51 protein-coding genes, 1 tRNA gene and 1 pseudogene (2 of these 53 only partly in view) are annotated in these 57,206 nt (G+C 60.9%); 26 read left to right on the top strand and 27 right to left on the bottom strand.

Annotated features, from left to right (window positions below; all coding sequences use genetic code 11):
- The 3 genes from ngg to mnmC form a co-directional block, all read right to left on the bottom strand.
- On the bottom strand, positions 1–1,686 hold the 5' portion of the coding sequence (ngg, locus tag QU606_RS25945; RefSeq protein ID WP_024076615.1) for an N-acetylglutaminylglutamine synthetase. The gene continues 63 nt to the left of window position 1, outside the view; only the first 1,686 of its 1,749 coding nucleotides appear in the window; its start codon is at positions 1,684–1,686; the stop codon falls past the left edge of the window.
- 3 nt (positions 1,687–1,689) lie between these two features.
- Positions 1,690–3,462: an N-acetylglutaminylglutamine amidotransferase gene (locus QU606_RS25940; protein WP_150296163.1), complete on the bottom strand. Its 1,773-nt coding sequence runs from the start codon at positions 3,460–3,462 to the stop codon at positions 1,690–1,692.
- 165 nt (positions 3,463–3,627) lie between these two features.
- Positions 3,628–5,622 (bottom strand): bifunctional tRNA (5-methylaminomethyl-2-thiouridine)(34)-methyltransferase MnmD/FAD-dependent 5-carboxymethylaminomethyl-2-thiouridine(34) oxidoreductase MnmC, encoded by a 1,995-nt coding sequence (gene mnmC, locus QU606_RS25935; RefSeq protein ID WP_102623601.1) that lies wholly within the window; start codon positions 5,620–5,622, stop codon positions 3,628–3,630.
- 141 nt (positions 5,623–5,763) lie between these two features.
- Between mnmC and pap the strand changes: the two genes are divergently transcribed.
- From pap to QU606_RS25920, 3 genes are all read left to right on the top strand, one after another.
- Positions 5,764–7,278 (top strand): polyphosphate:AMP phosphotransferase, encoded by a 1,515-nt coding sequence (gene pap, locus QU606_RS25930; RefSeq protein WP_024076612.1) that lies wholly within the window; start codon positions 5,764–5,766, stop codon positions 7,276–7,278.
- A gap of 332 nt (positions 7,279–7,610) precedes the next feature.
- Positions 7,611–8,795: a thiolase family protein gene (locus QU606_RS25925; RefSeq protein WP_304997789.1), complete on the top strand. Its 1,185-nt coding sequence runs from the start codon at positions 7,611–7,613 to the stop codon at positions 8,793–8,795.
- Between the two features lie 129 nt (positions 8,796–8,924).
- Positions 8,925–9,881 (top strand): DMT family transporter, encoded by a 957-nt coding sequence (locus QU606_RS25920; RefSeq protein ID WP_024076610.1) that lies wholly within the window; start codon positions 8,925–8,927, stop codon positions 9,879–9,881.
- Here the strand turns inward: QU606_RS25920 and QU606_RS25915 are convergent.
- Entirely contained in the window at positions 9,878–11,260 is a 1,383-nt protein-coding gene (locus QU606_RS25915; protein ID WP_041160987.1) for a class II fumarate hydratase, read from the bottom strand. The two genes, QU606_RS25920 and QU606_RS25915, sit on opposite strands and share 4 nt — an antisense overlap.
- Positions 11,261–11,452: 192 nt before the next feature.
- Here QU606_RS25915 and QU606_RS25910 point away from each other — a divergent pair, with 192 nt between their 5' ends.
- The 7 genes from QU606_RS25910 to QU606_RS25880 all read left to right on the top strand — a co-directional run bounded on the left by QU606_RS25910 (position 11,453) and on the right by QU606_RS25880 (position 19,166).
- Positions 11,453–11,971 (top strand): DUF2059 domain-containing protein, encoded by a 519-nt coding sequence (locus QU606_RS25910; protein ID WP_010567461.1) that lies wholly within the window; start codon positions 11,453–11,455, stop codon positions 11,969–11,971.
- Between the two features lie 6 nt (positions 11,972–11,977).
- The gene (locus QU606_RS25905; RefSeq protein ID WP_024076608.1) at positions 11,978–12,274 is read left to right on the top strand and encodes a BolA family transcriptional regulator; all 297 of its coding nucleotides are present in this window, start codon (positions 11,978–11,980) and stop codon (positions 12,272–12,274) included.
- 118 nt (positions 12,275–12,392) lie between these two features.
- Positions 12,393–13,334 carry a rhodanese-related sulfurtransferase gene (locus QU606_RS25900; protein ID WP_024076607.1) on the top strand — a complete coding sequence of 314 codons (942 nt, stop codon included), beginning with the start codon at positions 12,393–12,395 and terminating at the stop codon, positions 13,332–13,334.
- 3 nt (positions 13,335–13,337) lie between these two features.
- A complete protein-coding gene (locus QU606_RS25895; protein ID WP_024076606.1) occupies positions 13,338–13,973 on the top strand; it encodes a DsbA family protein in 636 nt (211 codons plus the stop codon).
- The gene (locus tag QU606_RS25890; protein WP_069076148.1) at positions 13,966–15,783 is read left to right on the top strand and encodes an ABC transporter ATP-binding protein; all 1,818 of its coding nucleotides are present in this window, start codon (positions 13,966–13,968) and stop codon (positions 15,781–15,783) included. Before QU606_RS25895 ends, QU606_RS25890 begins: the two co-directional genes overlap by 8 nt.
- Before the next feature lie 71 nt (positions 15,784–15,854).
- Complete coding sequence (locus QU606_RS25885) at positions 15,855–18,317, top strand: EAL domain-containing protein (RefSeq protein WP_150095469.1); 2,463 nt, start codon at positions 15,855–15,857, stop codon at positions 18,315–18,317.
- A gap of 78 nt (positions 18,318–18,395) precedes the next feature.
- Positions 18,396–19,166, top strand: a complete 771-nt coding sequence (locus QU606_RS25880) for a TenA family transcriptional regulator (RefSeq protein ID WP_205896045.1) — start codon at positions 18,396–18,398, stop codon at positions 19,164–19,166.
- 22 nt (positions 19,167–19,188) lie between these two features.
- On the opposite strand, the gene QU606_RS25875 is transcribed toward QU606_RS25880, so the two are convergent.
- Together QU606_RS25875 and lldD are read right to left on the bottom strand one after the other, a co-directional pair.
- Positions 19,189–20,115: a GGDEF domain-containing protein gene (locus QU606_RS25875; RefSeq protein ID WP_304997787.1), complete on the bottom strand. Its 927-nt coding sequence runs from the start codon at positions 20,113–20,115 to the stop codon at positions 19,189–19,191.
- A gap of 281 nt (positions 20,116–20,396) precedes the next feature.
- Positions 20,397–21,539 carry an FMN-dependent L-lactate dehydrogenase LldD gene (gene lldD, locus QU606_RS25870; protein ID WP_069076150.1) on the bottom strand — a complete coding sequence of 381 codons (1,143 nt, stop codon included), beginning with the start codon at positions 21,537–21,539 and terminating at the stop codon, positions 20,397–20,399.
- A 100-nt stretch (positions 21,540–21,639) separates the two neighbouring features.
- Between lldD and QU606_RS25865 the strand changes: the two genes are divergently transcribed.
- The 6 genes from QU606_RS25865 (at position 21,640) to QU606_RS25840 (ending at position 26,337) form a co-directional block, all read left to right on the top strand.
- Positions 21,640–22,527: a LysR family transcriptional regulator gene (locus QU606_RS25865; RefSeq protein WP_024076600.1), complete on the top strand. Its 888-nt coding sequence runs from the start codon at positions 21,640–21,642 to the stop codon at positions 22,525–22,527.
- A gap of 84 nt (positions 22,528–22,611) precedes the next feature.
- A tRNA-Asn gene (locus QU606_RS25860) sits at positions 22,612–22,687 on the top strand.
- A gap of 162 nt (positions 22,688–22,849) precedes the next feature.
- Positions 22,850–24,172, top strand: coding sequence for an integrase arm-type DNA-binding domain-containing protein (locus QU606_RS25855; protein WP_304997786.1), 1,323 nt, complete (start codon positions 22,850–22,852; stop codon positions 24,170–24,172).
- Between the two features lie 346 nt (positions 24,173–24,518).
- Positions 24,519–24,794: a hypothetical protein gene (locus QU606_RS25850; protein WP_169878021.1), complete on the top strand. Its 276-nt coding sequence runs from the start codon at positions 24,519–24,521 to the stop codon at positions 24,792–24,794.
- A 290-nt stretch (positions 24,795–25,084) separates the two neighbouring features.
- Positions 25,085–26,065, top strand: coding sequence for an integrase domain-containing protein (locus QU606_RS25845; RefSeq protein ID WP_304997785.1), 981 nt, complete (start codon positions 25,085–25,087; stop codon positions 26,063–26,065).
- Positions 26,062–26,337: a hypothetical protein gene (locus QU606_RS25840; protein WP_236380697.1), complete on the top strand. Its 276-nt coding sequence runs from the start codon at positions 26,062–26,064 to the stop codon at positions 26,335–26,337. The genes QU606_RS25845 and QU606_RS25840 overlap by 4 nt, the downstream gene beginning before the upstream one ends.
- 68 nt (positions 26,338–26,405) lie before the next feature.
- On the opposite strand, the gene QU606_RS25835 is transcribed toward QU606_RS25840, so the two are convergent.
- From QU606_RS25835 to QU606_RS25800, 8 genes are all read right to left on the bottom strand, one after another.
- A complete protein-coding gene (locus QU606_RS25835; RefSeq protein ID WP_169878018.1) occupies positions 26,406–27,299 on the bottom strand; it encodes a LysR family transcriptional regulator in 894 nt (297 codons plus the stop codon).
- A gap of 97 nt (positions 27,300–27,396) precedes the next feature.
- Entirely contained in the window at positions 27,397–28,458 is a 1,062-nt protein-coding gene (locus QU606_RS25830) for an alpha/beta hydrolase (RefSeq protein ID WP_169878017.1), read from the bottom strand.
- 70 nt (positions 28,459–28,528) lie between these two features.
- The gene (locus QU606_RS25825) at positions 28,529–29,611 is read right to left on the bottom strand and encodes an alpha/beta fold hydrolase (protein ID WP_304997784.1); all 1,083 of its coding nucleotides are present in this window, start codon (positions 29,609–29,611) and stop codon (positions 28,529–28,531) included.
- A gap of 2 nt (positions 29,612–29,613) precedes the next feature.
- On the bottom strand, positions 29,614–30,405 hold the full coding sequence (locus QU606_RS25820; protein WP_236383515.1) for a carboxymuconolactone decarboxylase family protein: 792 nt from the start codon (positions 30,403–30,405) through the stop codon (positions 29,614–29,616).
- Positions 30,402–30,881, bottom strand: a complete 480-nt coding sequence (locus QU606_RS25815; RefSeq protein ID WP_304997783.1) for a cupin domain-containing protein — start codon at positions 30,879–30,881, stop codon at positions 30,402–30,404. The genes QU606_RS25820 and QU606_RS25815 overlap by 4 nt, the downstream gene beginning before the upstream one ends.
- A 26-nt stretch (positions 30,882–30,907) precedes the next feature.
- Positions 30,908–31,900 carry an aldo/keto reductase gene (locus tag QU606_RS25810; RefSeq protein WP_169878013.1) on the bottom strand — a complete coding sequence of 331 codons (993 nt, stop codon included), beginning with the start codon at positions 31,898–31,900 and terminating at the stop codon, positions 30,908–30,910.
- 58 nt (positions 31,901–31,958) lie between these two features.
- The gene (locus QU606_RS25805) at positions 31,959–32,549 is read right to left on the bottom strand and encodes a flavodoxin (RefSeq protein WP_236309684.1); all 591 of its coding nucleotides are present in this window, start codon (positions 32,547–32,549) and stop codon (positions 31,959–31,961) included.
- 10 nt (positions 32,550–32,559) lie between these two features.
- Complete coding sequence (locus QU606_RS25800) at positions 32,560–33,549, bottom strand: aldo/keto reductase (RefSeq protein WP_304997782.1); 990 nt, start codon at positions 33,547–33,549, stop codon at positions 32,560–32,562.
- 302 nt (positions 33,550–33,851) lie between these two features.
- Between QU606_RS25800 and QU606_RS25795 the strand changes: the two genes are divergently transcribed.
- Together QU606_RS25795 and QU606_RS25790 are read left to right on the top strand one after the other, a co-directional pair.
- Positions 33,852–35,099 carry a Bcr/CflA family multidrug efflux MFS transporter gene (locus QU606_RS25795; protein ID WP_304997781.1) on the top strand — a complete coding sequence of 416 codons (1,248 nt, stop codon included), beginning with the start codon at positions 33,852–33,854 and terminating at the stop codon, positions 35,097–35,099.
- A 469-nt stretch (positions 35,100–35,568) separates the two neighbouring features.
- Complete coding sequence (locus QU606_RS25790; protein ID WP_024076590.1) at positions 35,569–36,027, top strand: Hsp20 family protein; 459 nt, start codon at positions 35,569–35,571, stop codon at positions 36,025–36,027.
- 290 nt (positions 36,028–36,317) lie between these two features.
- Here QU606_RS25790 and QU606_RS25785 read toward each other — a convergent pair whose 3' ends face one another.
- The 3 genes from QU606_RS25785 to QU606_RS25775 all read right to left on the bottom strand — a co-directional run bounded on the left by QU606_RS25785 (position 36,318) and on the right by QU606_RS25775 (position 39,573).
- Positions 36,318–37,595 (bottom strand): cation:dicarboxylate symporter family transporter, encoded by a 1,278-nt coding sequence (locus tag QU606_RS25785; protein WP_024076589.1) that lies wholly within the window; start codon positions 37,593–37,595, stop codon positions 36,318–36,320.
- 95 nt (positions 37,596–37,690) lie between these two features.
- Positions 37,691–38,899: a pyridoxal phosphate-dependent aminotransferase gene (locus QU606_RS25780; protein WP_150054504.1), complete on the bottom strand. Its 1,209-nt coding sequence runs from the start codon at positions 38,897–38,899 to the stop codon at positions 37,691–37,693.
- 11 nt (positions 38,900–38,910) lie between these two features.
- Positions 38,911–39,573 (bottom strand): RraA family protein, encoded by a 663-nt coding sequence (locus QU606_RS25775; protein ID WP_024076587.1) that lies wholly within the window; start codon positions 39,571–39,573, stop codon positions 38,911–38,913.
- A 122-nt stretch (positions 39,574–39,695) separates the two neighbouring features.
- Between QU606_RS25775 and QU606_RS25770 the strand changes: the two genes are divergently transcribed.
- Entirely contained in the window at positions 39,696–40,592 is an 897-nt protein-coding gene (locus tag QU606_RS25770; RefSeq protein WP_024076586.1) for a LysR family transcriptional regulator, read from the top strand.
- A 149-nt stretch (positions 40,593–40,741) separates the two neighbouring features.
- Complete coding sequence (locus tag QU606_RS25765) at positions 40,742–41,797, top strand: D-isomer specific 2-hydroxyacid dehydrogenase family protein (protein ID WP_304997780.1); 1,056 nt, start codon at positions 40,742–40,744, stop codon at positions 41,795–41,797.
- A gap of 70 nt (positions 41,798–41,867) precedes the next feature.
- Here QU606_RS25765 and QU606_RS25760 read toward each other — a convergent pair whose 3' ends face one another.
- Positions 41,868–42,518, bottom strand: a complete 651-nt coding sequence (locus tag QU606_RS25760; protein WP_304997779.1) for a TetR/AcrR family transcriptional regulator — start codon at positions 42,516–42,518, stop codon at positions 41,868–41,870.
- A gap of 122 nt (positions 42,519–42,640) precedes the next feature.
- On the opposite strand from QU606_RS25760, the gene QU606_RS25755 reads away from it, so the two are divergent.
- On the top strand, positions 42,641–43,852 hold the full coding sequence (locus QU606_RS25755) for an MFS transporter (RefSeq protein ID WP_069076155.1): 1,212 nt from the start codon (positions 42,641–42,643) through the stop codon (positions 43,850–43,852).
- A 138-nt stretch (positions 43,853–43,990) separates the two neighbouring features.
- On the top strand, positions 43,991–44,788 hold the full coding sequence (locus QU606_RS25750) for a DNA/RNA non-specific endonuclease (protein WP_069076156.1): 798 nt from the start codon (positions 43,991–43,993) through the stop codon (positions 44,786–44,788).
- 26 nt (positions 44,789–44,814) lie between these two features.
- Here QU606_RS25750 and QU606_RS25745 read toward each other — a convergent pair whose 3' ends face one another.
- The 4 genes and pseudogenes from QU606_RS25745 to QU606_RS25730 form a co-directional block, all read right to left on the bottom strand.
- Positions 44,815–44,994, bottom strand: coding sequence for a DUF1289 domain-containing protein (locus tag QU606_RS25745; RefSeq protein ID WP_024076581.1), 180 nt, complete (start codon positions 44,992–44,994; stop codon positions 44,815–44,817).
- A gap of 33 nt (positions 44,995–45,027) precedes the next feature.
- Positions 45,028–45,945 carry a CDF family Co(II)/Ni(II) efflux transporter DmeF gene (dmeF, locus tag QU606_RS25740; protein WP_304997778.1) on the bottom strand — a complete coding sequence of 306 codons (918 nt, stop codon included), beginning with the start codon at positions 45,943–45,945 and terminating at the stop codon, positions 45,028–45,030.
- Positions 45,942–46,217: a metal/formaldehyde-sensitive transcriptional repressor gene (locus QU606_RS25735; RefSeq protein ID WP_024076579.1), complete on the bottom strand. Its 276-nt coding sequence runs from the start codon at positions 46,215–46,217 to the stop codon at positions 45,942–45,944. Before QU606_RS25735 ends, dmeF begins: the two co-directional genes overlap by 4 nt.
- A gap of 75 nt (positions 46,218–46,292) precedes the next feature.
- A pseudogene (locus QU606_RS25730) lies at positions 46,293–47,500 on the bottom strand (MFS transporter).
- 80 nt (positions 47,501–47,580) lie between these two features.
- Here QU606_RS25730 and QU606_RS25725 point away from each other — a divergent pair.
- Complete coding sequence (locus tag QU606_RS25725; protein ID WP_024076577.1) at positions 47,581–48,792, top strand: YeeE/YedE family protein; 1,212 nt, start codon at positions 47,581–47,583, stop codon at positions 48,790–48,792.
- 1 nt (position 48,793) lies between these two features.
- Here the strand turns inward: QU606_RS25725 and QU606_RS25720 are convergent, their stop codons facing one another.
- On the bottom strand, positions 48,794–48,955 hold the full coding sequence (locus QU606_RS25720; RefSeq protein ID WP_024076576.1) for a DUF2986 domain-containing protein: 162 nt from the start codon (positions 48,953–48,955) through the stop codon (positions 48,794–48,796).
- 165 nt (positions 48,956–49,120) lie between these two features.
- On the opposite strand from QU606_RS25720, the gene panB reads away from it, so the two are divergent.
- Positions 49,121–49,936, top strand: a complete 816-nt coding sequence (gene panB, locus QU606_RS25715; protein ID WP_304997777.1) for a 3-methyl-2-oxobutanoate hydroxymethyltransferase — start codon at positions 49,121–49,123, stop codon at positions 49,934–49,936.
- On the opposite strand, the gene QU606_RS25710 is transcribed toward panB, so the two are convergent.
- From QU606_RS25710 to QU606_RS25700, 3 genes are all read right to left on the bottom strand, one after another.
- Positions 49,924–51,312, bottom strand: coding sequence for a PLP-dependent aminotransferase family protein (locus QU606_RS25710; protein ID WP_304997776.1), 1,389 nt, complete (start codon positions 51,310–51,312; stop codon positions 49,924–49,926). The genes panB and QU606_RS25710 overlap by 13 nt on opposite strands.
- Before the next feature lie 315 nt (positions 51,313–51,627).
- The gene (locus QU606_RS25705) at positions 51,628–52,854 is read right to left on the bottom strand and encodes an MFS transporter (protein ID WP_150054517.1); all 1,227 of its coding nucleotides are present in this window, start codon (positions 52,852–52,854) and stop codon (positions 51,628–51,630) included.
- A gap of 212 nt (positions 52,855–53,066) precedes the next feature.
- Positions 53,067–54,107, bottom strand: coding sequence for a serine aminopeptidase domain-containing protein (locus tag QU606_RS25700; RefSeq protein WP_304997774.1), 1,041 nt, complete (start codon positions 54,105–54,107; stop codon positions 53,067–53,069).
- A gap of 245 nt (positions 54,108–54,352) precedes the next feature.
- Between QU606_RS25700 and QU606_RS25695 the strand changes: the two genes are divergently transcribed.
- Entirely contained in the window at positions 54,353–54,859 is a 507-nt protein-coding gene (locus tag QU606_RS25695; RefSeq protein ID WP_304997773.1) for a hypothetical protein, read from the top strand.
- A 103-nt stretch (positions 54,860–54,962) separates the two neighbouring features.
- A complete protein-coding gene (locus QU606_RS25690; protein WP_304997772.1) occupies positions 54,963–56,303 on the top strand; it encodes a hypothetical protein in 1,341 nt (446 codons plus the stop codon).
- A gap of 23 nt (positions 56,304–56,326) precedes the next feature.
- Here QU606_RS25690 and QU606_RS25685 read toward each other — a convergent pair whose 3' ends face one another.
- Positions 56,327–57,206: the 3' end of a methyl-accepting chemotaxis protein gene (locus QU606_RS25685; protein WP_304997771.1), read on the bottom strand. 1,142 nt of this gene lie beyond the right edge of the window; only the last 880 of its 2,022 coding nucleotides appear in the window; the start codon falls outside the window, past its right edge; its stop codon occupies positions 56,327–56,329.

The raw sequence follows: 57,206 nt of genomic DNA, 5'->3' as shown, positions 1-57,206 counted from the left end.
CGGTTCATGGTTGGCCAGCCCGGCCCGTTCGTTGGCTTCGATAAACACGTACTCCGGTTGATCGGCCGCGGGCACCAGCAGGTCCAGGCCCACCACGGGGATATCCAGCGCGCGGGCGGCGCGTACGGCGGCGTCGACCAGGGTGGGATGCAGGATGCCCGTCACATCTTCCAGGCACCCACCCGTGTGCAGGTTGGCAGTACGGCGCACAGCCAATTGCACACCACGGGGCAGGATGCTGTTGTAGTCGTAGCCAGCGGCTTTCAAGGTGCGTTCGGTTTCGGCATCCAGGGGGATTTTGCTTTCGCCATCGGTGGCGGCCTGGCGGCGCCGGCTTTGCGCCTCGATCAGCGCGCGGATGGAGTGCTGGCCGTCGCCGATTACTTCGGCCGGGCGGCGAATCGCGGCGGCCACGACTTCGAAGCCGATCACCAGGATGCGCAGGTCGAGACCCTCGTGGAAGCTCTCGAGCAATACGCGGCTGTCGAACTGCCGCGCCGCTTCGATGGCCTGTTGCACCTCGTCAATCTCTTGCAGGTCCACCGCTACACCCTGGCCTTGCTCGCCGTCCAACGGCTTGACCACGATGCGCTGGTGTTCGTCGAGGAACTCCAGGTTGTCATCGGCGCTGCCCGCCAGTTGCTGGGAAGGCAGTTTCAAACCGGCGGCCTTCAATACCTTGTGCGTAAGGCTCTTGTCCTGGCACAGGGTCATGCTGATGGCGCTGGTCAGGTCGCTCAATGACTCCCGGCAACGCACGCGACGCCCGCCATGGCTGAGGGTGAACAGCCCCGCATCGGCGTCGTCCACCTGCACGTCGATGCCGCGCCGATGGGCTTCTTCGACGATGATCCGCGCATAGGGGTTGAACCCCGCCTGCGGGCCGGGGCCGAGGAACAGCGGCTGGTTGATACCGTTCTTGCGCTTGATCGCAAAGGTGGTCAGCGCGCGGAAGCCCAGCTTGGCGTACAGGCTCTTGGCTTGGCGGTTGTCGTGCAGCACCGACAGGTCGAGGTAGCTCAGGCCACGGCTCATAAAGTGTTCCACCAGGTGGCGCACCAGCACTTCGCCCACGCCGGGGCGCGTGCATTGCGGGTCGACGGCCAGGCACCACAGGCTGCATCCGTTTTCCGGGTCGTGGAAGGCTTTTGGGTGATTCAGGCCCATGACGCTGCCGATCACTGCGCCGCTGTCCTCATCCTCGGCCAACCAGTACACCGGGCCTCCTTCATGACGCGGCGTGAGGCGCTCGGCGTCGACGGGCAACATGCCGCGGCCCTGATAGAGCTGGTTGACCGCGAGCCAATCGGCCTCGGTCTGGACCCGGCGAATCCGGAAGCCGCGAAACACCCGGGTGGCAGGGCGATAGTCGCTGAACCACAGGCGCAGGGTATCGGACGGATCCAGGAACAACTGCTGCGGATCGATCCCGAGGATCTGTTGGGGCGCAGCCACGTACAGCGCGATGTCGCGCTCGCCGGGCTGCTCGTTGAGCAGTTCCTGGGCCAGGCTGGCCGGGTCGGGAAAGGTGTGGCCGATCAACAGCCGGCCCCAGCCGCAATGCACCGCAATCGGCTCGGCGGCCAGTGGGCTGCCATCTTCGGCGAGGCGCGCCTGCAGGCGTTCATAGGTCGGCGCCTGGCCCTTGAGCAAGCGTTGGCTGTAAGCCGCGGCATTCGGTTTCATGGATCAGATTCCTTGTTCGCTGAGCCACAGGTTCAGCGCTGCCAGTTGCCACAGCTTGGAGCCGCGCAACGGCGTCAGTTGGCCCTGCGGGTCAGTCAGCAGGCGATCGAGCATGGCCGGGTTGAACAGGCCGCGATCCTGGCTGGGGTCGAGCAGCAGTTCACGCACCCAGTTCAAGGTGTCGCCCTGCAAATGCTTGAGTCCTGGCACCGGGAAGTAGCCTTTCTTGCGGTCGATGACTTCGCTCGGGATCACCCGGCGCGCCGCTTCCTTGAGTACCTGCTTGCCGCCGTCGGGCAACTTGAATTGACCGGGGACGCGTGCCGACAGCTCCACCAGGCGGTAGTCGAGGAACGGCGTGCGTGCCTCCAGGCCCCAGGCCATGGTCATGTTGTCGACGCGTTTGACCGGGTCGTCCACCAGCATCACCGTGCTGTCCAGGCGCAGGGCCTTGTCCACGGCGGCATCGGCGCCGGGCATCGCGAAATGCTCACGCACGAAATCGCCAGCGGCATCGTTGGCGGTCAGCCATTTTGGAGCGACGGTGGCGGCGTAGTCGTCGTAGCTGCGGTCGAAAAACGCCTCGCGGTACGCGGCATACGGATCGCTGGCACCGTCCACCTGCGGGTACCAGTGGTAACCGGCAAACAGTTCGTCTGCGCCCTGGCCGCTTTGCACCACCTTGCAATGCTTGGCCACTTCCCGGGACAAGAGGTAGAAGGCAATGCAGTCATGACTGACCATCGGCTCGCTCATGGCGCGGAACGCGGCCGGCAGTTGCTCGATGATCTCGCTTTCGGCGATGCGCAATTGATGGTGGCGGGTGCCGTAGTGCTTGGCGATCAGGTCTGAATACTGGAATTCATCGCCGCGCTCGCCGCCAGCGTCTTCAAAACCGATGGAGAAGGTCGACAGGTCCTGCACGCCGACTTCCCGCAACAGGCCGACAAGCAGGCTCGAATCGACGCCACCGGAGAGCAGCACGCCGACATCCACGGCGGCGCGTTGGCGAATCGCCACGGCCTCGCGGGTGCTGTCGAGCACGCGGTCGGTCCAGTCTTCCAGCGTGAGGTTGCGCTCATCCTCTCGCGGGCCGTAGGGCAGGGTCCACCAGGTTTTTTGCTCGGTGTTGCCCTTGGCGTCGACGCGCATCCAGGTGGCGGGCGGCAGTTTTTCGATGCCTGCCAGCAGCGTGCGCGGTGCAGGCACCACGGCATGGAAGTTCAGGTAATGGTTGAGTGCGACGGGGTCGAGGATCGGGTTGATATCGCCGCCCTTGAGCAGGGCTGGCAGGGTTGAGGCAAAGCGCAAACGCTGGCCGGTACGTGAGAGGTACAACGGCTTCACGCCCAGGCGGTCGCGGGCGATAAACAGGCGCTGGGCGTCGCGCTCCCAGATGGCAAACGCGAACATGCCGTTGAGCTTGGGCAGCAGAGCCTCGCCCCAGGCGTGATAGCCCTTGAGCAGCACTTCGGTGTCGCCGCCGGAATAGAAGGCATAGCCCAGGGCTTCGAGCTCCTGGCGCAGTTCCGGGAAGTTATAGATTGCACCGTTGAACGCCAGGGACAGCCCCAGCTGGGCGTCAACCATCGGTTGGGCCGAGCCATCCGACAGGTCCATGATTTTCAGGCGTCGATGGCCCAGGGCAATCGGCCCTTGGGCATGAAAGCCCCAGGCGTCGGGGCCACGGGGGGCCAAGTGATGGGTGATGCGTTCAATCGCTGCCAGGTCGGCAGGTTGGGCATCAAAACGTAGTTCTCCAGCTAATCCGCACATAAGTTCCTTACCGGTTTTTCCGTTGGGGAGGGGTAAATACTCAATGCGCCTAAAGGGCGCGTACCCAGAAACTGACACGCCCCTATGATTGGAGTTTTAGAACAATCTGTTATAAGGCCAAGAGCCTTGGCTGCTCCGGTGCGATCCTGCGCGGCGAGTGGCCCGTTACTGCGCAGAGGAGCCGCCCGTGCCGCGAATCAATGCGCGCAAGGCGAACCGATTCGGATGGCAGGCGTCGGCCACGCTTTTAGGCACCGGCAAGGGTTCATCGTCCAGCCATGCGGCCAACAGTTCCGCGCACAGGGGGGCGGTCACCAGCCCACGGGAGCCATGGCCGCTGTTGATATACAGGCCGTCGAGCCATGGGCAGGCGGCCTCGGGTACCTGTCGGGCGTCCTTGCGCAGTGCCGCATAGGCGTGGTCAAAGGCCGCGCGATCGGCCAGTGGCCCGACAATCGGCAGGTAGTCCGGGCTGGTGCAGCGAAACGCGGCGCGACCTTGCAGGTCCTCGCCGGCAAGGTGGTCGGCGCCCAGGCGGTGCAGCAGGTCGACGGATATTTCCCGCAGCATGTCCAGGTTGCCGACATGCTCGGCGACCGTGGGGGTCAGGTCATCGCTCTTGAAGTCGAAGCTGGCGCCCAGCGTGTGCTCCCCCAGGCGCGCCGGGGCCACATAGCCCTCGGCGCACACCACCGTGGCCAACGCCTGGCTCGCCGGGGTTTGCGCCAAGCGGGTGATTTGCCCGCGAATGCGCTTGAGGGGCAGGTCGGCGCTGAACGCGAAGTGCTTGATCTGCGCTGCGTTGGCCAGCACCACCACACTGGCGCTGGCCAGCAAGGTGTCGCCGGCCAGGGCGCGCCATTGACCGTCGACGCGTTGCAACTCAAGGGCTTCGTGATGCGTCAGCACGGTGATCAGAGGGTGCCGGGCTTGCCATTCGCATAACGCTGGCGGGTGCACCCAACCGCCTTCGGGGTAGAACAGCCCGCCATGCTCCAGCGCCACACCGGCGCGAGCCTGGGCCTGGGCCTGATCGAGTCGATGCAGCAGGCCAGGGGCGAATGCGCCGGCCAATTGTGCCTGGCGCTCGGCTTCCTTGGCGTTGAAGGCCAGTTGAAGCACGCCGCAACCGTCCCAGTCGACGCCTCGGTGCAGGTGTTCCAACAGGCGTCGGGTATGGCCGAAACCGCTGAGGATCAACTGCGAAAGTGCCGTGCCGTGCGCTGACAGCTTGAGGTAAAGCACGCCTTGCGGGTTGCCCGAGGCTTCCTGCGCCAGGCCCGCATGTCGTTCCAGCAGCTTGACGCGCCAGCCGCGTGCCGCGAGGCTGGCTGCCGTAGCGCAGCCGGCCAGGCCACCCCCGATCACCAGGGCGCTGCGCTCACCGTGCAGCGGCGTTGGACGGGCGAACCACGGTTTGTCCGGGGGCGGCGGCGGGGTGTCGGCCGGCCACCCAAGGTATTCACCCCGCAGGATCTCCCATTTGTGGCCAATACCCGGCGTGCGTTTCATCTTGAACCCGGCGGCATTGATCAGCCGCCGCACCCAACCGGTGCTGGTAAACGTGCTGATGGTCGCTCCAGGGGCCGCCAGGCGTGCCAGTTCGGCGAACAGCTCGGCGGTCCACATGTCGGGGTTTTTGGCGGGGGCGAAGCCGTCGAGAAACCACGCATCGACTTGCGCATCCAGTTGCGGTAATTGCTCCAGGGCGTCACCGATCAACAGCGTCAAGGTCACACGGCCGTTGGCCAGCACCAGGCGCTGGAAGCCTTGATGGATCGCGACGTACTGCGCCAGCAAGGATTCGGCGAAGGGGTGCAGCTCGGGCCACAGGGCGAGTGCGCGTTGCAGGTCGGCGTGGCTCAGCGGGTACTTCTCAACGCTGACAAAGTGCAAGCGCGCACCGGCTACGGCCTGCTGTTCAAACAACTGCCAGGCGCAGAGAAAATTCAGGCCAGTGCCGAAACCGGTCTCGCCGATCACCAGGCATCCATTCACCGGCAAGGCAGCAAAACGCTCCTGCAGACGGTTCTGTTCGAGGAACACATAACGGGTTTCTTCCAGGCCCGATTTGTCGGAAAAGTACACGTCGTCGAATACCCGTGAGTGCGGGCGGCCTTGGTCATCCCAGTCGAGCTGGGCGTGGGTTACGGGGTTCATGGGCGACTCGGCAAAGGCAAGACCGCCATTCTAGCCGATCAACAGCCTTTGAATTGACCCACGGCAAGCGCACGTGGAATTTCCTCCCGCATGGCGCTGCCCAATCCGCTAGTCTTGATCCATCTTGAAACGGAGCAGCCTATGTTCGAATCCGCCGAAATCGGTCACGCCATCGACAAAGACACCTACGACACCGAGGTGCCCGCCCTGCGCGAAGCCTTGCTCGAAGTGCAATACGAGTTGCAGCAGCAGAAGCGTTTTCCGGTGATCATCCTGATCAACGGGGTTGAAGGTGCGGGCAAGGGCGAGACGGTCAAGCTGCTCAATGAATGGATGGACCCGCGCCTGATCGAAGTGCGCACCTTCGACCAGCAGACCGACGAGGAACTGGCGCGCCCCCCGGCCTGGCGCTACTGGCGCCAACTGCCCGCCAAGGGCCGCATGGGCGTGTTTTTTGGCAATTGGTACAGCCAGATGCTGCAAAGCCGCGTGCATGGCGAGATCAAGGATGCGCGGCTCGACCAGGCCATCGCCGGTGCCGAGCGTCTGGAGAAGATGTTCTGCGATGAGGGCGCGGTGATCTTCAAGTTCTGGTTCCACCTGTCCAAGAAACAGATGAAGGCGCGACTCAAGGCCCTGGCCGATGACCCGCTGCACAGCTGGCGCATCAGCCCGCTGGACTGGCAGCAATCGCAGACCTACGACAAGTTCGTGCATTTTGGCGAGCGCGTGCTGCGCCGCACCAGCCGTGACTATGCGCCGTGGCATGTGATCGAAGGTGTCGACCCCTATTACCGTGGCCTGACCGTGGGCAAGATCCTGCTCGAAGGCCTGCAAAACGCCTTGAAGCAAGCCAGGGGCAAGGCCAGCGGCATGAACCCGGCGCCTTTGCCTGCCGCGGTGGACCAGGTGAGCCTGCTGAACAGCCTCGACATGACCTTGAGCCTGGACAAGGACGATTACGAAGAACAACTGATTACCGAGCAGGCGCGCCTCTCTGGCCTGATGCGCGACAAACGCATGCGCAAGCACGCCCTGGTCACGGTGTTCGAAGGCAACGATGCCGCCGGGAAGGGGGGGGCGATCCGCCGTGTCGCCGCGGCCCTCGACCCGCGCCAGTACCGCATCATCCCGATCGCTGCCCCCACTGAAGACGAACGGGCTCAACCTTACCTCTGGCGTTTCTGGCGGCAGATCCCGGCACGCGGCATGTTCACGGTATTCGACCGGTCGTGGTATGGCCGAGTGTTGGTGGAGCGCATCGAAGGCTTCTGCACCCCGGCCGACTGGTTGCGTGCCTATGGCGAGATCAACGACTTCGAGGAGCAACTGCGCGATGCGGGGGTGATTGTGGTCAAGTTCTGGCTGGCTATCGATAAGCAGACCCAACTGGAGCGTTTCCAGGCCCGTGAGGCGATCCCGTTCAAGCGCTTCAAGATCACCGAGGACGACTGGCGCAACCGCGACAAGTGGGACGACTACCGCGCGGCGGTGGGCGATATGGTCGACCGCACCAGCACCGAGGTCTCGCCGTGGACCCTGGTGGAGGCCAATGACAAGCGTTGGGCGCGGGTCAAGGTGCTACGCACCATCAACCTGGCCTTGGAAGAAGCGTTCGCCAAGTCCGACAAGCACGATAAAAAGAAAAAGAAATAAGTGGCTGGGTAACTGACTCGTGGCGAGCGGGGCTGGTGCGAGGGAGAGGGTTTGTTGTGGCGAGCGGGCTTGCCCCGCGTTGGGCTGCGAAGCGGCCCCAAAACCAGCCAATGAGTTCTGCCTGAAGAAACGCGGCGTCTGGGTCAGGGCCGCTTCGCGCCCCAACGCGGGGCAAGCCCGCTCGCCACAACAGGCCCTCTGGCCACAACAGGCCGACTCACCACCGATTTATGTTCGTCACCATGTTTTTGCATACGCCGGGTGAATGATCGTCGCAGTGGGAGAGGACTGGATTTATTCTCGATCCAACAACCACAAGATCGAGGTAGCCCATGCGTGAAGTAGTGATCGTCGACAGTGTGCGAACCGGCCTGGCCAAATCCTTTCGCGGCAAGTTCAACCAGACCCGCCCGGATGACATGGTGGCCCATTGCGTCAACGCGCTGCTGGCCCGCAACGGCATCGACCCGGCCACGGTGGAGGATTGCATCGTCGGCGCCGGCTCCAACGAGGGCGCCCAGGGCTACAACATCGGGCGCAACGTGGCGGTGCTTTCGCAATTGGGTACCGGCACGGCAGGGATGACGCTCAACCGCTTCTGTTCGTCGGGCCTGCAGGCGATCGCCATCGCCGCCAACCAGATCGCCTCGGGGTGCAGCGATATCATCGTGGCGGGCGGTGTCGAGTCGATCAGCCTGACCATGAAAAGCGTCAACACCGATAACCTCATCAACCCGCTGCTCAAGGCGCAGGTGCCGGGCATCTACTTCCCCATGGGCCAGACCGCTGAAATCGTCGCGCGCCGCTACAACGTGAGCCGCGAAGACCAGGACCTCTACGCCTTGCAAAGCCAGCAGCGCACGGCCCAGGCCCAGACCGATGGCCTGTTTGACGATGAAATCGTGGCGATGGCGGTCAAGTACAGGGTCGAGGACAAGAACACTGGCGCCGTACAAATCCTCGACGGCGTTGTTGATCGCGATGACTGCAACCGCCCGGACACCACGTTGGCCAGCCTGTCTGGGTTGAAGCCGGTGTTTGCCGAAGACGGCTCGGTGACGGCGGGTAACTCGTCGCAGCTCTCCGATGGCGCCTCGATGACGCTGGTGATGAGCCTGGAGAAAGCCCTGGAACTGGGGCTCAAGCCCAAGGCGTTTTTTCGCGGTTTCACCGTGGCAGGTTGCGAGCCGGATGAGATGGGCATCGGCCCGGTGTTCTCGGTGCCCAAGCTGCTCAAGGCGCGAGGCCTGCAGGTGGCGGACATCGACCTGTGGGAACTCAACGAAGCCTTCGCTTCCCAATGCCTGTACGCGCGTAATCGCCTGGAAATTGATAACGACAAGTACAACGTCAACGGCGGCTCGATCTCCATCGGCCACCCGTTCGGCATGACCGGTTCGCGCCAGGTCGGGCACCTGGTGCGTGAGCTGCAGCGGCGCAATTTGCGTTATGGCATCGTCACCATGTGCGTGGGCGGCGGCATGGGCGCCACGGGACTGTTCGAAGCCGTGCGCTGATAAGTGTGGGAGGGGGCAAGTCGAATCGTCGCACCGCCCCCTCCCACAGGTATGCAGCGCCATATCCCAATGCGTCCACTTGCCCCTAGAATAGCCGCTCCTCCACCTCTGGCATTTTCTGGGGCACTCATGCACATCTCTTCCGGCCGCTGGGTCTACGGTTTTTTCCTGACCCTGCTGACCGCGCTGCTCTGGGGCATTCTGCCGATCAAGCTCAAGCAAGTATTGCAGGTGATGGACCCGATCACCGTCACCTGGTTTCGCCTGATGGTGGCCGGCAGTTGCCTCTTCGTGTACCTCGCCGCGACCAAGCGCCTGCCCAGTCGTAAAGTGCTCGGCCCCAAAGGCGGCTGGCTTGTGGCAATGGCCGTGTGCGGCCTGGTGGGCAACTACGTGTTGTACCTGGTGGGCCTGAAACTGCTCAGCCCCGGCACCGCGCAGTTGGTGGTGCAGATGGGACCGATCTTCCTGATGATCGCCAGCGTGTTTGTGTTCAAGGAACGTTTCAGCGTGGGTCAGAGCGTGGGCCTGGTGGTGCTGATCGTCGGCTTCGGTCTGTTCTTCAACCAACGCCTGGAGGAACTGCTGACGTCCCTCGGCGCTTATACCGCCGGTGTGCTGACGATCCTGCTCGCCACGTCGATCTGGGTGTTCTACGCCTTGGGCCAGAAGCAGTTGCTGACCGTCTGGAATTCGCTGCAAGTGATGATGGTGATCTACCTGTCGTGCGCCGTGCTGCTGACGCCTTGGGCGCATCCGCTGGAGGCCCTGCAACTGAGCCCGCTGCAAGGCTGGCTGTTGCTGGCGTGTTGCATGAACACACTGGTGGCCTACGGCGCATTTGCCGAAGCCCTGGCCCACTGGGAAGCCTCGCGGGTGAGTGCAACCCTGGCACTGACGCCGTTGGTGACCTTTGTCGCGGTGGCGTTGGCGGCGTGGCTGTGGCCCAACTATGTGCAGGCCGAAGAGATCAATGCTTTGGGCTATTTCGGCGCGTTGGTGGTGGTCATGGGGTCGGCGGCGGTTGCGCTGGCGCCGTCGTTGCTCGCCGGGCTCAAGGCCCGGCGGCTACGCATGGCGTCTTAGGCGCCCAGCATGTTTTCCGGACGTACCCACTGGTCGAACTCTGCGTCGGTGAGGTAGCCCAGGTCCAGCGCCGCTTCCCGAAGGGTCAATCCTTCGGCGTAGGCCTTCTTGGCGATTTCTGCTGACTTGTCATAGCCGATGTGCGGGTTGAGCGCTGTGACCAGCATCAGCCCGCGCTCCAGGTGCTCGGCCATTTGTTCGGCGTCGGGCTCCAGGCCGGCGATGCAGTGCTCCTGGAAGTTATTGCAGCCGTCGGCCAACAGGCGGATCGATTCCAGCAGGTTGTGGATGATCACCGGCTTGTACACGTTCAACTGCAAATGCCCTTGGCTCGCCGCGATGCCGATGGTCACGTCATTGCCCAGTACTTGGCAGGCCAGCATGGACAGCGCTTCGCACTGGGTCGGGTTGACCTTGCCGGGCATGATCGAGCTGCCCGGTTCGTTGGCTGGCAGTTTGACTTCCGCCAGCCCGGCGCGGGGGCCGGAGCCGAGCAGGCGCAGGTCGTTGGCGATTTTCATCAGGGCCACGGCCAGGGTTTTCAGCGCACCGTGCAAGGTCACCAGGGGTTCGTGTCCGGAGAGGGCGGCGAATTTGTTGGGGGCGGTCACGAACGGTAAGCCCGACAGTGCCGCCAGCTCGGCGGCAATCGCTTCGCCAAAGCCATGGGGCGAGTTGAGCCCGGTGCCCACGGCGGTGCCGCCCTGGGCCAGCTCGCAGACCTGGGGCAGGGCGCTGCGGATCGCGCGCTCGGCGTAATCAAGCTGGGCGATAAACGCCGAGAGTTCCTGGCCAAAGGTGATCGGCGTGGCATCCATCATATGAGTGCGACCGGTCTTCACCAGCTTCATATGCCGTGCCGACAGTTCCGCCAGGCCGCCGGACAGGTGGGTGATCGCCGGCAGCAATTGCTGGTTGACCGCCTGAACCGCCGCGATGCTCATGGCGGTGGGGAAGCAGTCGTTGGAACTCTGGGAGCGGTTGACGTGATCGTTGGGGTGTACGGGGCTCTTGCCGCCACGGGTCTTGCCCGACAGCTCGTTGGCGCGGCCGGCGATCACTTCGTTGGCGTTCATGTTGCTTTGGGTGCCGCTGCCGGTTTGCCACACCACCAAGGGGAATTGGTCGTCATGTTGGCCGGCCAGTACTTCGTCGGCGGCTTGTTCGATCAAGCGGGCGATATCGGCGGGCAGGTCGCCATTGCGGTCGTTGACCCGGGCAGCGGCCTTCTTGATCAAGGCCAGGGCGTGCAGGACCGCCAGGGGCATGCGCTGTTCGCCGATAGCGAAGTTCACCAGCGAACGTTGGGTCTGGGCGCCCCAGTAAGCGTCATCCGGGACTTGGACTTCTCCCAGGCTGTCGGTTTCGATACGGCTCATCGGGCACACTCCTTCAGGTTCGTTTGCGCAGTTTAGGCTGTGATCGGCCCGGGGGGTTCCCTAAAAGACTTTTCATCGGATTCATTCACGGCAATCCGCGCCCGCTAAGGCTCGGGGTTGAGCCGGGGCGTTTTTTAGGCGCAGAATGGGCGCCCTTGGGGTCTTACCTCGCCTGCTAGAAAAGGAAACTCGATGACTCGTCTTCGTGCCATCTGTACCGCGGTTGCTCTGGTTTGCGCCAGCGGCCAGGTTTTTGCCGATACCGCCAGCCACAACGCCAGTGCCGAAGCCTTCCTTACCCTGGCCCACGCTGACAAGCTGGGGACCCCGGTGTACATGCAAGTGCAGCAAATGTTCGCCCAGCGTTTCGAACAGACCAAGGCGCCTGCCGCCAAACAGTCCGTACTGGACAGCTACCAGGCCAAGGCCAATGCTGCCCTGGACCAAGCCATCGGCTGGCCGAAACTGAAGCCGGACATGGTCAAGCTCTACACCAGCAACTTCAGCGAATCCGAGCTCAAGGACCTGGTTGCGTTCTACCAGTCGCCACTGGGCAAGAAAGTCCTGGAGAAAATGCCGCAGCTGACCCAGCAATCGGCCCAGATGACCCAGGCCAAACTGGAAAGCGCCGTGCCGGTGGTGAACAAGCTGTTGGAAGACATGACCAACGAGCTGACGCCTAAAGCCGCCGCACCGGCCAAGAAGAAGTAAGCAGGAATGACCATGCAACAGCGTATCGAAACGGCACTTGCCGCCCTGGCCCCGGAGCACTTGAGCGTGCTGGACGAAAGCCATATGCACAGCCGTGGGTTGCAGACCCACTTCAAGGCCGTGCTGGTCAGCCAGCAGTTCGAGGGGCTCAACCGCGTCAAGCGCCACCAGAAGGTCTACGCCACCCTGGGTGACCTGATGAGCGAGTTTCATGCGCTGGCGCTGCATACCTACACGCCCGCAGAGTGGGCGAAAATCGACGCAGCCCCGGCCTCGCCGACCTGCGCCGGCGGCCATGGCTGATGACCGGGTGTCTCTGACACCTCGCATTTGCTAGAATCCGCAACGCGCCGCTTAGCCGGCGCGTTTTTTTTGCATCCGGTTCACCCCTTACGAGGGTAGCCACCTGGAGAGAACACCCATGACTCAACCGATTGTCGTGGCGGCACTGTATAAGTTCGTCACCCTCGAAGATTACGTTGCGCTGCGCGAGCCCCTGCTGCAGGCGATGGTCGACAATGGCATCAAAGGCACCTTGCTGATCGCCGAAGAAGGCATCAACGGTACCGTTTCCGGCAGCCGCGAAGGCATTGACGGCCTGATGGCCTGGCTCAAGAACGACCCGCGCATGGACGACATCGACCACAAAGAGTCGTACTGCGACGAGCAGCCGTTCTACCGCACCAAGGTCAAGCTCAAGAAAGAGATCGTGACCCTGGGCGTCGAAGGCGTCGACCCGAACAAGAAGGTCGGCACCTACGTCGATCCGCAGGACTGGAACGCGCTGATCAGCGACCCCGAAGTGTTGTTGATCGACACCCGTAACGACTACGAAGTGTCCATCGGCACTTTTGAAGGCGCGATAGACCCGAAAACCACCAGTTTTCGCGAATTTCCCGACTATATCAAAGCCAACTTCGACCCGGCCAAGCACAAGAAGGTCGCCATGTTCTGCACCGGCGGCATTCGTTGCGAAAAGGCCTCGAGCTACATGCTCAGCGAAGGCTTCGATGAGGTCTACCACCTCAAGGGCGGCATCCTGAAGTACCTCGAAGAGGTGCCGCAGGCAGAGACCAAATGGCAGGGCGACTGCTTTGTGTTCGACAATCGCGTCACCGTGCGCCACGACTTGAGCGAAGGCGACTACGATCAATGTCATGCCTGCCGCACACCGGTGAGCGTGCAAGACCGCGCATCCGAGCACTATGTGGCGGGCATCAGTTGCCCACATTGCTGGGATAAGCTGCCGGAGAAAACCCGTCGCAGCGCGATCGACCGGCAAAAGCAGATTGAGTTGGCCAAGGCCCGCAATATGCCGCACCCGATCGGCTTCAACTACAAGCAAACTCCTTCCGAGGCCTGAGCCATGTCCGCGCGCCTGCTCTATGTAATGGATCCTATGTGTTCCTGGTGCTGGGGCTTTGCCCCGGTGGCGCAGGCGCTGGTTGAGCAGGCCCAGGCGGCCGGCGTGGAGCTGCACCTGGTGGTGGGCGGTTTGCGCACCGGCAGCGGCGCGGCGCTGGAGCCGACGACCCGGCGCTATATCCTGGAACACTGGCAGGCGGTCACCGACGCCACCGGGCAGACGTTCACGTTCGAAGGCGCGCTGCCCGACGGTTTTGTCTACGACACGGAGCCGGCGTGCCGTGCGATTGTCACTGCGCGCAGCCTGGCGCCGGATTGCGCGTGGAAACTGCTGGGCCTGATCCAGCATGCATTTTATGTCGAGGGGCGCGATGTGACCCTCGCCAGTGTGCTGGTGGAACTGGCCGAGGAGGCCGGTATCCCGCGTATCGAGTTTGCCGGCGCTTTTGACCGCGCCGAGCAGCATGCCGCTACCGCCGCCGATTTCACCTGGGTACAGGACCTGGGGATCGCCGGTTTCCCGACGCTGCTGGCCGAGCGCAATGGCCAGTTGGCGTTGCTGACCAATGGCTACCAGCCGCTCTCCGAGCTGTCGCCTCTGCTCGCCCGATGGCTGGAGCGAGCTGCCTGTGCATGATCAGCCCGACCTAACGCCCACCCCTCGTGTCGACCGCTTGACCTGGGCGGAGATCCGCCGCCTGGCCCTGCGTCACAAGAAATCCCTGTGGATCGCCAACGGTGTCGCCGTCCTGGCGACCCTGTGCAGCGTGCCTATTCCGCTGCTGTTGCCGCTGTTGGTCGACGAAGTGCTGTTGGGCCACGGCGATGCTGCGCTCAAGGTGATGAACCACGCGTTGCCCCTGGGTTGGCAAAAGGCCGCTGGGTATATCGGCTTGATGCTGCTGGTGACCTTGGCCCTGCGCTGTGGTGCGCTGGTATTCAACGTGGTGCAGGCGCGTTTGTTTGCCCGGCTGGCCAAGGACATCGTCTACCGCATCCGCGTGCGCCTGATCGAACGGCTCAAGCGTATTTCCCTGGGGGAATACGAAAGCCTGGGCAGCGGCACGGTCACCACGCACCTGGTCACCGACCTGGATACGCTGGACAAGTTCGTCGGTGAAACCCTCAGCCGTTTCCTGGTGGCGATGCTCACCCTGGTGGGCACGTCGGCCATCCTGGTGTGGATGCATTGGCAACTGGCGCTGCTGATCCTGTTGTTCAACCCGCTGGTGATCTACGCCACGGTGCAGCTGGGCAAGCGCGTCAAACACCTGAAGAAACTGGAAAATGACAGCACCTCGCGCTTTACCCAGGCGCTGACCGAAACCCTCGATGCCATTCAGGAAGTGCGCGCCGGTAACCGCCAGGGCTTTTTCCTCGGGCGCCTCGGCCAGCGTGCCCAGGAAGTGCGGGACTACGCCATCCACTCCCAGTGGAAAACCGACGCCTCCAGCCGCGCCAGTGGCTTGCTGTTCCAATTCGGCATCGACATCTTCCGTGCGGCAGCGATGCTGACGGTGCTGTTCTCCGACCTCTCCATCGGCCAGATGCTCGCGGTATTCAGCTACCTGTGGTTCATGATCGGCCCGGTGGAGCAGTTATTGAACCTGCAATACGCCTACTACGCGGCGGGCGGGGCGCTGACGCGGATCAACGAACTGCTGGCACGCGCCGATGAGCCGCAATATGCCGGCGGCCAGGACCCGTTTGCCGGGCGCGAGACGGTCGGCCTTGAAGTGCGCGGCCTCACGTTCGGGTATGGCGAAGAACGGGTGCTCGATCAATTGAACCTGGCCATCGAGCCGGGGGAGAAGGTGGCAATCGTCGGCGCCAGTGGCGGCGGCAAAAGTACCCTGGTGCAACTGCTGCTGGGGCTCTACACGCCGCAAGCTGGCAGCATTCGTTTTGGCGGCGCCACCCAGCAGGAAATCGGCCTGGAGACCATTCGCGAGAACGTCGCGGTGGTGTTGCAACACCCGGCGCTGTTCAACGATACCGTGCGGGCCAACTTGACGATGGGGCGCAGTCGTACGGACCAGGCGTGCTGGCAGGCCCTTGAAATCGCCCAGTTGGATGCGACCGTCAAGGCGCTGCCCATGGGTTTGGATAGTATCGTCGGTCGCTCAGGCGTGCGCTTCTCCGGCGGGCAGCGGCAACGCCTGGCGATTGCGCGCATGGTGTTGGCCGAGCCGAAAGTGGTGATCCTGGATGAAGCCACCTCCGCCCTGGACGCCGCCACCGAGTACAACCTGCACCAGGCGTTGGCGCGGTTTCTCAGTGGCCGTACTACACTGATCATTGCCCACCGGTTGTCAGCAGTGAAGCAGGCAGACCGGGTGTTGGTGTTCGATGGTGGGCATATCGCCGAAGATGGCGACCATCAGCAACTGATCGCCGACGGCGGCCTGTACGCCAAACTTTACGGGCACCTGCAACAAGTGCGTTGATTTAGCCTACGCTGTGCTATCAGGAGCGGATGTTCGCGTGCGTTTTCAGCTGTGCATGTGCAAGGGACTTCATGAAGCAAAAGCGGACTCTCGGAACGCCACGGTTGTTGGGCATTGTCTGGCCATTTATCGCCGTCGTGCTGTTCCAGGCATTGTTGGGCAGTGTCAGTCTCTACGTACTCTCGGCCGTGCGTGGTTATGTGGCCGGCGAAAGCCTGTGGTCAAAAGGCCAGAAGGACGCCATCTACTACCTGACCCTGTACGCCGACAATCGTGACGAAGCCACCTTCCTCAAATACCAGCAGGCCATCGCCGTGCCCCAGGGCGGGCATGAGTTGCGTATCGCCCTGGACCGGCCCACGCCCGATCTCTCCGCCGCACGCCTGGGGATCCTCAAGGGGGGCAACCACCCGGATGATGTCTCCAGCCTGATCTGGTTGTACCTCAACTTTCGCCATTTCAGTTACCTGGAAAAAGCCATCGAGTTGTGGACCGTGGGGGATGGCTACCTGGTGCAACTGGATGACCTGGCCCAGACGATGCACCGCGCAATCACCACCCACCAGGTCAGCGGCGACGCTGTGCGGCAATGGAAAGCCCAGATCTTTGCCATCAACGACGGCGTGACGCCGGCGGCCAAGGCGTTCAGTGATGCCCTGGGCGAAGGTTCGCGATTTATCCTGCGGCTGTTGATGATTACCAACCTGGCCACGGCCCTGGGCCTGATCGCCCTGGCTTTGCTGCGCACCCATAAGTTACTGCGCCAGCGTCATGCGTTCGCCGATGCCCTGGAATTGGAAAAGGAGCGGGCGCAGATCACTCTGGAATCGATCGGGGACGGGGTGATCACCACTGATGTCAATGGTGCCATTGCCTACATGAACCCGGCGGCCGAGGCGCTGACCCACTGGAAATCGTCCCAGGCCCAGGGCCTGCCCCTGGCTTCGCTGTTCAATTTGCTGGATGAAGACGCCCAGCCCGATGGATTTACCCTGATCGAGCACATCACCAAAGGCCAGCTCAGCGGTGGCAGTGAACACTCCAAAACCATTCAGCGCCTGGACGGCAGCACGGTCTCGGTGACCCTGGTGGGCGCGCCGATCCGTAGCGCCGGCAAGGTCAGCGGGGCGGTGCTGGTGCTGCACGACATGACTCAGGAGCGCCAGTACATTGCCAATCTGTCGTGGCAAGCCACCCACGATGCCCTGACCGGCCTGGCCAACCGCCGCGAATTCGAATTCCGCCTGGAGCAGGTGTTGCAACAGGCCGCGCGCCAGCAAAGTGGGCGCCACGCCTTGATGTTCCTCGACCTGGACCAGTTCAAGCTGGTCAACGATACCTGCGGGCATGCGGCAGGCGACGAACTGCTGCGCCACATCTGCGCCTTGTTGCAATCTGACCTGCGGGAGGGTGACACGCTGGCGCGACTGGGCGGCGATGAGTTCGGTATTTTGCTGGAGAACTGCCCGGCGCCGGTGGCGGAAAAAATCGCCGAAAGCCTGCGCCATACCGTGCAAAGCCTGCATTTTGTGTGGAAGGGGCGGCCGTTCATGACCACGGTCAGCATTGGCCTGGTGCACCTCTCACACGCGCCGACCACCTTGGAGACATCACTGCGGGCCGCCGATATGGCGTGCTACATGGCCAAGGAAAAGGGCCGCAACCGCGTGCAGGTCTACCATGCCGATGACTCTGAGCTGTCCTTGCGTTTCGGCGAGATGGCCTGGGTGCAGCGCCTGCACATGGCCCTGGAAGAAAACCGTTTCTGCCTGTATGCCCAGGAAATCGCAGCCTTGGGCCATACGGACCCCGGTAACGGACATATCGAGGTCCTCCTGCGCCTGCATGATGAGGCCGGTCGGATCATTCTGCCGGACAGCTTTATCCCGGCAGCCGAACGTTACGGCCTGATGACCTCGCTGGATCGCTGGGTGGTTGAGAACGTGTTCAAGATCATCGCCCGCTGCATGCATGAGCGTCCGGGCCAGCCCATGGCCATGTGTGCGATTAATCTGTCGGGAATAACCATTGGCGATGACGATTTCCTGGGGTTTCTACGTGACAAATTCGCGGCTTACAGCATTCCTGCGGAAATGATTTGTTTTGAAATAACTGAGACCAGCGCTATTGCCAATTTGGGTAGTGCAATTCGCTTTATTAATGAACTCAAAGCGTTAGGTTGCCATTTTTCACTCGACGACTTTTGTGCCGGAATGTCCTCATTCGCTTATCTGAAACATTTACCTGTAGACTTCCTGAAGATCGATGGAAGTTTCGTAAAGGATATGCTGGACGACCCGATTAACCGCGCCATGGTCGAAGTGATCAATCACATCGGCCACGTCATGGGTAAGCGCACAATTGCCGAGTTTGTTGAAACACCGCTCATTGAACAGGCGTTACTCGAGATTGGTGTGGATTACGCTCAGGGCTACGTGATTGAACGCCCGCAGTTGTTTACCCCTGATAGCTTGCAGTGTCGACCTGTGCGGCCGCAGCCCCTGTTATTCAAGGCGCCCGGCACATTCCGCTGAAACATTTGCTGGTCTGTACAATCACACTTAAAAAGGAGCCTTACAGTGATCGACACCTTCAACCGAACCGGCCCGCTTATGGAAGCCTCAAGTTACCCCGCCTGGGCACAACGACTGATCCAGGACTGTAGTGAGAGCAAGCGCCGAGTTGTCGAGCACGAACTGTACCAGCGCATGCGTGATAACACGCTCAGCGCCAAGACCATGCGCCATTACCTTATTGGTGGCTGGCCAGTGGTTGAACAGTTTGCCTTGTACATGGCACAGAACCTCACCAAAACCAAGTTTGCCCGTCATCCTGGAGAGGACATGGCGCGGCGGTGGCTGATGCGCAACATTCGCGTGGAACTGAACCACGCCGACTATTGGGTGCATTGGGCCCGCGCCCATGGCGTCAGCCTCGAAGAGTTGCAAGCGCAGAACGTACCGCCGGAGTTGCATGCACTGAGCCACTGGTGCTGGCACACAAGTTCGGCCGATTCGCTGATCGTGGCGATTGCCGCGACCAACTACGCAATCGAGGGGGCGACCGGGGAGTGGTCCGCGGTGGTATGTTCCACCGGCGTCTACGCTGCCGCCTTCCCCGAGGAAGACCGCAAGCGCGCGATGAAATGGCTGAAGATGCACGCCCAGTACGACGACGCCCACCCGTGGGAAGCGCTGGAAATCATCTGCACCCTGGCCGGGATGAACCCGACCAAGGCGCTGCAGGCAGAGCTGCGCCAGGCCGTGTGCAAGAGCTACGACTACATGTACCTGTTCCTGGAAAGCTGCATGCGCCTGGAGAAAGACAAACCTGCGGTCATGGCGGTGCGTGAACGCCCGGTTCGCGTGGCCAGCGAAGCATAAGGTCAGCGTAATGGCGGGGTCATTACCCCGCCATTGCCAAGCGGTTACGGCCTTCGCGCTTGGCCACGTACAGCGCATTGTCGGCCCGGCGCAACAGGCTGTCGGCAGACTCACCCGCCAACAAGGTCGAGCAGCCCAGGCTCACCGTCAATTCGATGCGTAGGTCATCCGCCCAGTAGTCCTGGGCCTGCGTCGCCTGGCGCAGACGCTCGCCAACCATCGCCGCGGCATCCCGGCCGGTGTTGGACAGCAGGATCAGAAACTCTTCCCCGCCAAACCGAAACACCATGTCCACGTTACGCAACTGGGCCTTGATCGCTGTGGCGACCGCGCGCAGCACGTTATCGCCTGCCGCATGCCCATGGGTGTCGTTGATCTGTTTGAAGTGATCGATGTCCAGCATCAGCAACGACAACGGGTTCAGGTGCCGCCGCGCCATATCGATTTCCCGTTGCAGGGTCTGGTCCATGGCGACGCGGTTACCGGTCTGGGTCAGCGGGTCGCGTAGCGCACTGCGGGTGGCGGCGCGGTAGAGCAGGGCGTTGCGCATCGGGTAGAGCAGGGTGGCCAGCAGGGATTCGAGTTGGCTCAGCTCTTCTTCCACCAAGCGTTGGTTGCGGCGGAACACCAGTTCACCCAAGTGCTCGCCTTCGTGACTGAGGGCATAACTGACCGAATGATGGCCGCGATGACCAAACTCCAGGCGCAGATCACTGGCCTGGTGGCGGTACAGCAGGGCATCAAGGGGTACCAGACGCTGGATCTCGCGAAAGAACAGGCCGAGGATACGCTCCGGTTCCAAGCTGACCTGCAATTGCTGACCCAGTTGCTGGCGAAGCTGGACAGTGGTGGTGGGGCGGCGCGGCAGAGAGGTTGGCTGGCCAAAGCCCAGGCGTTGCAATTTGGCCGTGTCGAAGTCGATTGCGTGGGTCTGGGTGGGTGTTTTCATAAGCAATCGGCCTCTAAGCACTTAGCTGTCTTACAGGCTCGATGAGAGTGGCGAGTGCCAAGCGTCTTACTGTTCCTTCAGTTCCGTAAAACATTGGAAACAGTTTAGACCGCTTTGTCATGGGTTATAACCCTTGGGCACTGCCGCACGTCTTGTCATCGCTTAACCTGCGTGGGAAGGGTTAGAGCGAGATTCATGCCACTTCGTTTAACTTAATTAAACTCCTTATAAATCAATGGCTGTTTTTAACACGCAAAACAGCCATTGCCGTATGGCGCCGGTTATTTGGCAGGCTGAACCAGCGTGCTGGGGTCAATCTGGTCGATCGCGGTGACGCCCGTCAGCGTCATGGCCACGCGCATCTCCTTGGCGAAGATATCCAGCAGGTTCTCCACGCCAGACTGGCCCTCGGCGGCCAGCGCATACGCCGTCGAGCGTCCCAGCAGGCAAGCCTTGGCCCCCAGGGCGAGCATGCGCACCACGTCGAGCCCGGAGCGAATGCCGGAGTCCACCAGCACCGTCAAGTCATCGCCCACTGCCTGGGCAATCGGTGGCAACGCCTTGGTGGTGGACAGCACGCCATCCAGCTGACGCCCGCCGTGGTTGGACACCACGATGCCATCGGCGCCGAAACTCACCGCATCCTTGGCGTCCTGCGGGTCGAGGATGCCCTTGATGATCATCGGGCCTTTCCAGAATTCGCGAATCCACTCCAGGTCTTTCCAACTGATCGAGGGGTCGAAATTGTTCGCCAGCCAGCCCACGTAATCTTCCAGGGTGGTGGGTTTGCCCAGGTACGTGGAGATATTGCCCAGATCGTGAGGGCGGCCGAGCAAGCCGACATCCAATGCCCATTGCGGTTTGGTCACGGCCTGCAACATCCGCCGCGTCGATGCATACGGCCCGGACATGCCCGAGTGCGCATCGCGGTAGCGTGCGCCTGGGGTGGGCATGTCGACGGTGAACACCAGAGTTGTCACGCCGGCGGCCTGTGCCCGTTCCAGGGCATTGCGCATAAAACCGCGATCCTTGAGCACATAGAGCTGGAACCAGATCGCTTGCGGGCTCTGGGAGGCCACTTCTTCGATCGAACACACCGACACCGTCGATAAGCAAAACGGGATGCCTTTGTTCGCCGCTGCCTTGGCGGCCTGCACTTCTCCGCGTCGCGCGTACATACCGGTCAGGCCCACTGGGCTGAGGATGACGGGCATAGCCAGTTCCTGGCCGAAGACGCGGGTCTTCAAACTCAAGTTATCAACGTTGCGCAAGATGCGCTGGCGCAGGCCGATCTCGGCCAGGTCCGAGCCGTTGGCGCGCATTGTGTGCTCGGCGTAGGCGCCACCATCGATATAGTCGAACAGAAAGCGCGGCAGCTTGCGCTTGGCGGCTGCGCGGTAATCGGCAGCAGACGAGATGATCATTTAGGGTGACTCCACGGGCAAGGTGGCGCCACGATAAGCAAACATCTGGCATGATAAAAACAACTTTTATCACTACTACCCAGTCGCTAAAGGAATGCTGATGAACCTGCGCACATTGCGTGCCTTTGTCGAAGTGGTGCGCCAGGGAGGGTTCTCCCAAGCGGCCGATGTGGTGTCCCTGACCCAATCCACGGTGAGCAAGGCGGTCAAGACCCTGGAGGAGGAACTCGGCGCGCCACTGCTCAATCGCCTTGGCCACCGGAACGAACTCACCGCCGCCGGCGAAATTGCCTACCGCCGTGCCCTGGTGCTGCTTGCCGAGCACCATGACCTCGTTGCCGAGATCAACGACTTGCGCGGCCTCAAGCGCGGTGTGCTGCGCATCGGCCTGCCGCCGGTAGGATGTGGCGTGCTGTTCGCGGCGATGTTCACCACCTATCGCAGTCGCTATCCAGACATCGATATCGAACTGACCGAGCACGGCAGCAAGACACTGCGCGAATGCCTGGAAGCCGGTGAGGTCGACCTGGCGGCCCTGCTGCTGCCGGTGGACGAGGGGTTCGATTACCAGCCTGTGCGTCATGAACCACTGATGGCGGTACTGCCCATGGGCCACTCACTGGCCCAGCGCACTCGCATCGATTTCACCGACCTGGCGGATTCACCCTTCATCCTGTTCGAAGCCGGCTTCGCCCTGAACGCATTGATCATGGCTGCCTGCGAGCGCAAGGGCGTAACGCCCCGAGTCACCGCCCGCAGTGGCCAGATCGACTTTATCGTCGACCTGGTAGCGGCCGGCCTGGGCGTCGCGTTCCTGCCCCGCATGCTGGCGCACAAGCACCAACACGCCGGCATCGCCTTGATCCCCCTGGACGAACCCCACACCGACTGGCACATCGCCCTGGCTTGGCGCGCCAGTGCCCACCTGCCACCGGCGGCACGCGCCTGGCTGGATTTGGCCAAGGAAATGGCCAGCCCGACGCAGTAGGGCGTCACCGGTCATCCGAATGAAACCGGCCAAATGCTACGTAATGCTTGACTTCTCCTTTTCAATCAGTAACATACGGCGCATTCCGCGATAGCTCAGTTGGTAGAGCAAATGACTGTTAATCATTGGGTCCCTGGTTCGAGTCCAGGTCGTGGAGCCAGACAAGGTTCCAGAGAAGGCTTCCAAAATCTCTAAACCACCCGAAAAACCCGCCTTCTGGCGGGTTTTTTCGTTTTGGCGTTCCGTCGGATTCCGGTGGGTACCAGCCGTTTTAAGGGTAGAGTTTGGGATAAAGGTCAGTTCGATAATAGGGAGTACCCTTATGTCGCGCACCACTGCTCCACTCTCCGATTCCGCTTGCCGTTCGGCCAAGCCCACAGACCGCGCCTACAAGCTTTTCGACGGCGACGGCCTTTACCTTCTCGTCCAACCCAATGGCCGCAAAGGCTGGCGTCTCAGATACGTTAAACCTGATGGCCGGGAAGGACTGACCTCATTCGGCAACTATCCCATCGTTAGCCTCGCAGATGCGCGCCGCAAGCGCTTGGAGGTCAAGCGAATGCTGGCGGATGGCATTGATCCCATAGGAGCCAAGAACCAAGCCAAGACGCAAGCCCTGATCAAAGGCCGCACCTTTGAAAGCGTTGCCCTCGGCTGGCACACGGAAATGTCAGCCAAGTGGGCACCAGACTATTCCAAGACAGTGATGAGCCGCCTCAAAACCCATCTCTTCCCGCTAATCGGCGCCCGCGCCATTGTCGACCTAGACACCCACGACCTTTTGCAGCCCTTGGAAGCGATCAAGAAGCGCGGAACGATAGACATTGCTTTAAGGGTACAAAACTACCTGCAGAGCATCATGCGCGAAGCAAAGCGCCTCCGGCTTATCACCGTGAACCCTGCGTATGACCTCGTAGGCTCGATCAAAGCCTCGCGAGTCGTCCACCGCCCCGCTTTATCCTTATCGCGCTTGCCTGAATTGCAGGAACGGATCGACACCTATAAAGGCCGCGCACTTACCCGGCTGACGGTCTTACTCTCGCTGCACGTGTTTGTACGCTCCAGCGAGCTGCGCTTCGCCCGCTGGAGCGAGTTCGACCTCAAGCGTGGCGTCTGGGAAATACCCGACACGCGACCAGCGTTGGAAGGCGTACCCTTTTCCACAAGGGGTACGAAGATGGCCGGGGACATCCACCTTGTACCCTTATCACCGCAAGCGGTCGCCCTACTCGAGCAGATCCACGCAATCACAGGCAAATTTGACTTGGTGTTCGCAGGCGATACCAAGTCTTGGAAACCGATGTCCGAAAACACTGTGAACAGCGCGCTTCGGAAGATGGGTTACGACACCAAAACTGAGATCTGCGGCCATGGCTTTCGTTCGATGGCCTGCAGCGCACTGATCGAGTCGGGTTTGTGGACGGATACAGCCATCGAGCGGCAGATGAGCCACAAGGAGCGCAACAACGTCCGAGCGGCCTACATCCACAAGGCCGAGTTCATCGAGGAGCGCAGGCTGATCATGAACTGGTGGAGTCGCTACCTTGAGGCTAATCAGCAGGAGCATGTCAGCCCACGCGAATTCGCCAATCAGACGGGTGTGAACGTCACTCGACTAAAAGCAAAACATGGCGCAACCGAGTAAGCGATCGGTCTTCATATCTCGGTGATCCGCTTGTCCACGCAGGTCCATCCAAAGAGGGCTGCAAAGCCGCCCTCTTTGGATGGACCTCACTTAAAAAATCTTAAAACTCCCGCAATCGTCTTTTGGAAACCACGAACTTCCATAGACGGCTAATGTCATTTTCAGCCGCAGAGTTCTCGGAAAATCGAGCCTTGACCCTGTCTATCCGTGGGCGTAGAAAAGATCGTACAAGTGCTGTCGTTGACAGCAACCCAGGTAGCCAGAACCTTTGAGGCTACGCCACTCAGTGGTGGTTCTCCCCCAAGTGCGATTAGCGTCCGGCGGCTCGCACAGTCACAGCGATGTGATGGATGCCTACTTCTACCAGAGTGCCCACTGCGGCAACTCATACCTCTACATTCCTGCCCTGCAGCAACCTATCCGCTTGGCCATTTCACTGCGCCAACCTGCGTTCGTCTCTTACTTCCTGGAAGAGACGAACGCTCCTACCGCTGCTGCAGCCCAACTCGTACAAGGCTTTGCGGCATTCCCCCTCGTGACAATCGGCGTGACAAACACCGAAGTCACCAGCAACAGCGATGCAGATGATGGTGCCGCAGCCCACGGAATGGACTGCACCTGACTGACAGTCAGGCATGCCCCGGTCATCGCACCACTGCCTTCACCCGACTCAGGATCTCGCGGCGCTTGGTCTCGTCAGTCAGTGCAGCCTCCACCCGCCCACTTCTTCGGAAGTGCTCAGGAGGCCAGATCATGAGATGCCCATGCTCCCGGTCGTAAGGAGCCGCCAGTCCCGCGTTAGTGGACAACCCTCACAGGTCGCAGGGGCCTTGATCCCTGATAACACTCAACTTCCGTGGCGGGATGACGTGGGGAAGGTTTTAAGGGTTTGGCTTCGAGAGGAGTTTGATCATGGCATTGGTCGGTAGACGGGATGGGCGCAATTTCGGCTATGGCCGGCAGCTGAGCTATGCCGGGCCGCAGGCACTGCGTGATCTTTTTGGCGGCGGTCATTATGGCACGGTCAAAGCGCACAGTGATCGGTGGCAGGCGTTTGTACGCTGGTGTCGGTCGGAGGATGGTCCCGGGTTTAACGATGCGCGAAAAATTGATCGGCAGACCTTGCTAAACTACGCCGGACATCTGCGGCAGCAAGTTGAACAAGGGGCTATCTGCATCGCCACCGCGCAAAATCGGTTGTCCAGCGTGAACCGACCCATGGCCGCGCTTCGCGGTGATCAGTATGTGAAGGTGCCGAGTCCGAGCAAGGCCCTGGGAATGCGGCGCACCAGTGTTCGTCGTTCGGTGCCGCAAGGCCAAGACCGCGAACACGTGAAGCGGATCGTCGACGTGCTCTGCGAACACCAAATGCCGCGCGCCGCGGCCATCGCTCAGTTGGCGCGAGCAACCGGTATGCGCTTGCGCGAGACTATCTTGGCCGACCTTCCGCGCCTCAAACGTGAGGCCGAACAATATGGAAAAATCAACATCCAGAATGGCACTAAGGGTGGCCGTTCAGGTGCGTCGGCACCCCGCTGGATCACAGTAGATGATCATATTCGTGATGCGCTGAGATTTGCCGAACAGGTCTCGCCTGGCGGTAGCCACAACCTGCTTGCACAAAACGAGAGCTACCTCGATTTTCAACGGGAAATCGTCCGCCCTGCCCGGGACATCCTCCATCAGCACAACCTCAATGGCTTCCACGAATTACGGGCGGCCTATGCGTGCGAACGCTATGAGCAGATCACCCATTACCTAGCGCCCATCAACGGTGGCAGGTGCAGGCACCTCGATCCGCGCCTTGATCGAGAGGCACGTTTACAAATCAGCTATGAGCTGGGGCACGGCCGCATCGGCGTGGTATCGGCGTATATTGGTGGTCGGGCATGAGCACGGCATTCGATATGGAGCTCTTCCTGGCGAGCGTCTTGACTGGGTCACATACCACACGCCAACGCCACCTGCGTCAGGCGAAGACTATCCAAACAGCAGTCGCTGAGCGCTGGCAACGCGACAATCCATGGACTTGGCAGAGAAAACACCTTGCGTGGTTTTTGACTCACCACCTAAACCAGCGCACTGAATCGACGCGCTATTACTATTTGCTGACCATGCAATTACTCACTTATCGCCTAGGAAAATCCTGGCAGTTCAACCGCTAGGCGAAGGTCATAAATCACCAAAAGCAGACATTTTCGATCTGCCGCCGATCGCTATGCGAATGGAAAACTCAGCGTTCATGCCGCAGCGCATCAACCACGACGCCGAACGCTGACGACTGCTCACGCCGGTTGGGGTAGTAGAGATGGTAGCCAGGAAATGGCTGACACCAATCCTCCATCACCCGAACCAACGCTCCCTCGGCAATTTCCTTCGCTACCATGTCTTCCGGCAAAAAAGCCAAACCACAGCCAGCTACCGCCGCGCGCAAAATCGGCACGCTGCTATTGAATGTCCATTGACCTTCGACACGTGCTTTGAGCTCGTGGCCGCCCTTTTCAAAGTCCCATTGCAGCAGGCTACCGTGGGTTGGCAAGCGCAGGTTGATGCAGTTGTGTGCCGCTAAATCTGCAGGGGCTTCAGGTGGGGTGTACTTGCGGAAGTATTCGGGTGATGCCACTACCGCCATGTGCAGCCGAGGGCCGATAGGTACGGCGATCATATCCTTTGCCACTTGGTCGCCCAGTCGTACGCCAGCATCGTAGCGCTGGGCGACGATGTCGGAGAGGGCGTAGTCCACGGTGATTTCCACGTGGATATCCGGATAGCCAGGAAGCACCTTCAACAGCTTTGGCCAGAGAATGTTGTTGGCTGCATGTTCGGACGCTGAAATGCGTACGGTGCCCGACGGGGTATCGCGAAACTCGCTGACTGCCGCCAATTCCAATTCGATCTCTTCGAACCGTGGAGCCATGGACTTGTACAAGCGCAAACCCGCTTCAGTGGGCGATACACTGCGCGTTGTCCGAGTCAGCAGGCGCACACCAAGGCGCGATTCAAGGGCGCGCATGGTGTGGCTAATTGCAGATTGCGAAACGCCTAGCTGAGCAGCAGCGCGGGTAAAGCTGCCTTCGCGAGCGATGATCACGAAGGCTTGCAGATCGTTGAGATTGGCGCGGGACATTGATGAGGACCCTTCATAAAGGTGCGCTGAATTGTCCTATCTAACCATGTCTCGAGTGCTTCGAGACAGTTGCAATCCTCTCAACATGTATCAATGGTTACTTCGCGAGGGTTCTTGCGTAAAACGGCGTGAGTTTGCTCAGTGCGGCGTCGACGTATTTGGGTACCCAGTAGGTTTCGATATGGGTTGCGCCTTCAATCTTGAAGAACTCTTTGTCCTTGGTGCCAGTGGCTTTGGCGAATGCATCCTCAGTCATGTACAGGCTATCGGCCTTGGTGCCGGCGATCATCAACAATGGTTGGCCAATCAGTTCGATTTGGTTGGTAGCGTCGAAGCGCATCAGGTCGAGCAAGCTGCTGGTGGTGTACTTGAAGGTCGAGTTCGGGTGCGCGTGGGTTTTCCAGTAGTACTCGTAACCTTGGCGGTAGAGATCAAACGGCAATTTGGCAATCTGCTCATCGGTCAGGTTGGCATCGCCCGAGTAACGAACCTCGCCACCGGCAGCTTCCAGGGCGCGTGCCTCAGACGCTTGCTTGAGGCGATCCTGTATGGTGTCCAGTTGGGAGTCGACGTAGCCGTTACGGCGCACACGGCCTGAGTTGAACATGCTGATTGTGGCAATCGATTTGAAGCGCTTGTCGGTCTCGGCAGCGGCCAGGGAGTAACCGCCCCCGCCGCAGATGCCGAGCAGGCCCAGACGCTGAGCATCAACTCCGGCGTACTGGGTAATGAAGTCCGCCATGCCGTGGATATCTTCGATACGGTTGGCTGGTTTGTCGACGCTGCGCGGTTGGCCGCCGCTGCCACCTTGATAGGCCGCATCGGCGGTAATAGTGATGTAGCCCTGTTCGGCCAGGCGCTGCGCGTACAGCCCCGCGACTTGCTCTTTCACACCGCCGTTAGGGTGCGCCACCACAACGGTGGGGTAGGCCTTTTTCGGGTCGTAGCTGGCCGGGGTGTAAACGTTGGCGACGATGTCCAGGCCGTTGAGCTTGTAGGTCACCGGATGGATGTTGACCTTGCCCGGCTCATTCTTGGTAATCGCACCGTCATAGACCAGCGTGAACGGGTTCTTCTTGTAGTCAGCCGCCATGCTCTTGCCGGCCGAAATGCCGATCATCGCGGCCATAAAAGTGGCTTTGAGAACAGTGTTTCTCATACGATTTCTCCAAACGATTGAAGTGTGAAGTAGCAGGTTTTTTTCTGATTCGGCAGGCCTGCATTCCAGATCAATTCAGATGTTTCTCGGCAAGGAACTTGGCCACCAAGTCCGCGATCTGAATGTTGTTCAGGTCTGACATAGGAAAGTGCGTGTTGCCCTTGATGCCAATTTCCGGAAGATGAATTAGCTTCACGTCACCGCCGTGTTTGTTAACGCTGTCGCGCCACAGCCGCGCCATCGCGAGTCGGGCCCGCCAGCTGTCTTGGGCCGGTAGGTCGATGGCGTGATCAGGAATGTTGTCACCGTAGAGGATCAGGATCGGAATCCGCGTCAATGCCATGAACTGGCTCATCGGCACCTCAGCGCCTTGCACCGTGTCGAAAGCGCTGGGTATCGGTGCCGGAACCTCTCCTGAAGGAAAGACAAAGCTGCTACCCGGCTCGAACGCGACGATGGCTTTCACCTTGTCGTTCTTGATCGCGGTGAGCCAGCCGGGGCCGCCGCCCTGGGAGTGAGTGAATAAAATGCCGGGGCCGATCCGGTTGAACGCAGCGGATACTCCATCGGAAACCACGTCCATATCGAACGGACCTGTGTTGGGGGTCATGGCGCGAAAGAACTGGTCGCGTGTTTGCTCATCGCGCGCGACCTGCACGCCATCAAAGTAGTTGGGCCACAAACCGATGCGGAACTGGTTAAACCACAGCTGTTCGTCCGGCGTGGGCTTGAGCGTTGCCTCTACCATGCTGCGACCGGCGTTACCGCGGCGGGGTTGGTCGATCAGGTACACGCTAAACTGACGGCGCAGAAAAATGTTCTGGAAGCCTTCGCGGCCATCGGCTGTGGTTTCCCAGGTTTTGGAAAACTGGCCGGCACCGTGCCACATGACGATCGGCAGTTTTCGCGCGTTGACCGGCAATTGGTAAAACACATAGGCGTGATCGCCATGGTAGGTCTGGCCATCGGGCGCCATGGGTTTGCGCGGGTCGAACGTACCCTGTGCAGTGATCAGGGTGCCGCCGGCGGCGAAGCTGCCTTGCTCCTGAATCTGCAATGGCGCGGCGGTGTTGCCAGGGCTGCTGATAGGCGCCGCACAGGCGGCAAGTAGGCACGTGATAGCGAGGGTCAGAACGTTCCTTGTGCTCTTCATGTTCAACTACCCGACGCCGCAAGGGCTTGAGTCAGCGCCGCACTCGCACGCGTGGCGACTGCTTCGTCTGCGTGTTTGGCGAGTATTTCGGTCACCTGGCGCAGTTGGCCAGCACTCAGGCCGACCCGCATGCTCGCCAGCATATGGGAGCGCAGCTGCGGCTCGGCACCCGGCGTTGCAGCCAAAGCGCCGACGGTGGCCAGTTCACGGCTTTGCCAGTCCAGGTTGTCACGCTCGAAGATGTCGCCGAACAGATGGGCCTGCAGGTACTGGTTGATGACCGGCGCAAAGTCGAACACCGGACTTTTCACCGCTCCACCGGATATGCGGGTCTGGTTAACAGTACCGACCTCAACCAATTCCTGGCCCGTTGGGGCGGGCCGACTGGGTTCGCGTCCTGTTACATCCTGAATACCTCGCGCTTTGCGCGCATCAACGACCTTCATCAGTTCGCCCAGCGCATTCAGGCTGCGTGGGAAGCCCGCGTACGCATAGAGCTGCACCAGAATTTCCTTGGCCTCACTGATGGTCAGGCCCGCATCCAATCCTTGATTCAACGCCTGGTTAAGGCGGGGAATGTCGCTGGATGCCATAAACGCAGCGATCAATGGAATGGCCTGTTGTCTGCTCGACAATGCTTCGGAGGGCGGTGCTGTATTGGCTGGGGTAGACGGTGCCACGCTTTCTTGGGCGACAACGCCGGGAACGTCCCCCAAGCCAAGGCACAATGCCAGGAAAGCGGCAATGGAGCGGGTTTCGCGATATCTCAGGGCACGCAAGATCGATGCAGTCATTTTGGCGCGCCTCCGTACTCGGCATCGGAGACCTTGTCGCCCCAGGTCACGGCGCTGCCATCCAGAGATTCTGCCAACGCGATATGGGTCATAGCTGTGGTAGCGGTAGCCCCATGCCAGTGACGCACGTTGGCCGGAATCCATACGGTGTCGCCTGGGCGAATTTCCTGGCGGGGGCCGCCTGCCTGCTGCACATAGCCCACGCCAGCGGTGACGATGAGCGTTTGGCCCAGCGGATGGGTATGCCAAGCCGTGCGTGCTCCAGGCTCGAAGGTCACTGTACCGCCGCCAATGCGTGCGGGAGCATCGCCCTTGAATAGGCCATCAACCCGCACGGTGCCGGTGAAGTTGTCAGCAGGGCCTTGAACGGAAGGCTGAGTGCCAACACGGGTGACGCGAACTTCCTTGGTGTCCTCGGCTGTGGCTTCGCCAGCCATAAGCGAAAGGGCAACCAGTGGGGCGATCAGGGGGTTCATAGCCGTAACTCCTGGCAGGGAAGGGATCAAAGCCCAGTCATCTTCAGTACGGCCTCAGGCAGGCGTTCGCCGAGGACCTGGACCTGCGAGATCTGCTCACGGATCGCACGCAGCTCATCGCGGCTCAATTCCAGCTCGATAGCGCCAAGGTTTTCATCAAGGCGATGCTGTTTCGTGGTGCCGGGGATTGGCACGATCCAAGGCTTCTGTGCCAGCAGCCAAGCCAAGGCCACTTGGGCAGGCGTGGCATTTTTGCGCTGTGCGACTGCTTTCACCACCTCGACCAACGCCAGGTTGGCCTTGCGTGCCTCTACGGAGAAGCGCGGTACGAAGTTACGGAAGTCCGATGCATCAAACTGGGTGTTCTCATCGATCTTGCCGGTGAGAAAACCGGCGCCAAGTGGGCTGAACGGCACGAAGCCGATGCCCAACTCCTCCAGCACGGGCAGCAGCTCTTGCTCAGGGCCACGCCAGAACAACGAGTACTCGCTCTGCACCGCAGACAGCGGCTGCACCGCGTGTGCGCGGCGGATAGTCTCGACACCGGCTTCAGAGAGGCCAAAGTGTTTTACCTTGCCTTCAGCGATCAGGTCTTTGATTGTGCCCGCGACCTCTTCGATGGGCACCGCAGGATCGACACGGTGCTGGTAGAACAGATCGATACGGTCGGTGCGCAGGCGCTTCAACGCGGCGTCAGCCACTGCGCGGATATGCTCCGGTCGACTGTTGAGGCCAGCCCCTCGGGCGCCGGAAATCAAGTCGATGTCGAAACCGAATTTGGTGGCGATCACCACCTGGTCGCGGATTGGCTGCAGGGCCTCGCCGAGCAGCTCTTCATTGCTGAACGGTCCGTAGGCCTCGGCGGTGTCGAACAGGTTCACGCCACGTTCGTGGGCGGTGCGGATCAGTTTGATCATGTCCTGCTTGTCGGCGGCCGGGCCGTAGACCTGAGTCATGTTCATGCAGCCAAGACCGAGTGCGGACACTTCCAGGCCATTGCCCAAAATGCGGGTTTTCATTGGTGTCTCCTAGTTGGAAATGGGGGGGCGCAGCGGGTCGATGACTTGCGTCGCACGTTTAACGTTTGAAGTTGCTGTCGCTTATCCATTCGTTCACGCACTCCATGGTTTTGCGCTCTTGCTCGCCCTCCATCACGAACCCCACCAGCACCTTGGCCTTGGGTGCGTGACGGTCGAGCACGGCACGGCTGTTGCCTAAGCCATAGCCGCCATGGGTGTTGAATGGAATGATGGTCTTGCCCGCAAGGTCATGTGCCGAAAGAAACGCGCGCACCACTGGGGGCATGGTTTCACCCCAGATGGGAAAGCCGAGAAACAGGGTGTCGTACGCGTCCAAGTTGTGGACCCTGCTTTCCAGTGCCGGCTCGAAGCCGCTATCGCGCTCCCGGCGCGCCTGTTCCACCGTTTGCAGGTAGTCCTCAGGGTAGGCGGTGGCAGGGCGAATTTCGTACAGGTCAGCACCCAGGCCGCGCTGGATAAGCCCGGCCACGACCCGCGTGTTGCCGGAACGAGAGAAGTACGCCACCAAGGTGCGAGAGCCGGAAGGTGCAGAGCGCTCGTCGCTGGCGTCCGTGCTGGCCCGCGCCAGAAACGGCGAGCTGGCCAACGCAAAAACTACCGTGCGGCGTAGCGAGTCGTGGTCGTTCATTCAGCCTCCCTTAGCGTCCGACACGCGCTTTAAGCGCCTCGGGGTAGCGGTCACCTTGAATGCTGATCTGCGATAAGGCGCAGGCGATGGCTTCCAGCTCCGCTTCGGTAAGGTTGACCGACGCACTGCCGATGTTTTCTTGAAGGCGATGCAGCTTGGTCGTCCCCGGAATCGGTACGATGCACGGCGCCTGGGCGAGCAGCCAGGCGAGGGCGATCTGCGCAGGGGTTACCCCTTTTTGCGCGGCGATCTCGCGCAGTCGGATGACCAGGTTCTGATTGGCCTGCAGCGCCTCCTGGCCAAAGCGTGGAACGACGCTGCGAAAGTCATCGCTGCCAAACGATGCGTCGGCTGAAATAGCACCGGTGAGAAAACCTTTGCCCAACGGGCTAAACGGTACGAAGCCGATGCCCAGCTCGGAGAGGGTTGGGAAAATCTCCAACTCGGGCTCTCGCCACCACATCGAATATTCACTTTGCAGCGCCGTGACCGGTTGCACGGCGTGCGCTCGGCGGATGGTCTGTGCGCCTGCTTCCGAGAGGCCGAAGTGCTTCACTTTGCCTTCTGCGATCAGGGCTTTGACGGTGCCGGCAACGTCTTCGATGGGCACATCCGGATCGACCCGATGCTGGTAAAGAAGATCGATGTAATCGGTCCTGAGCCGCCGCAGCGAGCCCTCAACGGCCTCGCGAATATGCTCTGGGCGGCTGTTGAGAATCTGCTGTTTGTTGTCCGCGCCAAAGGTGAAACCAAACTTGGTGGCGATCACCACTTGATCGCGCACGGGCGCCAAGGCCTGCCCCACCACGTCTTCGTTCAAGTAGGGGCCGTACACCTCTGCGGTGTCAAAGAAGGTAACGCCCAGGTCCACGGCGGCGCGGATCAGGGACACGGCATCCTGGGTGTTCGTGGCCGGACCATAGCCGTGGCTCAGGCCCATGCAGCCCAGGCCAAGGGCCGAGACTTCTAACGAACTGTTGCCCAAATAGCGCTTTTGCATTGCGTTCTCTCCCGGCGTAAGCAAACCCGCCTGGCCCTTGAGCCAAGGTGGGGGAGGGTTGCAGTCACTCGGCTGCAACCTCGATGGGAGGACGTTAAGTGATGACCTGCGATTGGACTACCCGGGTAAAACGGCAAGGACATATGAAGAGAACTAATCAATCCGAAGCTCCGTCGCTGCAAGCGCTGATGCACCGGGGCATTCATGAGCAGTGCTCATTTCCCCTTGCGGGATTAAGGGGTTAATCGAACATTCAGTAACACTTACGCTGGCGAGCTACTTACCGGCTATAGGCGAATTCCATGTCATCTCTTGGCCCTGCCGAGACAGAACGCAACGCTGGCAGCCCATCGGACGTGCCGCGCACAACCAACAACGTGCGGTTGATGCTTAACCTGAGTGCGTTGATGTCGTTCGCCTCGATTTCTACTGATATGTATCTGCCTGCCCTGCCCGCCATTAGTCGCGCGTTGCATACCTATTCAGCGGGCGTTGAGCTGACGTTTTCCGCCTTCCTGATCGGGTTCAGCCTTGGCCAGTTGATATGGGGGCCAATCAGCGACCGGTTTGGACGCAAGTTTCCGATCCTTATTGGGATGGTCCTTTTCATCATCGGCTCGGTTGGCTGTGCGCTGTCGACGACAGTTACTGAAATGATGGTGTGGCGGGTGGTTCAGGCACTGGGCGCCTGTGTGGGGCCGGTGCTGTCGCGGGCAATGGTGCGCGACCTGTACGGCAGGGAACAGTCGGCGAAGATGCTTTCGACGCTGATTTTGATCATGGGCGTAGCTCCGATTGCCGGCCCGCTGGTTGGCGGCCAGATCCTGTTGCTGTGGTCGTGGCCGGCAATCTTTTGGGCACTGGCTATCGTCGGGCTGGTGACGCTCTTTTCGTTCGGCAGGCTGCCAGAGAGTCTCCCTCCCAAGCACAGAACGCGTGAGCCACTGCGGCATACGTTTGCCACTTATCTGCAGCTAATCCGCGATCCTCGGCTGATCGGCTACGCGTTGTCGGGCGGATTTTTTTACGGCGGTGCCTACGCGTTTATCATCGGAACACCGTTCGCCTACATCGACTTCTACCAGGTGTCACCTCAGGCCTACGGGTGGCTGTTCGGGGTAAATATCGTCGGCATGATGATCGCCAATTTCATCAATGGCCGATTGCTGAGCCGGATGAGTAGCGAGCAGCTTTTCTATCGCGGCGCATGGACGTTGGCTTTTTTCGGTGTGGTGCTCAGTGTTTGCGTGTTGTTTGGTTGGGGTGGGATTTGGGGCTTGGTCATCCCCATATTTTTCTACATGTCCATGAACGGGCTTATCGTCGCCAATTCCGTCGCGGGCGCGTTGGCCTTCTTTCCCCACAGAGCGGGTTCTGCTTCGTCGCTCGTCGGGGCCATGCACTACGGCAGCGGCATTTTCAGCGCAGCATTAGTCAGCTGGTTGGCGGATGGAACGCCGAAGGGCATGGCGCTGGTGATGGGTGGGGCTGGCATCGGCTGCCTGGTGGCGGCGTTGTGGTCGAAGGGAGCTCGCGGAGAGAGGTCCTGACCCAATCGCCATGTCCATCGATGCTGAAACCGAGCACAAATTGAACAATTGTTCTTATCGGGGTAAATCTCAACTGTCCTTCTGGCCGATTGGTTTCCTGTCACAACTCAACAGTTCGGATTGCCGTGCTCATGGGGATCCAAAGAGTTTGTATAAAATCCGGGCTTAATTAGGATAATAGTAGGGGTAAAGATTTTGGAGATCAGCACAATTTTATTGGAAAACAGGTACTTATTTTTCTATTCGAGTCCAGGTCGTGAAGCCAGATAGGAAAAAGCCTGCAGCGATGCAGGCTTTTTTTCGCCTTGAATTTGACGAACACCCGGCGTGCCAGCAGCCCAAAAACGCACGGAAAAATTTTTTTAGGGTGACGCTTGAAATTTTTCCGCCTGAACCTACCTAGGGATTACGCGATGCCGAATGCGGGTCGCGTATCAAATCACTTGGAGAAAACTCAGGAGATTTTGCAATGGCTACTACTCTTTCCTTGGCCCCACTGTTCCGTCACTCCGTGGGCTTTGACCGTTTCAACGACCTGTTCGAATCGGCGCTTCGCAGCGAGGCCGGTACCACCTATCCGCCACACAACGTCGAAAAGCACGGTGACGATCATTATCGGATCGTGATCGCGGCAGCAGGCTTGGTGGAGGACGACCTGGATATTCAGGTGGAGAAAGGCGTGTTGACCGTCGCCGGCGGCAAGCGGGAACACGATGAGGGTATCACTTACCTGCACCAAGGCATCGCCCAGCGCGCGTTCCGTTTGTCGTTCCGCCTGGTCGACCACATTGAAGTGCAGGGCGCACAGCTCGCCAATGGTTTGCTGAGCATCGATCTGCTCAGGATCGTGCCCGAGGAAGCCAAGCCTAAGCGCATTGCGATTGGCGGTGCTGCCAAGGCTGAGGTGAAATCCATCAGCGAGCAGTAAGGCTGGAATGAATAAAGGCGCTCTTCGGAGCGCTTTTATTCGATGTGGCGAGGTCAAAATGTGGCGCTTTTGTATGAGCGGACTTGCCCCGATGCCAGTCAGTTAAGGGCGAACACTGTACCTGGGGCGAGGGACCTTGCTCCCGTTGGGACGCGAAGCGGCCCCAAAATCAGCCTATGAGTTCTAATCGGAAAATCTCAGTGCCTTTATTGGCGCTGCTTCGCAGCCCAACGCGGGGCAAGCCCGCTCGCCACAACAGGCCCGCTTACCACAGAAGCACCGTAGTCGCTTCATTCCATCTGCACATTTTGCGCTTTCTGCTGCTGCCCAGCCCGCACCTCACGCCCCTCCCACTTGGCAATCACCAACGGCGCCAACGCATTGCCCAGCACATTCAGCGCCGTGGTCGGCATCTCCATCAAGCGGTATACCCCGGCGATAAACGCGATGCCTTCCAACGGCAAACCGGCACTGGCCAGGGTGGCCGAGAGAATCACGAACATGAACCCCGGTACCCCGGCCGCACCCTTGGAGGTGAGCACCATGGTCACCACCAGCAAGGCCTGATCGCCCAGGCTCAAATCAATGCCATACAACTGCGCGACGAACAGGGTACCGATGCCGAGGAACAGTGAAGCGCCGTCGAGGTTGAACGAGTAACCCACCGGTACCACAAAGCTCACCAGTGAAGGCGGTACGCCGTAGGTTTCGAGTTTCTTCATCAATTGCGGCATCACCGCCGCCGAGCTGGCGGTGGAGAAGGCCAGTACCAGTTCATCCTTGATATGGCGCATCAGCGCGAACAGGTTGATCCCGCAAACGCGCGCCACCAGGTTGAGCACCACCAGCACAAAGAACGCGATGGCCACATAGCTGACCATGATCAGCTTGGCCAGCGGCAGCAACGAGCTGAAACCGAAGTTGGCCACCGTCACGGCGATCATGCCGAACACGCCGATGGGCGAGTAGGCCATGATCATCGAGGTGACCTTGAACATCGCGTCGCTGACGCCACGCAACAGCGCGATGACCGGGTCTTTGCGCTCGGCGGGCAAGCGCGCCACGCCCAGGCCGAACATCACCGCAAAAAACAGCACCGACAACAGGCTGCCCTGGGCCATGGCGTTGACCACGTTGTCGGGGATGATGCCGACGATGATCTGCCCCAGGCTATGACCAGCGCCGTTGCTGGTGGGCAGGGTGATATTCGCCGCGTGCAGGCTGGACAGTTCAGTGCCAGCGCCGGGCTTGAGCAGGTTGCCCATGACCAGGCCGATGATGATCGCCAGGGTGGTGATGCAGAAAAAATAGCTCAGGGATTTGACCCCGATACGGCCCAGGGATTTGCCGTCACCGTGCCCGGCAATGCCCACCACCATGCAGGAAAACACGATGGGCACCACGATCATTTTCATCAGCTTGATAAAGATATCGCCCGCCGGTTGCAGGACATTGTCCACCAGCCACGGCCGGGATTCGGGAAAGCGGTGCAGCAGGGCACCAATGGCGATACCGGCGAGCAAGCCGATCATGATTTGCCAGACCAGCGCGATGCGGGGCGTGTGCATGGGAGTGCCTCATTTGAGATCAATGATTTTTAAGTTGTTGTTCTAGGCAGTCAAAAGGCGGCCGTCCGCTGGTCGCCGGGTGTTACGGGTGGCCGTCAGCGCAGGTCGTTGCATGCGTCTTTGAGGCGACGGCACCCTTCTTCGATCACGTCCAGCGAGCTTGCGAACGACAGGCGCACATACGGCGACATGCCGTAGGCCGCGCCGCTGACGGTGGCCAGGCCGTAGTCGCGCAACAGGTAGTCCACCAGTTGGGTGTCGCTGTCGAGGCGATCGCCTTGGGGGGTGAGCTTGCCCATCAGGCCGCTGACGTTGGCGAATACATAAAACGCGCCATCCGGTGGTGTAATGCTCAATTCGGGGATGCCCTCAAGCAGCGCCAGAATGCGCGCGCGGCGTTGCTGGTATTCCTCGCGCATGCCGGCGATAGGTGCTTGATCACCCGCAAACGCGGCCACCGCTGCCGCCTGGCTCAACGAGCTGGGGCAGGTGGTGGTCTGTGACAGCAACTTGGCGATGGCCGCGATCAACCAGGCCGGCCCCGCACCAAAGCCCAGGCGCCAACCGGTCATCGCGTAGCCCTTGGACGCGCCGTTGACGATCAGCGTGCGTGGCTTGAGATCGGGCGCCAGGCGTGTCAACGGCACATGCCGGGCGTCGCCGTAGACGAAGTGTTCGTAGATCTCATCGGCCATGACCAGCACATGGGGATGACGACGCAAAACCTGCGCCAGGGCCAGCAGCTCGGCTTCGCTGTACACCGCGCCGCTGGGGTTGTTCGGGCTGTTGAGGATCACCCATTTGGTGTGTGGCGTGATCGCCTGTTCGAGCGCGGCGGGCGACAGCTTGAAACCCAGGCTTTCATCGCCCGGGATGATCACCGGTGTGGCATCGTTGAGCCGTGCGATGTCCGGGTACGAGACCCAATACGGCGTGTGCACGATGACTTCATCGCCGCGATTCAAGGTGGCGGCCAACGCGTGATAAATGATGTGCTTGCCGCCGCAACCGGCGACGACTTCGTCCAGGCCATACACCACATCATTATCTCGCTGCAGTTTCAGGCAGATGGCCTGGCGCAGGGCAAGGGTGCCGGTGGTGGCGGTGTAATGGGTATCACCGCTGTGCATCGCCAAGCTGGCGGCCTCAAGAATATGCGCCGGGGTGTCGAAGTCCGGCTCGCCCACGGTGAAGTTAACGATGTCGCGGCCCTGGGCGCGCAACTCGGTGACCAGGGCGTTGGCGGCAATGCTGGGGGAGGGCGCAATGCCCAGGACACGGTCCGACAAAAATGCAGTGCTCATCTCGGACTCCTTCATACCAGGCCGGCATTGTTGAGGGCCTTGTCGATCCAGCTCTGGCGCACTGCACCGCTGGCAATTTCTGCTTTGACCGCTTCTTCGTGCTCGGCATGTTGTGCGGCGCGGCGCAGTACTTCGGCGGCGTCGGCCTGGGAGAACGCGACCAGGCCGTCTTCATCACCCACCAGCAGGTCGCCGGGGTTGATCACCATGCCGCCGATAGACACCGGTACGTTCACTTCGCCGGGGCCGGTCTTGTACGGGCCGGTGTGCACCACGGCGCGGGCGTAGCACGGGGTGTCCTCGAAGCTGGCGACATCGCGAATCGCGCCGTCAATCACAAACCCCACGCAACCACGCTGCTGGGCGTAGAGCTTGACCAGTTCACCGATCACCGCGTTATTGGTGTCGCCCTGGCCGTCCACCACCAGCACATGGCCCGGTTGCAGCATGCTCATGGCCTTGTAGATCAGCAGGTTGTCGCCGGGACGGGTCTTGACCGTGATCGCCGTGCCCACCAGCTTGCCGCTGCGGTTGTAGCGCGTCAGGCCACGGGCGCCGATATGACGGCCGAGGTTGTCGCTGATATGCGGCGTGACGACATGGCCAAACGCCTCGACCAGTTCGGCCGGGGCCATGGGCGCGTTGGGAAGGATGCGTGAACCGGGCAAGGACATGGCAAATCTCCAGAATTGTTAGATAGCAATGGGCTATGGCTGGATCTTAGGAGTGATGATCGAAGAGTTTTAGCGATATTTTATGATGTGATAGCATCGCTTTTTCTCATGAATTGGCCGCGATGATCACCTTCAAGCAAATCGATGCGCTGTACTGGATTGCCGAACTCGGCAGCTTTGAAGCGGCGGCGAACAAGCTGAACATGTCTCAGTCGGCCATCTCCAAGCGCATCCAGGAGTTGGAAGACACCTTTGACGTCGAGATTTTTGACCGCAGCAAGCGCAACGCCCGGCTGACGGAGAAGGGCGGTGAGCTGCTTGACTACGCCCGCGACCTGCTCAACAGCCGCGACCAACTGCTCGAACGGGTCAGCGCCCGCGAAGTGCTGGTGCGCCGTTTTCGCCTCGGCGTCACCGAACTCACCGCATTGACCTGGCTGCCGGCGCTGGTGGATGCGCTGCGTCAGGCCTACCCCAAGGTGCAGATCGAGCCGTCAGTGGAACTGAGCAGCGAACTGTTTCGCAAGCTGGAAAGCGACCAACTCGACTTGGTCATCGTGCCGGACGTCTACAGCGACCCGCGCTTTCACAGCACGGCGCTGCAATGCGTAGAAAACGCCTGGATCTGCGCGCCAGGCCTGATCCCCCAGCCCGACCCTGTAAGCCTGGAAGTGCTGGCCGATTACACCGTTCTGACCCAGGGTTCGCAGTCGGGCACCGGCTTAATCTACGAGCGTTGGCTGGCCGCGCACAACGTGCAGATGCCGCGGACCCTCACCAGCCATAACCTGCTGGTGCAGGTGGGCTTGGCGTTGTCGGGGATCGGCGTGAGTTATTTGCCCAAGGCCTGTTTGTCCCATCTGATCGAGCACGGCGCATTACGCGCGCTGGTCACGCAGCCGGAGTTGCCGAGTATCCAGTACGTGGCATTGCACCGGGTGGACCGCCAATTCGGCTTGAACCAGGACGTGGCGCGGATGGCGCAGAGGTGCTGTGATTTTTCGCGGTTGTTGTTTTAGCGTAAGTGCACACACTGCGCTTTTTATTCCAAAAGGGGCCTTTGTCGAAAAACAGGGTCATGATTAATTCAAGCCTGGATGTAGTCAGTTCAACTCCATACTTGAAGGCGCATGAACCCAGCCTCTATCAGCCAAGAGGACCAAAATGCATGGCATTCACCACCCTGATACTGGATGCACCCGGCCCGCCGTTGCTATTCGAGGAAATCGACCGATTCCTTGAGTTGGGCTTGGTCGTCACCCTGAATCTCTACTATTTCACGGATAAAAACAGTATCCGCAAGCACTACGGCGAGCGCATCCGATACACCGAGATCAATGGCCACGACAGGCAAGCTTTCATCGACGCCGTGACTGAGGCCGGGGGGTATAGCGTGTTCAAGACGCGCCTGAATATTCCCATTGAGAGCAAACTGATCCGCGCCGCTGCATCACCGACCCTGCCAACGCCACTGCGCGCCATCGCCCAGGCCGGTTCAGGCGTTAACCATATCGACCGGCAAGAGGCTGAACGGTGTGGCGTGACGATACTGAACACGCCGGCCTCCAACGCGGTAGCTGTGGCCGAATACGTGGTGGCCCAGACATTGTTTTTATCTCGGGACCTGGATCACTACAACGCCGAGACGCACAGTGGTCACTGGTCCAAGGGCACTTTGGCGCCCGGCCTTGAGTTCTGCGAACTCACGTTAGGCGTGGTTGGCACTGGCAGCATTGCTCAAGAGGTCGCGCGCAAGGCCGGATCGCTGGGGATCCGGGTCATCGCCACCGGTTCAGAACGCTTTACGGAGCAGGTCGCGCGCAGCCTTGGGCTTGAGCGACGAGAAACCCTCGAGCAATTGTTGGGGGAGGCCGATGTGGTCTCGATCCACGTACCGCTGACACCGCTCACCCGAGGCCTGTTCGGCCTTACCGAGTTCAGACAGATGCGCCAAGGTTCGATACTGATCAACACCGCTCGCGGTGACATTGTCGACGAAGCCCAGTTGGCAAGCTTCATGACGGCATTTCCCAGGCATATAAAAGCGGTCGCCATCGATACCTTCGCCCAGGAAAAAGACCGCTTCAACTCGCCGCTGGCAGGCATTCGCAACGCCCAACTGACACCCCATATCGCCGGCAACACGACGAAGGCAATCCGCAAGGCTTCACGGCAGATCGTCGACAAGATCCACGCGCTCAGTCTGGCTACGGACGTACATTGACCACGGGCACAAAGCGCTCTCTTGATGAGCGCCTCAACGCCCTGAGTTGTAGCAAGCGCTTCCGGATGGGCTAGGGCTGCTGTGCAGCCGTCGCACGGATGGGCGGTGCGGTAGCGGCGGCAATGTCCCACGTCAGCAGGATGTGGCTGATGGCGGCATCGATGGTTGCGTGGGGCACGTTGTCCCGCGCCAATATCGAAATGCCCTGCAAGAAGCTGTCAAACACCGCCGCCATCGACACCGCGGCAATCGTATCCGGCAGCTGCCCTGAGCTTATTCCACGTTCGACACACTCCACGATCCCTGCCCGCGTTCTCATACGGGACTGGGTCAATGCATCCGCCACCCGCGCATTCTCCGGGCTTGGTGCGCTCATCACGCCCAATGCCACCATGCACCCCTTGGGATGCCCGTCTTCACACTGCATGCGCGCGGATTGGCGCAATGCGGTCTCGATGGCTTTGCGCGGCAGCAGGCTTTCATCCCATAGGCATTCGGTCACTTGAGCGTAGGTTGCCAGATAGCGCTGCACGCACTCATCGAACAGCGCTTCCTTGGAGCCGAATGCGGCATAAAAACTCGGTGCGGAGATACCGCCGCCCAGGCCGGCCTTGAGCTGGGCGAGGGACGTGGCGTCGTAGCCATGCTGCCAGAACAGGTACATGGCTTGTTCCACGGCGTGGTCACGGTCGAAGGTACGGGGACGGCCCATTTGTGCCATTTCATAAAACTCCCTTGGCGGACCAGATAAATACTAGTCGATACATAAGTCGTTGACAACGTGCGACAGCTGCCCGCAACATTTGTATCGATCAGTATCTAAATTGCCTCAAGGAGTTTCCCGTGACCCCCTCACTCTGCGTATCCGCGTCTTCTGAACGCCTGCCTATCGGCGCCTTGCTCGCGCTGGCCATGACCGGTTTCATCTGCATCGTCACCGAAACCCTGCCGGCCGGGCTGTTGCCGTTGATCGGCGATGGCCTGGGGATTTCCCCGTCCATGGCCGGGCAGATGGTCACCGCCTATGCGCTGGGCTCGGTGCTGGCGGTGATCCCCATGACCATAGCCACCCGTGGTTGGCGCCGCCGCAATGTGCTGCTGCTGACCATCGTCGGCTTCCTGCTGTTCAATTCCATCACGGCATTGTCGTCCCATTACGGTGTGACGCTGGTGGCGCGTTTCTTCGCCGGGGTCGCCGCGGGGTTGGCCTGGAGCCTGCTGGCCGGTTACGCCCGGCGCATGGTCGCGCCCCATCAGCAGGGGAGGGCGCTGGCGCTGGCGATGGTGGGTACCCCGATTGCGCTGTCACTGGGTGTACCGCTGGGCACCTGGCTTGGCGGCCTGGTCGGCTGGCGTACCACCTTTGGCCTGATGTCGGTACTGACCCTGGTGTTGATCGCTTGGGTGCTGGTGAAAGTCCCGGACTATGCGCCACAGCCCGCGCACCAACGCCTGCCGTTGCGCAAGGTCCTCACCACGCCAGGGGTCAGGCCGGTACTGGCGGTGGTGATCAGCTGGATGCTCGCGCACAACGTTCTCTATACCTACATCGCCCCGTTCGTGGCGCGGGCAGGCTTGGCCGCGCGGGTGGACCTGGTGTTGCTGGTATTCGGCATTGCGGCATTGGTGGGGATCTGGCTGACGGCCAAGCTGGTCGAGCCGTTATTGCGCCAGACGGTGTTGGTCAGCCTGGTGGTGTTTGCCGCGATTGCGCTGGTGTTTGGCGTATTGGGCAACGTGCCTGAAGTGATCTACCTTGGCGTCGCCGTGTGGGGCCTGAGCTTCGGCGGTGCCGCCACTTTGCTGCAAACGGCTCTGGCCGACGCGGCGGGCGATGGCGCCGATGTGGCGTTGTCGCTGAACGTCGTGGCGTGGAACAGCGCCATTGCCGCCAGCGGTGTGGTGGGTGGCGTATTACTCGATCGCTGGGGCGTGGGGGCATTTCCGTGGGCGATGCTGGTGTTGATCGGCGTGGCGCTGGGGATCGCGTGGGGCGCGCGTGACCACGGCTTCAAGCCTGGGCGACGGTCCGGCGTTGCAATAGTGTCTCACTGAACCTTCGGGTGAGCGCGATAGGGGAGCGGAGCGCGACAAGATCGGTAAGCCTGCGGCACCAAACGGATTTATCAGGGTCCATACGCCCCGCGCGATCATTCGCGCTCATCCGTTTACCCTCACCTTAAGATCTAAAGCATGTACCTACGCAACATTGCAGTCGGGCTGGCAGCCCTCGTTTTAGTCTCTACCGCCGTAGACGCTCGCGGCCCGGCAAACCCCTACACGTCCACGCAGCAACGTATCTCGTTTGACGGTTGCGCCGAACTCTTCCCCGCCGCGACACCGATCAACACGGCCACGGTGCCCGCCAGCATGAGGCCAATGGCCCTCTGTTCCGACCACTTCGCGGTGCTCTATTCGCAAACCAGCAAGACCCCGCTGGTGGTGGTCGAGCGCCTGAATGCCGCCCAGTTGAACGACGCCAAAGGCGAGGAGCGCACCAACCAGTTTTACCCCGACCCACGCATTCCCAAAGGTGGGCGCGCCGAGTTGAGCGACTACCGCAGCCAGCACCCGGCGATGGACCGTGGCCACCAATCCCCAGCCGCCGACGCGCCGAATGCCCATGCCATGGCACAGTCTTTCGCGCTGTCGAACATGGTGCCGCAAGACCCTACCAACAACCGCAAGATCTGGAGCAAGGTCGAAGCGGATGTGCGCAAGTTTGCCAAGCGCGCGGGCGGCGACGTGTATGTGTTCACCGGGCCGCTGTTCGATGCGGGCTACAGCACCATCGGCGACAACAAGGTCTGGGTGCCGACGCGCCTGTTCAAGTTGGTGTACGACGCCTCAAGCAAACGCGCCTGGGCCTACGTGTTGCCCAATGCCGAAACCCGTATCCAGAAACCGATGGACTACGACACCTTCGTGAAGAGTACCGGGCTCAAATTACTCGGCAACCTGCCGGTGACGGGTTCGGTGGGGCGTACGTGATGCTGGGTTGAGCGATACGCCCAGCGTTACTTGCCTTTTTTCAACGCCTTCAAGCGCGCTGTCGCTCGCTGTACGGCGGCCATTTTCTCGGGGCGTTTCATCCGTTTCCATTTACGGATGTCGTCCTTGGTCCGCCCGCAGCTGACGCACAACTCGCCACTCAACTGGCAGGTCGAGACACACGGGTTTTCGATTTCTTTAGCCAAGATTTCACCTGGGGATACCGTCAAGGGGCGCCGCTACGCGGCACGAAATTCAACCGTGAGGTGGCTCACTTCATGGACCGGCTTGAGGCGCAGGCGAATGCTCTCGGCATCCGCTGTCGGTTGGCCGACCACGCTGACGATGGCCGCATGCACACCGGGCCCGACCTGCCAGACGTGCAGGTCGGTAATCGTTGCATCGCCGGGTTGCTCCACCAGTTCGCGGATCTCGGCGGCGACGTGTTCGTCGGTCTGGTCCAGCAACACGCCGGCGGTCACGCCCATCAGGCTCCAGGCCCAGCGCGCAATCACGATGGCGCCGACGATGCCCATCACCGGGTCCAGCCATACCCAACCCAGGTACCGACCCGCCAGCAATGCGGCGATCGCCAGCACGGAGGTCAACGCATCGGCAAGCACGTGGATGTAGGCTGACCTGAGGTTGTTATCGTGGCCGTGGTGGTGATGGTCGTGATCATGGTCATGGCCGTGGCCGTGGCTATGCCCATGGCCCAACAGCAACGCACTGACGATATTGACCACCAGCCCGACGATAGCAATCAGGGTCGCCGTACCAAATTGCACTTCGGTCGGCTGGAGCAGGCGCATGAACGATTCGATACCGATGCCCAGGGCGACCAGCGCCAGGATCAGCGCCGAGGCGAAGCCGCCCAGGTCACCCACTTTGCCGGTGCCAAAGCTGTAGCGAGGGCTGTTCGCATGGCGCTTGGCGTAGGCATAGGCCGCCGCCGCAATGCCCAATGCGCCCGCATGGGTGGCCATATGAAAACCGTCGGCCAGCAGGGCCATGGAACCGGTCAGGGCGCCAGCGGCAATTTCCGCCACCATCATCACCACGGTCAGTATCACCACCCACAGCGTGCGCCGGGCGTTCTCGTCGTGGGCAGCCCCCAGGAAGACATGCTCGTGTGCCTGGCCATTCATGAGGGTCATTTGGAGTACCGCCGAATGGCTTCAAGCAATTCTTCGACGCCCTGGTTGCGCGCCTCTGTACTCAGTGACGGGTCAGCCACATGCGCCCTGGCGTGGTCCTCGATGATCTCTTCCATCAAACCGTTGATAGCACCGCGCGTGGCGGCCACCAGGTGCAGTGTCTTGGCGCAGTCGGCGTCTGACTCCAGCGCTTTTTCCAGCGCCTGAATCTGCCCGGCGATGCGTTTGACGCGTTTGATCAGGCTGTCTTTGTTTGCGGCTAGATGACCCACGGCATACCCCCCCTACCTATAATGCGGCGGATCATTGCATACCCCACCCCCCTATACAAGAAGGCTGTTGCAACGCTACTTCGGCCGGTGCAACTGGCGCCTTAGGGTATACAGCGCCACGCCCACCGCCAGCACACCGGATAACGCGCCCACCCCCAGCGCCCAGCGCGGGCCCAGGTGGTCGGCTACCCAACCGACGATGGGCGCCCCAATCGGCGTGCCGCCCAGGGCGACGCCCACGCGCAAGGCGATCACGCGGCCGCGCATGACGGGGTCGGTGCTGAGCTGCATCAGGCTGTTGGTGGTGTTGCTGAAGGTCATCGCACCCACGCCGATAATCACCAGCGCCACGGCAAACAACCAGTAGTTCGGAGCCAGGGCTGCCAGCGTGCAGCCCGCGCCGAACACTGCTGCACCCGTGAGCAGCGACTTGAACTGCGGGCGTTCGCGACCGGCGGCGAGCAGGGCGCCGGCGATCGTGCCGATGGCCAGGGTCGAGCTCAGCAGGCCGTAGGCGCGGGCATCGGCATGGAACACGCTGACCGCCATGGTCGAGATGAAAATCGGGAAGTTCATGCCAAAGGTGCCGATCAGGAACAGCATCAGCAGGATCGCCTTTAAGTCCGGTCGCGCCCACACATAGCGCAGCCCTTCGGTCAGACTGCCCTTGGAGCGCAGCGCGCGTACCTTCACCGGCTGGCCGGACACCCGCAGGAAAAACAGCGAAGCCAGCACCGCAAAAAAGCTCGTGCCATTGAGCAGGAACGCCCATCCGGTGCCTACCGATGCGATGGTCAAGCCCGCTACGGCCGGGCCGATCAGGCGCGCCATGTTGAACGAGGTGGAATTGAGCGCGATCGCATTGGACAAATCCTTCTCACCCACCAGCTCCGCGACGAAGATTTGTCGCACCGGTGCATCGAAAGCCGAGGCGCAACCGGACAAAAACGCGAACACATACACATGCCACAGCTCGACAAAACCGGTGATGGTGAACACCCCCAGCATCAGCGCCAGCATGCCCATGACCGCCTGGGTGACGATCAGTAACTTGCGTTGGTCATAGTGGTCGGCGTCCAGGGCAGCAAGAGCAACTGCGGCCCGAACTGCAACGACATGACGATGCCGACGGCGGCCGCGTTATGCGGGGTGAGCTGGGTCAGTACCAGCCAGTCCTGGGCGGTGCGCTGCATCCAGGTGCCGATATTGGAGACCAGTGCACCCGCCGCCCAGATGCGGTAGTTGACGCTGCGCAGGGAGCGGAAGGTTCCGAGCAAACTCATGAATACTCCAAAGATAAGCCGCCCCTGGGTTTATACTCGCCCCCTCGCAATCGTCCAACTTCACCCGAACCGAGATCCCCATGAGCACCTCTCTTTCCCTGACCCCTGCGCGCAAACCGCTTGCGCCCCTGGTGGCGTTTATCATCCTGCTGGTGGGCGCCGTGTTCCTGCAAAACACCGTCGGCGTGCGCCAGATGCTGTTGCTGGTGGTCGGCGCGGCGCTGGGCTTGACCCTCTATCACGCGGCGTTCGGCTTCACCTCGGCCTGGCGCGTATTTATCAATGATCGGCGTGGCGCCGGCCTGCGCGCGCAGATGGTGATGTTGGCGGTGGCGGTGCTGCTGTTCTTCCCGGCATTGGGGGCAGGCACGTTGTTCGGGCAACCGGTGGTCGGGCTGGTGGCGCCGGTCGGGGTGTCGGTGGTGTTTGGCGCATTTATCTTCGGCATTGGCATGCAACTGGGCGGCGGTTGTGCGTCGGGCACTCTGTTCACCGTGGGCGGCGGCAATGCGCGCATGTTGGTGACGTTGTTCTTCTTCATTTGCGGTTCGTTGATAGCTACGCACCATGTGGACTGGTGGTTTGCGCTGCCTGCGTTCCCCGCGACGTCCATCGTCAAAAGCTTCGGCGTGGTGCCGGCCTTGCTCATGAGCCTGGCGGTATTTGCGCTCATCGCGGTGGTGACTGTGCGGCTGGAAAAAGCCCGTCATGGTCAGCTTGAAGCGGGCGTGACCAGCGAACACCCAGGGCTGCGCCGCTTCCTGCGCGGGCCGTGGCCGCTGGTCTGGGGCGCGATTGGCCTGGCGCTGCTCAACTACGCAACGTTGGCCCTGGCCGGGCGGCCGTGGGGCATTACGTCGGCGTTCGCGTTGTGGGGGGCCAAGGCGGCGAGCGGGCTGGGGGTGGATGTGGCCAGTTGGGCGTTCTGGCAAATGCCTGGCAACGCCAAGGCCCTGGCCGCGCCAGTGTGGGAAGACATCACCAGCGTCATGGACATCGGCATCGTCCTCGGTGCGCTGCTGGCGGCCGGCCTGGCCGGGCGTTTCGCTCCCAGCCTGAACATCCCGGCACGCTCACTGGTAGCGGCGGTGATCGGTGGCCTGTTGCTCGGCTACGGCTCACGCCTGGCCTACGGCTGCAATATCGGCGCGTACTTCAGCGGTATCGCCTCGGGCAGCCTGCATGGCTGGGTTTGGCTGGTGGCGGCGTTTATCGGCAATAGCGTGGGTGTGCGCTTGCGGCCGTTTTTCTTTGCCGGTGAGCGGCCGCAGGTGGCGTTGAGCGGTTGCTGAGTCAACGTTCAGGGGAAATGTCTGGCGCCTGAGCGGCTTCAGCCGCCAGCTTTTCCCGCTCTGCTTTGCTGATGTATCTGTCTTTGCTTTTCGGCGCCAATTTGGCACTGGCCTTTTTCGCCTTGGCCTTGAATAGCTGCTGCAGTTTTTTCTGGCGGTTCATGTCGTCTTACCCGGTTGGTACAGGCTCGGGATGATACCAGCTTAAAAACCGCGGCCGTTCCCTGGGTCGCTTTTTCACGCCGATCTGTGCATTGAATCGCCTTTCCTTTCGCCAATAATCGGGCCCTGCAATCCCCCGAGTATTGAACGGCATAGGGAAGAAAAGATGAGCCTCCACACCCGTACCAAACGATTGACCGTGCCCCAACTGGTCGCCATGAAAGGCCGGCAGAAAATCGTCTCCCTCACGGCGTACACCAGTTCCATCGCCAAGCTGATCGACCCGCTCGTGGATTTCATCCTGGTCGGTGACTCCACGGCCATGGTCGGCTATGGCCGGGCTTCGACCTTGAGCATGCAGCTCGAAGAAATCATCGGCCACACCCGCGCCGTGGTCGACAGCACGCGGTTGGCGTGTGTCATCGCCGATATGCCATTTGGCAGTTATCAGGAATCCAACGAACAGGCCTTTCGCAATTGCGCCCAGGTACTGGTGCGTACCGGCTGCGATGCTGTGAAGCTGGAGGCCAACCAAGCGCTGGCAGGCACGGTTGAGTTCCTGGTGGCACGCGGTATTCCGGTGATGGCCCACGTGGGGCTGATGCCACAGTTCGTCAACGTGATGGGTGGGTTCAAGGCCCAGGGCCTCACGGCCCAGACCGCAGCAGTGGTCAGCAACGATGCCCGTGCCAGCCTGCAGGCGGGCGCCTTCAGCCTGTTGCTGGAAGGGGTGGCCGAAGGCGTGGCACGCCAGATCACCTTGGACTCGGCCATGCCCACCATTGGCATCGGCGCTTCGCCCGCCTGCGACGGCCAGGTACTGGTCACCGAAGACGTGCTGGGACTGGGCGGCGAGCACCTGCCGCGTTTTGTCAAACAGTACGCGGATGTCAGCGCGGTGATTCGTGATGCGTGCGAGCGGTTTGCCGAAGACGTGCGCCACGGTCGCTTCCCAGAAGCTCGGCACTGTTACGGGCTTTGACGAATTGCCTGGGCCAGCTGCCTCACAGCCTGGGCGATATCCTTGCTCCAGTCGAGGGTGTAGCTCAGGCGCAGAGACTGCTTCCAGGTACCTTGCTGGCTGAATAGTTCTCCAGGGGCGATGACGATGCGCTGGGCCAGCAGGTGCTCGAATACCCAGCGCATGTCGACCGTGCGACGGGTCTGCAACCAGAAACTCGCGCCCCCACGCGGCTCGACCACTTGCCATTCGCCGAGTGCTTCCAGCAGGGCTTTCATGCGCGTCATGCGCTCCAGCAACGCCGCCCGCAGCATCACCAAGTGCTGGTCGAGACGCTTGGAGGTAAGCAGTTTGGCGATCGCCTTCTGGCGGATCGGCGAGAGGCGAAACCCGCGCTCCATAAACAGCCGCTGCAAGTGCGGCGCCTGCCCGCGACACAGTACATAACCGTAGGGCGCTTCCGAGCCGATCACCTTGTCGAAGGTTGAAAACACCACCAGTCTTTGCGGGTCGGCATAGTCGCGATAGCGCGCGGGCCGAGGTTCGAAATACAGCTCGCCGTAGGTGTCATTCTCGAACAACCAGATATCCCGCTCTGCCAGCCAGCGGCAGACCTGCTGCTTGTCTTGCGCCGGTACCACGCCACCCTGGGGTATGTTGACCGTCGATGACAGCACTGCCAGGCGAATCGGCTCCTGTTTGAGCAATTCATGGAAGGCCGGCATGTTGAAGCGCCCGTCTGCTCCGAGGGGCACTTCGATCACGCGGATATTCGCCGCCTGCAACTGGCGCAGGATCGCCCACGAACACGGCGACTCCACCAGCGCCACCGTACCTCGCAGTTCGAGGGCGCTGAGTGACACGTCCAGCACAGTGTGCAGGTCTGAACCGATATACACCTGTTCGGCCTGCCAGTAAGGGGCTGTGGAGCAGGTGTAACGCTCGGCCAACGCCGTGCGCAACTCGGGCTCGCCGAATGGCAGGTACAGCGGCGTGAGTGAGCGCGGGTACTGGCGGGCTATTTCGCGCTCTATCATCAGTAAAGGGTTTTCCAGCGACAGCAGCATCGCCGGGGCGTCGCTGCTCAGGGCCAACATGCCGGGCTGGCGCGCGTTGGCGAACACCTGGTCGAGCAGGTTGGGCGAGTGTTCAGTCGATAAAGGCGCCGGTATCCACCGGGTGAAGTAACCGGACTTGGGTTTGGCGTAGATCCGTTCTTGATCCTCAAGCAGCGAGTAAGCGTACTTGGTTGTCGACACCGACACGCCCAGGCGTTGGGCCAAATGGCGCAGGGACGGCAGTTTGCGTTCGCCTTGGGAAGGGCTGGCTTCGATCCATTCGACGAGGTAGCGGTACACCGACTGATAGGCAAAAGAGGCGTCTTTAGGTTTATCCATGATCCTTTGAGCCGCTCGACCTGCGATTACGGGAAGACTTCGGATGTGGGGCCGGTCCAGTATCACGCAAGGCGATGGAATACGGAAACTTAACGCAGATGCCCACGATCAAGCCCTATACCCTCGCCATACCGGCCACGTGACTGGCTGCCGTCAAGGCCAACGTCGCCGCGCTCCCATGCCGAAAAAACCTGCACTATCGTGCATGGGTGCGACATGCCGGCTGACAGGCACGTGGCGGCGTGGGAGCAACCGGCGTCGCGGTTGGCGCGATGGCGGGCATTTATTGCGAAGGTCTCGGGTTGCAGGGCAGGCCTAGCCAGGCTGGGCCGCCAAGCTATTGCTGACATTACGCCCCAGCACCAGCACCGTCACAAAACCGCAGCCCACCAGGGCCGTGGCCAGGCTCAACAGCACCGAGCTGCCCAGTTGGTCGACGATCCGCCCGCCAAAGAACGAGCCCAAGGCAATGATTACCTGGAACAAGGCGACGAACAGCGGCATGCCGCGTTCGACATCCTTGGGCGCCACCACAAACATCCAGATACTGGCACAGGCCGGGAAGGCGCCGAAGGCGAAACCCCACAGCCCGATCAGCATCGCTGCGCCGGTCATCCCGGTGGCGAAGTGAGGGAACAGGGCGGTGCTGGTGCCGATCATCAGCGCGACCAGCAACAGGGTGTGACGCACGCTGCGGTTGGCGGCGAAACCGGCAAAGATATTACCGAACACCCCGGCCACGCCGAAGAGCAGCAACAGCGAGCCGATCGTCGGCCCGTCGAAGCCGGAGCTGTATTTGAAGAACGGCGCGACATAGGTGTAGGCCGCAAAGTGCGCCAAGCCGATCAACAGCACCGCGATCAACCCGACCCGCGCCTGTGGGTTGATAAACAACGCCGGCAGGTCGCTGATGCGAATGGCCTTCTCCGGGGTGAGCCGAGGCAGCAGGAACACCTGCGCCAGCAGCACCGGCACGCCCAGCAGCGCGGTGACCAGGAACGTCATGCGCCAGCCCATCAGGCCGCTGAGCCAGGTGCCGACGGGCACGCCGAGCACGGTGGCCAGGGTCACGCCCATCATGATGATCGAGGTGGCCTTCGCGACATCCACACCCTTGGGCGCCAGGCGCCCACTGAGGGCAATGGCCGTGGCCCAGAACCCGCCGATGCTGATGCCCAGCAAGACACGGCCGAACAGCAGCAGGTTGAAGTCACTGGCAAAGGCCACGACCGAGTTGGCGATGATCATGATCAACGTCAGGCCGATCAGCAGGTAGCGACGGTCCATCGCGCCAATGCTCACCGACAGAAACGGCGCGGCGAGGGCGGCCATGATGCCCGGCAGGGTCACCATCAGCCCGGCGTGGCCGGCACTGATACCGAGGTCGGCGGCGACGTCGTTGAGTACGCCCACCGGCAGGAACTCACTGGTCACCAGGGCGAAGGCGCCCACCGCGACCGAGAGAATCGCCAGCCACTGCTGTTTGACGCTTTGTTGATTATGTTCGGGACGGCCGCTGGGGGCCTGGAGGGCGCTTGGCATGATGCTGGGTTCCAAGGGGGATGTCGCCTGAGGCCAGGCGAAGGGGAAGAATTGGGAGGCGATTATAGGAATCGGGTTTGGCCACCCCATAGGCGAGCGGTTCGATAGTAATCATCAGTGTTATCGATGCGAGGCTGTTGAGCGTGATTGCCCAGGTCCGCCCATGCAGCCTGACTGATTGGCTGGCCGCCGTCTGTCCAGGGGGGATTTGTTTAACGCTGAAACGTCTGCGCCAGAAAGTCGCTGATCAGCGCTGTCACCTGTTTTTGAATCTGCGCCCGTGGTCGTGCGCCCTCACCATCTCGACAAATCATGCCGTCGCCTGGCGAACGCTCTTCGATCAATGCGACCGCCCCCGGCTTGCAGATCGACATAAAGCTGAAATGGTTGGCGTCGCTGATCGCCACGTAGCGCGTCGAGGCGGTTGGCAGGCGCTTGGCCAGGTCGGCAGACTCCAGTTCGGCAGGCATATCCTCCGACGGTACCCCGCCTGCAATCACCAAAACCGGCACCCGCAACGCCGCCAGGCTCGCGTTGGTCATGCCGCGTGACAGGCCCAGGTCCAATGACACTATGGCGGTGACGCGTTTATCGCTCAAGTCAGCGGCCAGTCGCGCCTTCCCGTCAGGTGTCCCGGCGGGGTTCATCTCCTGGTAGCCGATGCAACCGCCCAGCTTGGGGTGGGCGCCGCAGTCGCGGCTGAACAGGTCGGGGTCGAAACGCGCGCCGGCGATCTCCAGTACGGTCCAGCCGCCGAGGGAGTGGCCTGCCGCGGCAATCTGGTTTTTCGCCACCGCGCCAAATTGCTTCGGTTGCGCCAGGACTGCGTCGATGGCACGGCTCAGGTCGGCCGGGCGCTGCCATAACGCTGCGGCGGCCTGGGGGCTGCGGTCTTTGCTGGTAGTGCCGGGATGGTTGACCGCCGCCACGATATAACCCTGGTGCGCCAAAGCACTGGCCAGCCACACCTGTTTACCCCAATTACCGCCGTAACCATGGGAGAGCACAACCAGGGGATGTTCGCCGCTGGCCGGTGGTGCGTCGGGCACGGCGAGGGCGCCGATGAAGACGACGGAGTCGGCGATCAGCGTTGGCGTGGCGGTGGTGTTGGCGGGGTACCAGACCGCCAGTTCCAATGGGCGAGCGTGGTGGGCGTCGGGCAGGGTGGTGCTCTTGAAGCCGATGAGGGGGGCGTCAGCGAATGCGGGTGTGGCCAGGCAGGTCAGGAGCAGGGCGGCGAAGGTGGTTTTCACTGTTTTTATCGTCCTTGAAGTGAGGCGCGCATCATGACTTTAACCACTTGGTTTGAATAGTGTGCACGCGGGATTAGGACGTGGCTGACGTCATCCTACTGTTAAGTATGACGGAGCGGTCCTTAGTGTTTTTAGGAAGCGGCTGGCTTACCCGGGATAATAAATCGTGCATGTTAGGGGCGTCGTTCCTACTGCTGGCTTGTTAGCAAGCCGAGAGAGTAATTCCTGACGCTATGGTGATCACTATGAAACGCTCAACGGTGTTTTTGTTGTTGGCGTCTTGCATGAATGCAAGACGAGCCCTGCTTGCTGTGTTGGCTGTTTGCGTACTGGTTTTAGATAACGCAGCCTACGCGATAGATCGATCTATTACTAAAACCCAAACGCCGGACCCCGTTCTTGTGATATCGAATAATGCGGGTGTCGGATTAGCATTTTTTAACTTGGCTACCTCAGATTTCTCCAGTGGTACGCTACCTTATCCTAAACAATTATTAGGGGTCGACTGGAAGACGACCTACTATCCTCAGAGTATTAGCGAGTCGGTCGAGTTGTGCTACTACCGCCCCTACAGTTCTGAAAAGAACTGTGTTGCTATTAACCCGAACTCTTCCGGAACACTATCAGACTTTAATGGTGAGGCGTTCAACCATGGTTCGCGTGTCACCATCGGTCATACGGTACTAGGAGGAGTCCCTCCCTATGCTCGTCCTGCCGGCGTTGATTCAGTGACCTTTCGATATAGAGACTAGTCAGGTGCCCACTCAGGGGGCACTTTTACTGCAGCCTTCTGTGCTGACAATTGAACATTTTGAATGTAGGCAAGTTACAGCCGCCTCTACGGGGGGAGATTTTATGATTAACCTGACTTCTTATGCTTCGATAGCTCATGGTCGCCTGACAGGCAGTCCGGTGAATGTTGTTAGCCCGCCAACGCAACACAAGACTGATGCATCCTTGACTACAAGCAGTCGCGTTACCAACAGCACCGTATCGACGCTCGCCCATCAATTAAGCGAAGCCGCCACGCGCGCTGAAGCCCGTCGCGGTCAAAACACCCCCCATCCACTCGACTCGATTACGGGGGACACCTACCTCGCCAACAAAACGCAGCACGACGCAGAGCTTCCAAAGACCGCCACCCCAGAATTGCTGGCTCGCGCCCGTCAAGCAACCGCCTTCGTCAACGGGTTCGACAGCAACCCCTTCAAAGGCCTTGCGCGCGATCAATTGAGCTTGATCGCCCACGACGAGGGCGGTGCCTTTACCACCCATGAGCGACGTGCCGCGTTGCAGGAGATGCAAACTGTCGCTCCCCCAGTGGCGAGTAGCCCCAGGTCGGCAGGCATCAATGGCCGTGACCTGATGATCTCCCGCTTGTTCGGCCACCGTGAGCCGTCGGTTGCCCAGCCTCCGGCGACCTTTGAGAACACCACTCAAAGCGCTTTTGAATTCCTCAATCGCGATGATCGTGCCTTGATCTCGGATATGTATGCTTATGCGCAGGCGGAAGGTGCGGATCTGGGCTATGTGGATCGCCTGGCTTGGTCACTTGGCCACTACCGTCATTTGAGCGATGGGCGCCAGCTCTTGAGCGGCAACAATGGCTACGATTCGGACGGGTATCGAGTGACTTACAACTTCAAGGAAGAAGATGCTGCAATTGCCTCACGTATCCTGAAAGGTTCGGCGATCAACAGCACCCGCCTCGACCCAGGCTATTTGCGGCATATCCTGAATCCGGATTACGGAGCACTCTCAAATACAGGTGGTATGCCGTTCCTTGAACAGATGGTCATCAAATTCTCTGGCGAAGGGGCTTCACTGCCCTCGCTGGGCAATGAGTTCGCCACTTTAAAAACCGTCAAGATCAACGACAATATTGTGATCACCACGAATAAGAACATAAAACTACCGCCCTCCAAGGTACTCGCCGCTAGCGTCAACGGTACCTGGAGCCTCACCGAAGAAGGCAAAGCCGCCGGCTACACGTTAGACAAGGCCACCGGCAAGTTGCAACGGGCGACTGCCGCTGCAGACAATCCAGCGCCACACGGCTCCACCTCGCCTGTCCCCGTCGACAAAGCCCCCCATCGCACCCTCCTGGAGGCCCTCGCCACCAGCCGCAATCGGGCGCCTATGGGGGTGACCGGACCCGGTTATCTGTTCACGGTGATGAGAGCTATCAACCCCTGATGCGGCGGTCGTCGCCCTATACCCTAGGCATGGGTCAGCCCCGTCAACGTATCCGCAATGGTCTTGGTCCGTTGCGCCGTACCCTCCGTCGCCCGGCTCGACGCCTCCAGCACATCCAGCATCTCCCGCAGCGCACCCACCCCGGTGGACTGGTCTTCAATCTGCTGGGCCACGCGCTGGATCTCACTCGACAACAAGTCGATATCCACACCAATTTCCGCCGCATTCTTGCGCGTGATTTCCGCCAGCTTGCGCACCTCGTCCGCCACCACCGCAAAACCCCGGCCCAGGTCGCCCGCGCGCGCCGCTTCAATCGCGGCGTTGAGCGCCAGCAGGTTGGTCTGCCCGGCGATCTGCTGGATCACCTGCACAATCGACTGGATACGCAAACTCGACCCCGCCAGCGTGCGCGCGCCCTGCACCGCGACATCCGCCTGGCTGGACAGGCCCTCCACCGTGGCCCCGGCCTGGGCAGACACCGTGTTCTGCTGGCCAATCGTGCCCACCAGTTCATCCATCGAGGCGTGCAACTCACCGGAGTAGTGCTTGAGCTGCGAAGCGATGTCCTCCTGCTGGCGCTCGGCCTGGGCCAACACCAGGCCCAAGTCGGCCAGGCCTTCGAAGACTGGCAGGATATTGCGGTCCAGGCCTCGGGTATTCAGGGTGTCGGTGAAATCATTGTTCTTGAACGCCGCAATCTGCTTGACCACCACATGGTTCAACCCCGCCAGCTTCTTCACCTGACGCCGCAGGAAAAATGCCTTGAACTCGCCGTAATGGGCGATGAAATTGTCCACGTACTCATCACTGAAACTCGCACCCTTGGCCACCCGAAAGAAGAAAATCGCCGTCAGCGTCTGATTCAGGTTCAAGCCCAGAATCTCCCCGAAGGTCGAAAACCCC

The organism is Pseudomonas sp. OVF7 (assembly GCF_030644265.1).
In the GTDB taxonomy this organism is placed as follows: Bacteria; Pseudomonadota; Gammaproteobacteria; order Pseudomonadales; family Pseudomonadaceae; genus Aquipseudomonas; species Aquipseudomonas gorinensis.
Note: the sequence above shows the minus strand (reverse complement) of the source record. Positions and strands in the feature narration are given on the sequence as shown.

Coding starts and splice junctions, on each gene's coding strand:
- QU606_RS25835 (WP_169878018.1), bottom strand. CDS start 27,299: ATGTCCCGCGCCAATCTCAACGATCTGCAAGCCTTCGTGATCATCGCT.
- QU606_RS25720 (WP_024076576.1), bottom strand. CDS start 48,955: ATGAACCGCCAGAAAAAACTGCAGCAGCTATTCAAGGCCAAGGCGAAA.
- QU606_RS25795 (WP_304997781.1), top strand. CDS start 33,852: ATGTCATCTCTTGGCCCTGCCGAGACAGAACGCAACGCTGGCAGCCCA.
- QU606_RS25725 (WP_024076577.1), top strand. CDS start 47,581: ATGAGCACCTCTCTTTCCCTGACCCCTGCGCGCAAACCGCTTGCGCCC.
- QU606_RS25775 (WP_024076587.1), bottom strand. CDS start 39,573: ATGTCCTTGCCCGGTTCACGCATCCTTCCCAACGCGCCCATGGCCCCG.
- QU606_RS25920 (WP_024076610.1), top strand. CDS start 8,925: ATGCACATCTCTTCCGGCCGCTGGGTCTACGGTTTTTTCCTGACCCTG.
- pap (WP_024076612.1), top strand. CDS start 5,764: ATGTTCGAATCCGCCGAAATCGGTCACGCCATCGACAAAGACACCTAC.
- QU606_RS25875 (WP_304997787.1), bottom strand. CDS start 20,115: ATGAAAACACCCACCCAGACCCACGCAATCGACTTCGACACGGCCAAA.
- QU606_RS25815 (WP_304997783.1), bottom strand. CDS start 30,881: ATGAACCCCCTGATCGCCCCACTGGTTGCCCTTTCGCTTATGGCTGGC.
- QU606_RS25830 (WP_169878017.1), bottom strand. CDS start 28,458: ATGAGAAACACTGTTCTCAAAGCCACTTTTATGGCCGCGATGATCGGC.
- QU606_RS25900 (WP_024076607.1), top strand. CDS start 12,393: ATGACTCAACCGATTGTCGTGGCGGCACTGTATAAGTTCGTCACCCTC.
- QU606_RS25785 (WP_024076589.1), bottom strand. CDS start 37,595: ATGCACACGCCCCGCATCGCGCTGGTCTGGCAAATCATGATCGGCTTG.
- QU606_RS25895 (WP_024076606.1), top strand. CDS start 13,338: ATGTCCGCGCGCCTGCTCTATGTAATGGATCCTATGTGTTCCTGGTGC.
- QU606_RS25880 (WP_205896045.1), top strand. CDS start 18,396: ATGGAAGCCTCAAGTTACCCCGCCTGGGCACAACGACTGATCCAGGAC.
- QU606_RS25790 (WP_024076590.1), top strand. CDS start 35,569: ATGGCTACTACTCTTTCCTTGGCCCCACTGTTCCGTCACTCCGTGGGC.
- QU606_RS25865 (WP_024076600.1), top strand. CDS start 21,640: ATGAACCTGCGCACATTGCGTGCCTTTGTCGAAGTGGTGCGCCAGGGA.
- lldD (WP_069076150.1), bottom strand. CDS start 21,539: ATGATCATCTCGTCTGCTGCCGATTACCGCGCAGCCGCCAAGCGCAAG.
- QU606_RS25770 (WP_024076586.1), top strand. CDS start 39,696: ATGATCACCTTCAAGCAAATCGATGCGCTGTACTGGATTGCCGAACTC.
- mnmC (WP_102623601.1), bottom strand. CDS start 5,622: ATGAACCCCGTAACCCACGCCCAGCTCGACTGGGATGACCAAGGCCGC.
- QU606_RS25800 (WP_304997782.1), bottom strand. CDS start 33,549: ATGCAAAAGCGCTATTTGGGCAACAGTTCGTTAGAAGTCTCGGCCCTT.
- QU606_RS25925 (WP_304997789.1), top strand. CDS start 7,611: ATGCGTGAAGTAGTGATCGTCGACAGTGTGCGAACCGGCCTGGCCAAA.
- QU606_RS25850 (WP_169878021.1), top strand. CDS start 24,519: ATGGATGCCTACTTCTACCAGAGTGCCCACTGCGGCAACTCATACCTC.
- QU606_RS25885 (WP_150095469.1), top strand. CDS start 15,855: ATGAAGCAAAAGCGGACTCTCGGAACGCCACGGTTGTTGGGCATTGTC.
- QU606_RS25750 (WP_069076156.1), top strand. CDS start 43,991: ATGTACCTACGCAACATTGCAGTCGGGCTGGCAGCCCTCGTTTTAGTC.
- QU606_RS25840 (WP_236380697.1), top strand. CDS start 26,062: ATGAGCACGGCATTCGATATGGAGCTCTTCCTGGCGAGCGTCTTGACT.
- QU606_RS25780 (WP_150054504.1), bottom strand. CDS start 38,899: ATGAGCACTGCATTTTTGTCGGACCGTGTCCTGGGCATTGCGCCCTCC.
- panB (WP_304997777.1), top strand. CDS start 49,121: ATGAGCCTCCACACCCGTACCAAACGATTGACCGTGCCCCAACTGGTC.
- QU606_RS25915 (WP_041160987.1), bottom strand. CDS start 11,260: ATGAGCCGTATCGAAACCGACAGCCTGGGAGAAGTCCAAGTCCCGGAT.
- dmeF (WP_304997778.1), bottom strand. CDS start 45,945: ATGACCCTCATGAATGGCCAGGCACACGAGCATGTCTTCCTGGGGGCT.
- QU606_RS25910 (WP_010567461.1), top strand. CDS start 11,453: ATGACTCGTCTTCGTGCCATCTGTACCGCGGTTGCTCTGGTTTGCGCC.
- QU606_RS25855 (WP_304997786.1), top strand. CDS start 22,850: ATGTCGCGCACCACTGCTCCACTCTCCGATTCCGCTTGCCGTTCGGCC.
- QU606_RS25845 (WP_304997785.1), top strand. CDS start 25,085: ATGGCATTGGTCGGTAGACGGGATGGGCGCAATTTCGGCTATGGCCGG.
- QU606_RS25760 (WP_304997779.1), bottom strand. CDS start 42,518: ATGGCACAAATGGGCCGTCCCCGTACCTTCGACCGTGACCACGCCGTG.
- QU606_RS25810 (WP_169878013.1), bottom strand. CDS start 31,900: ATGAAAACCCGCATTTTGGGCAATGGCCTGGAAGTGTCCGCACTCGGT.
- QU606_RS25940 (WP_150296163.1), bottom strand. CDS start 3,462: ATGTGCGGATTAGCTGGAGAACTACGTTTTGATGCCCAACCTGCCGAC.
- QU606_RS25690 (WP_304997772.1), top strand. CDS start 54,963: ATGATTAACCTGACTTCTTATGCTTCGATAGCTCATGGTCGCCTGACA.
- QU606_RS25705 (WP_150054517.1), bottom strand. CDS start 52,854: ATGCCAAGCGCCCTCCAGGCCCCCAGCGGCCGTCCCGAACATAATCAA.
- QU606_RS25905 (WP_024076608.1), top strand. CDS start 11,978: ATGACCATGCAACAGCGTATCGAAACGGCACTTGCCGCCCTGGCCCCG.
- QU606_RS25805 (WP_236309684.1), bottom strand. CDS start 32,549: ATGAACGACCACGACTCGCTACGCCGCACGGTAGTTTTTGCGTTGGCC.
- QU606_RS25765 (WP_304997780.1), top strand. CDS start 40,742: ATGGCATTCACCACCCTGATACTGGATGCACCCGGCCCGCCGTTGCTA.
- QU606_RS25825 (WP_304997784.1), bottom strand. CDS start 29,611: ATGAAGAGCACAAGGAACGTTCTGACCCTCGCTATCACGTGCCTACTT.
- QU606_RS25710 (WP_304997776.1), bottom strand. CDS start 51,312: ATGGATAAACCTAAAGACGCCTCTTTTGCCTATCAGTCGGTGTACCGC.
- QU606_RS25695 (WP_304997773.1), top strand. CDS start 54,353: ATGAAACGCTCAACGGTGTTTTTGTTGTTGGCGTCTTGCATGAATGCA.
- QU606_RS25820 (WP_236383515.1), bottom strand. CDS start 30,405: ATGACTGCATCGATCTTGCGTGCCCTGAGATATCGCGAAACCCGCTCC.